Raw genomic sequence first — 57,671 nt, 5'->3', positions numbered from 1 at the left:
GCTCTGATCAGTTCAGACGAACCGGCATACCGGAACGGTTCTGAACGGCCTGCTCAACCACAGACTGATCGACATCAGGCTGGCTGGTGACGCTCTGAACGCTTTTGTTCAGGTTAATCGGTACGATCTCGCCGCCTTCGAACTGCGCTTCCGTGGTAGACAGAGGGTTATGGACTTCAATGTAACGGCTGCCATCTGGCTCAGTGGTCGCTTTCACCGGCTCGTCGATAAACTGTACGCGGGTGCCGACCGGCACATTTTCAAACAGGAACTTGATGTCGTCGTTACGCAGACGGACGCAGCCGTGGCTGACGCGCAGGCCGATACCGAAGTTGGCGTTGGTGCCATGAATCGCATACAGACGACCAATGTACAGCGCGTACAGACCCATCGGGTTATCCGGGCCAGCCGGCACGACGGCAGGCAGCGGTTCGCCCGCCGCGCGGTATTCGGCATGCATTTTCGCCGTCGGCGTCCAGGTCGGGCCTGCTTTCTTACGCTCAACTTTCGTTGTCCAGTTGATTGGCGTGTCTTTCCCTAATTGACCGATACCAATCGGCAGGACGATCACCGTGTTGGTGCCTTTCGGGTAGTAGTACAGACGCATTTCCGCACTGTTAATGACAATGCCTTCATGCACGGTGTCCGGCAGGATCAGCTGCTGAGGAATGTTCAGCACCGTACCGCCTTTTGGCAGGAAGGTATCAACACCCGGGTTCGCTTCCAGCATGTTAGACAGCCCCATCTGATATTCAGCCGCAAAATACTCCAGCGGTTGGGTATTGCCTTCCGGGATAGTGATCACCTGGTTTTGACCAACGACGCGACTGCCATCGGTCGGTAAAGGATAAGTCACCGCTGAGGCGGTGCTGCAAAAGCCAACTACAGCGAGGGCCGCCGCGAAAAACGTTGTTAATTTCATATTCATGTTATGCGAGATTCAGTGCCTGGCAGGCTATTGGGTTGAGAATTCTGTCATGTTGGGAGCGCATTATATGTGCATTCCCGTTAAGTGGGAATTCAGATGTGTACGAAATCACATTTTTTTCCCGTGAGGACAATTTTAGCGGCTTACCGTGAGGCGCGATCTTATTTAAGACTTGTGGCATAATAAGCGGTTTGTCACATATTTTTCAGGATACGCCAGTGTTAGTTTCCAGCAACGTCACCATGCAGTTCGGCAGCAAGCCGCTGTTTGAAAATATTTCCGTCAAATTTGGCGGCGGCAACCGTTACGGCCTGATTGGCGCCAACGGTAGCGGTAAATCCACCTTTATGAAAATCCTCGGCGGCGATCTCGAACCGACGCTGGGCAACGTCTCTCTCGATCCGAACGAGCGTATCGGTAAGCTGCGCCAGGATCAATTTGCCTTCGAAGAGTTCAGCGTACTCGACACGGTGATCATGGGGCATGTTGAACTGTGGGAAGTGAAACAGGAACGCGACCGCATCTACGCGCTGCCGGAAATGAGCGAAGAAGATGGCTATAAAGTGGCCGATCTGGAAGTGAAATACGGCGAAATGGATGGTTACTCTGCCGAAGCGCGCGCGGGCGAACTGCTGCTGGGCGTGGGGATTCCGGTTGAGCAGCACTACGGCCCGATGAGCGAAGTCGCGCCAGGCTGGAAGCTGCGTGTCCTGTTGGCGCAGGCGCTGTTTTCCGACCCCGATATCCTGCTGCTTGATGAACCGACCAACAACCTCGACATCGACACGATCCGTTGGCTGGAGCAGGTACTGAACGAACGTGACAGCACCATGATCATCATTTCGCACGACCGTCACTTCCTGAATATGGTGTGTACGCATATGGCGGATCTGGATTACGGCGAACTGCGCATTTACCCGGGTAACTACGACGAGTATATGACTGCCGCCACCCAGGCGCGTGAACGTCTGCTGGCCGATAACGCCAAGAAAAAGGCGCAGATTGCAGATCTGCAATCTTTCGTCAGCCGCTTTAGCGCTAACGCGTCTAAGTCTCGCCAGGCAACGTCTCGTGCCCGTCAGATTGATAAAATTAAGCTTGATGAGGTGAAGGCCTCCAGCCGTCAGAACCCGTTCATCCGTTTTGAACAGGATAAGAAGCTGTTCCGTAACGCGCTGGAAGTGGAAGCGCTCGCGAAAGGCTTTGATAACGGCCCGCTGTTCAAGGGCGTTAATCTGTTGCTGGAAGTGGGCGAAAAGCTTGCGGTACTCGGGACTAACGGCGTGGGTAAATCCACGTTGCTGAAAACGCTGGTGGGCGATCTGGCGCCGGATAACGGCACCGTGAAATGGTCAGAGAACGCGCGCATTGGGTATTACGCGCAGGATCACGAATATGAGTTCGAAAATGACCTGACGGTGTTTGAATGGATGAGTCAGTGGAAGCAGGAAGGCGATGACGAGCAGGCTGTACGCAGCATTCTTGGCCGTCTGTTGTTCAGCCAGGACGATATCAGAAAACCGGCGAAGGTGCTCTCCGGTGGTGAAAAAGGGCGTATGTTGTTCGGTAAGCTGATGATGCAGAAACCGAATATCCTGGTGATGGACGAACCGACCAACCACCTGGATATGGAATCGATCGAATCGCTGAACATGGCGCTGGAGATGTATCAGGGCACCCTGATTTTCGTTTCTCACGACCGTGAGTTTGTTAGCTCGCTGGCGACGCGCGTGCTGGAAATTACGCCGCAGCGCGTGGTGGACTTCAGCGGCAACTACGAAGATTATCTGCGTAGTAAAGGGATCGACGGCTAAAAAAAAGCCCGGTGGCGCTACGCTTACCGGGCCTACGCTACAGTTTGTAGGCCGGGTAAGGCGAAGCCGCCCCCCGGCAGTTTTCAGAGCACCCACTCACTCCCTTCAACGTCGTTCACCCGCAGCGTACGTTTTTCCCCTACCGGTAACGATACCTTCAACATGTTCCATGCCGGACGATAGTCGCCACGCGCGTTGATCTTCAGGTTGACGGTCGCCCCATCGCACACCATCTCCCATTCCACCCACAAGGCATTGCCCGTCTGATAACCCCAGCTTTCGCCATCGTCTTCAAACAGCAGACCGGACGTTGTCCCCACGCCTTTGACCGGGAACAGTTTCAGCTCGCGGGTATCGTCGCGTTCAGCGCTGACATGGGTGATCCGTTCGCTCAGCGGCAGGCCTGCACCGGCGCGTACCAGCAACGGCAGTTTTTCCAGCGGCGCGTTCAGCGTGATCCACTGGCCGCCAGAGAACCATTCGTGGCTATCGAAATCGTACCAGCCGGTTTCGTTATCCGGCAGCCAGACGCGGCGTTCACGTTGACCGGGTTCCACCACGCTTGCCACCAGAATATCGCGGCCAAGCAGGAAGTCGTCGCACTCTGCGAAGGTTTGCGCGTCGTGCTCGTGGTCGAGGAAAGTGGGGCGCAGCATCGGCTCGTCGTCGGCGTGCGCCTGCCACAGCAGCGTGTAGAAGTAGGGCAGCAGACGGTAACGTAGCTCAATCGCGCTACGAATCGCCGGCGTCACGCCTGGGTACATCCACGGCTCATTCACCGTATGATCGTCATTCCATGAGTGGATGGTAAAGCGAGGGTGCATCACGCCGTTCTGTACCCAGCGCACGAACAGCTCCGCATCCGGTTTATCGCCAGAGAAACCGCCGACGTCGTGACCCACGTTATACAGCCCGGACAAACTCATCCCCAGCCCCATGCGGGTGTTGTAGCGCAGGGTATCCCAGCTGGTGCGGTTATCGCCGCTCCAGGTTTGCACGTAACGCTGCATCCCGGCGCAGCCGGAACGGGAGATCAGGTACGGGCGTTTTTCCGGCGCAAAGCGCTGCTGCGCTTCCAGCGAGGCGCGCATCATCAACAGCGGCATGACCGGGCGAATATGTTTGATGGCGATTTCGCGGCCAAAGCCGTGGCAGCGGGCTTCGCCATCCCACACTTCAAACTCGTTGTTGTCGTTCCAGGTGGAGTCGATCCCCATCTCCAGCAACTGTGTGGTGACGCCTTCCTGCCACCAGGCGACGGTTTGCGGATTGGTGAAATCAAGGTTAGAACCTTCGTCATCCCAGAAACTTGAACGTTCCGGCGCGTCGGTTTCCGAATCCCGAATGAACAGCCCTCTTTCCGCGACTTCGTTGTAGCGCGGGTGATCCTGCAACAGACACGGTTTAATGTTGGCCGCCAGCTTCAACCCCGCATCGTGGAATGCCTGGGTCATCACTTTCGGCTGCGGCACCTTGTCGTAGTTCCAGTTAAAGACGTAGCGTTTGCCGTTAATGGAGGTGTAGCCAGATGAAAGCTGGAACGAATCGCACGGAATCGCGTGTTCATTGCACAGACGGATAAAGTTCATCAGCTGGTTTTGCGCGTCCGGCGCATCGGTGTAATGCATGGTCGAGCCGCTGTAACCCAGGCTCCACTTCGGCCCGAACAGGGTTTTCCCCGTCAGGCGCACAAAGGCTTTGGTGACATCCAGCACGCGCTTGCCGGTAAAGATGTAGTAATCGATATCGCCCGCTTCCGCCTGCCAGCGGCGATAGGCAGTGTGATAGTTGTCGATTTCATTGCCCAGATCCAGCCAGCAGCTGCTCAGGTTGTCGTAAAACAGACCGTAGCTGACGTCATCGCGGCGGGCGATGGTGAATGGAATATGTTTGTACAGCGGATCGGTGCTGACCGCGTTATAGCCCATCGCGTCAAGGTTGCGCATCTCATAGCGTTGGCCGTTGCGTTGCAGGTCGCCCGCTTTCTCGCCCAGACCGTAAAAACGTTCATCTTTACGGCGGCTTAAATAGTGCGCTACGCCGTCGCCGTGAGCGTTCAGCAGATAGGCGCTGGTGGGGCGGTCGTTGACCAGCGGCTGCCAGTCGCCCGTTTCATCGCGATAGTGCCACTCCAGCCACAGCGGCTGGTGGACGGTCACGCGCAGTTGCTCAGTAGCGACAATCAGCGCGCCATCCTGCTGCGTCAGTTGCCAGGCCGGGCAGCTAAAGCCGCTTACATCTTCGCGGCTGCGGCCTTCCCACGGCACATCCTGCGCCGGGGCGATACTCCAGGTTCTGTCTAATGCCAGTTCGCCTTTACGTTTGATCAGCACGCGAAACAGATTTTCTTCCAGTACGTACAGGCACAGATGGTGTTGACCATCGACCAGCAGTTCCAGATGATGGGCCGACTGTTTCTCTACAATCCAGTTTTTCAGGGTTTTCATACGCAATACATCCACTATCAGGCGCGCTTGGCGCGACGTTCAGCAATAAATGCCACCAGGAAAACAGCGCCAATCAGGTCAAAGAACCCCATGGCGATAAAGAGCGGGTTAAAGCCGATTTTGTCGGCGGTAACGCCAATTAACAGAGAGAAGAGGAAGCTGGCGATCCACGCCGCAGAGCCGCGCATTCCGTTGACGGTCGCCATCTGGCCTTTATCAAACGACTCCACGACCAGCGCGCTCAGCATGCAGGAGATGATCTGATGACCGAAGCCGCCGATGGAGATCAGCACGATGGTGATATACGGATCGCGGGTAATGGCCACGATGCCGAGAGAAATCATCAGAAACGCGCCGGTCACGGAGCTTGCCACCACGGAGTTAACGCGAGAGCAGCCAAACAGACGGGTATACAGGCGGGTGAGATAGCCGCTCGCCACGCTGCCGAGATCGGCGGCGAGGAACGGCAGCCAGGCAAACATGGCGATCTGCTTCAAGTCCATGCCGTGTTCCTTCGCCAGATACAGCGGTACCCAGAAGCTCAGCACCGCCCAGGCCGGTTCTGCCATAAAGGCCGGGATCGCGATACCGTAGAAACGTTTATTTTTCGACACGGTTTTCAGCGCGGTCAGGAAGGGCAGTTTCACGGCCGGAGGCTCGTTATCCTGCTTGATATACTCCAGCTCCTCTCCACTCAGGTTCGGGTGCTGTTCCGGGTTATGGTAGAACGCCCACCACAGGATCACCCACAGCAGCGCCAGCACGCCGGTAAACATAAATGCGCCCTGCCAGCCGAATGAGGCGTGCGCGAAGTAGATGATTGGCGGCGCCAGCATGGCGCCAATTGAGAAGCCGACGCCCGCCCAGCCCGCAGCGACCGGACGCTCTGATTTCGGGAACCATTCGCCGATGGTTTTGGCGTTGGCTGGCGTAGCGGCCGCTTCAGATGCGCCCATAAAGAAGCGCAAAATTGCCAGATGCAGCCAGCTTCCGGCGCCCGCGTGGAAGATACACATCAGCGCCCAGATCCCGGCGCAGACCATAAAGCCAATCTTCAGGCCAATCACATCGATCAGCCAGCCGCACAGGGGCTGGAAAATGGTGTAGGCAATCTGGAACGCGCCGACAATCCAGGAGTATTGCTCGGTGGTGATCCCCAGACTCTCTTTTAGCTCCGGCGCCAGGATACCCAGCGAGTTACGCGTGATGTAGTTAACGGTCACACCCAGTAAGAACAGCACCAGCACATACCAGCGCAAATTTTTGATGACGCGGCGGGTTTTACTCGCGGCGACAGTGTTATTGATGTCCTGACTCATTTCTTTTCTCCACAAGACGGACGGTAGGGGAAATAAACGTTTGGGTGTCACACAAATATTGTTATCTCATTGAAAGTTATCTTTTTATTTATTCTTAGTTGCTATACAACTAGTATGTAAGTTGTGTGACAAGTTCAGGTTAAGTGAGAAAATGGGCGGGCAATAGCGGATTTTGTGCAAGTTTTCTCATTACTAACGGTATCGCTCTGGCAAGATGGGCGTTAAGCCAGTTATTTCCCTGTTTGTGCGTTATGAAAATTTTTTCATTTAGCAAATGGAGCAAGATCACAAAATGGATAAAAGGCTCAAAATCAGCGAAATTGCCGCGCGGACGCAGCTTTCCGTCAGCACCGTTTCCCGCGTGCTGGCGGGGAAGGCAAATACCAGTGAAAAAGCGCGCAACAAAGTGCTGGAGTGCGCGCGGGAGCTGGGCGTCATGGACGGGATGGCGGCAGGCAGGCTGTTGCTGAATAGTCTGGTGGTCTTTGCGCCGCAGCGGGCGTTTGATGAGCGGTCCGACATCTTTTACTACCGCGTGATTCAGAACGTGAGTAAAGGACTGACGGCGTATGAAGTACGGCTGCGTTATTGCGCGCTTGAGGAGCTGGACAGTGACGCGCAGCTTTTCCTCGCGCGGATGAACGAAGCGGAAACGCAGGCGGCGATTTTGTTAGGGATTGACGATCCGCATATTCACGATTTGGCGGTGGACGTGGGGAAACCCTGCGTACTGATTAATTGCCGCGACCAGCGAATGCGTTTGCCAGCCGTTTCGCCCGATCACCGCGCCATTGGCGAACTTGCCGCTGATTATCTTTTTTCAATGGGGCATCGCGACGTGATGACGGTGCTCTGCCTGCGTCGCTACACGATGGAGCTGCGTCTGGCCGGCATTCGCGACGCTTGGCAAACCCATAATCTGAAATTTAACGATAAGCGGGATTTACTGGTATCGCCGAGTTTCAGTGCGAAAGAGGCGGAGCAGCGGGTCAGCGAATGGCTGGCGAATACGCCGGATAAGGCGTTGCCGACGGCGTTTTTGGTCGGCGGTGATTTTATGGCGGCGGGCGTCATCAGCGCGTTGCAAAAGCGCGGCCTTCGCGTGCCGCAGGATGTGTCGGTGATGAGTATTGACGGCTTTAATCTGGCGGAAATTCAGGATGTACCGTTAACAGCAGTGCATGTGCCGCGCGATGAGCTGGGGACGGAGGCGGTACATATGCTGCAACAACGTCTGGTTCGTCCGAATGCGCCAATCGGTACGCTGTTGCTGAACGGCACGTTGACGGTGCGGGAGTCGGTGCGGCGGATACGTCCAGGGAAACGACGCACCGCCGTAGAGCGGGAAGGGCTGTATGACGCTTAGCTCATGCCCAGCGCGCGTTTTCCGTGAACGTTCAGATCGCTCAGCGTAAAACGGCCTTCCCAGTTTGTTTCGTAATCTTCACGCGGGAAATCGCCTGGCGATGCGCCCGTTTCCAGCGCGGCTTTGACCTTGTGCGCGTAAGCCAGGTTTTTCTCACACATCGGCGCGGCGGGGATGTACATCACGTTCCCCCAGCCTTGCTGATTTTCCACCGGCGCGACGGAGTGGATCACATCGCAATGCCACCAGACGGAGTCCCCGGCCTCCAGTTGCGGAATACTGGTCAATGCCTCAATCAGCAGCGGATGCCATTGTTGCGAAACCGGCAGCACCCGGCCTGGCGCAACGCCGCACAGTTCATCTTCAGGAACGTCATCCAGCAGGGGGCGTAACAGGATATACGCCATCGCTTCTGGAATCGGCACCACATGCAGCAAGCCCTGGCCGGGCAGCATATCTGACAGCGCCGTCCACCCCTGGAAGGTGCGGAAAACCGAGCATTTGGTGGTGTTATCGACCGTATACTCTTCGACTTCGGTACGGTAGGCGGCATGCCAGGGATCGTACTTCTCCAGCTCGCCGTTAAAGATACTGGCGAAAACCCGTTGATAGGCGGGCAGCAGCCAGCGTTCCAGCGCGCCGGAATCGGTATGCGCCCCCAGACCTTTTGAGGTGGTGCCGGGCGGGCGGCGGCGGATGCGATCCGGGTAGATCACGCTGATATCCGGGTTGAACCACTGTCTGCCGTCGCTTTCAAATGTCCACAGCCGATTAAGGAAAGACTGAACGTTCGCCATCTCTTCGCTCTGACGAGCCTGCATCTGCGCCTGCGACCAGTAAATCGGATAAATTTCAGGGCGGGAGGCGGTTAATGTGCCGAAGAAGTTATCGCCGGGACCTTTGTACACCTCATCAAAATGGTTGCGATCCAGATAATCCAGCATAGATTGATCCCATGCCAGCGCCTGTTCCCGCGGGAAATGGCCCTTAATGACCGCGCATCCGCGCCGCTTGATCTGTTCACGCTGCGCTGCCGTGATGGCGCCGGACTGGATATCCGCGTAAGACAGCGCAGGCCAGACGGCATCGCCCTGCGCTTTGAGCGTATTGATTTCCGCCACGCGTGTGGCAATCACCTCGCTGAGCCTGTCAAAAACGCCCTGCACATCACCGAGCTGCGCCCGCAACGCCTGCTTCATCTGCCGGATCGCCGCTTTATGATCGGCCGGTAATGTATCGCTTGTGAAGGTTAAAGCCATAACCACCTCGCATTGACTTTCATTCGAAACTTAAATTAATTACAAATGACAATATAAGTTATAAATAAGTTAATGCAAGTTTAAAAACTTGATGCGGTACGCAGAATGGAAAAGCAGGAGGAAACCGGAGCAGCGCTCCGGTATCTGGAATCAGATGTTAAAAGGCGGGGCGTTATCCAGTACGGCCTGAATCACGTTTAACGCTCCCTGATGGTTGTTATCATCGGTATGATAACGGCTGAGGGCTTTGATGTTGTCTGCGGCGTTCGCCATCGCGAAAGCATACCGCGCCATTTTCAGCATTTCCGCATCGTTGTCGCTGTCGCCAATCGCCACCACATTTTGCGGCGAAAGATCCCAGCGTTTCAACAGACGGCTGATGCCGTTCGCTTTGTGTAATCCCGGTATGATTAAGTCGATGAAGCCGAAGCCGCTGGTCACGGGTTTCATAATGCCGTCCAGCGACGTATGCAGCGCATCAACCACGAAGGGGATCTGCTGGTCTGGCAGGTTCAGTGAAAACTTAAACAGAACATCGTCAATGTCCTGGTAATCCTTCACAGGTTGCAGGCGGTGGTAGTGCTTCGACATCAGCGCCACAAAAGATTCCGGCGCATGTTCGCTGACATAAGCGCTTTTCAGGCCGCAGGCGACAAAATTAAGCTGCTTATCTTTTAACAGCTCGCCAATCACAATACGGGATTCATGCCGGGTCAGTTCGCCATGAAACAGCTGCTTGCCATGCTCATAAACCAGCGCGCCATTTTCCGCGACGAAGGAAATTTCGTCTTTCAGCTCGGGGAAAAAGGAAATAAGTTGGTAATACTGATTGCCGCTGGCGACGACAAATTCGATGCCGCGTTTTTTTAGTTCCTGATACTGCGCCATAAATCGTGCGTGATCGTACTTTTTGGCGTCGTCGAGAAAAGTTCCGTCCATATCAGTGACGATAACTTTAACGGTCATACATTGCTCCTGGCTCAAAACTGCGACCAGAAACATTCTAATAACAAGGTGACGGGGAGCACAAATTTAATTTCGAATGAAAGTCAGAAAGCCGGGTGGCGGCTTCGCCTTATCCGGCCTACGGGGGAATATGTAGGCCGGGTAAGCGAAGCGCCACCGGGCGTATTTTTACAACATATGCTCAGTACGGGCGATGATATCGTCCTGCGCATCCGGCGACAGCGCGGTAAAGAAGGCGGAATAACCGGCCACCCTGACCACCAGATCGCGATACTGATCCGGGTGCTTTTTCGCGTCCAGCAGCGTTTCGCGCGACACGATGTTGTACTGAATATGCCAGCCTTTATGCACTTCGAAGAAAGTGCGCAGCAGTACCATCAGCTTCTGCTTGTCGGATTCGTTCTCCAGCGTCGCCGGGTTCAGCTTCTGGTTGAGCAACACGCCGCCGAGAATTGAGCCGGTAGGCAGTTTGCCGACGGAGCCAATAACCGCCGTTGGACCGAGATGGTCAGTACCGGAAGCCGGGCTTGCCCCTTCCGCCAGCGGGGTATGCGCTTTACGGCCATCCGGCGTCGCCATCGTTGCCGCGCCAAACGGTACGTTTGCAGAGATGGACGAGGTTCCGGCGTAATAGTTGCCGCCCGTCGGGCCGCGACCGTAACGCGGGTTGTGATACTGCTTCAGCTCGTCGATATAGGTCTGATAAGCGCGGGCCAGCAGGGTATCGACGGTGTCATCGTCGTTACCGTATTTTGGCGCGCCGTTGATCAGTCGCTGGCGTAACTGTTCATGAGTGAGGCCTTCAAAGTCATCGGCCAGTGCGGCGGCAAGCTGCTGTTGGCCGATAGCCCCCTGTTCAAAGACCAGTTTTTTCACCGCCGCCAGGCTGTTGCCGAGGTTAGCGATACCGACCTGCAAACCGGAAACCCAGTCATATTTCGCGCCGCCTTGCTTGATGCTCTTCGCGCGTTCGATGCAATCATCCACCAGCGCCGAGCAGAGAATGTCATGGACGTTCTCTTCCAGCATGGTGTCAACCACGTACTCGATTTCGATCGATTTGCGCGTGTAGTAGCGAATCTGCGTATCCCAGGCGTCCATCACTTCATCGAAGCTGGTGAAGTTACCGGCGGAGAGCGCCTTTTCCTGCGGCAGGAAGACTTTACCGCTGGTGGCGTCGCGACCGCCTTCCAGCGCTGCCAGCATCACGCGGGCAAAGTTAATGAAGCTCATGCCGGTGCAGCGGTAGCCCCATTTGCCACCCACGGCGGTTTCGATACAGCCGATGGCCGCGTAGTCGTAAGCGTCTTGTGGGTCGATACCGAGTTTAATAAATTCCGGGATAACGATTTCGTCGTTGTTGAACGCGGGCATCCCAAAGCCGCAGCGAATAACCTGCACGCAGGCATCGAGGAAGTCGTTGCTCATTCCGGCGTGATAGCGCACGCTGAGGTTCGGCTGGGTGGAACGCAGGCGGCCGCAGGACTCCAGAATGGCGTAAGAGAGCGGATTGACCGCATCCACCGGCTGACCGTTGACCAGACTCTGACCGCCAATGGTGACGTTCTGATACAGCGGGCTGCCCGCTGAGGCTTTGGAGTGAGAGCCGGAGCGGATCTTGTTCACTTCCAGCAGCTTCAGCCAGCAGCTGTGCAGCAGTTCAATCGCGTGTTCGCGATCCAGCGTCTGGTTTTGCTCCACATCACGACGGTAATACGACCAGAGATACTGGTCCATACGTCCAAACGAGACGGAGTGGCCGTTAGACTCGATTTGCAAAATCAGCTGGATGAAATAGCACAGTTGCAGCGCCTGCCAGAACGTCTGCGGCGGCTGATGGGCGATGAGATCGCAGTTCTCCGCCATCGCCAGCAGTTCGTCACGGCGGCTTTCACGGCTTTCTGTCGCCGCCATCTGACGCGCCAGGTCGGCAAAACGTTTGATGTGCAGGCTGACCGCCTCCAGTACGATATCAATCGCTTTCAGGAACTGCTCGCCGTGCAGGTCTTCCAGTACGGTCAGGTTAATGCGCGAGCGGCGTTCTGCCACCTTGTCACGCAGACCATCAAGACCTTTTTCCAGCAGCAGCGGGAAGTTTACCGCCAGATGCGCGTCGCCGGAGGTCATGTTGCCCTCGGCTTTAATGATGCCGGTTTCCAGCAGACCTTTTTGCTCATCGGTAAACATGCCGTAGCAGCGGTCCTGTACCGTCTGACCACGCCACCACGGGCACACGGCGTGTAAAACGCGTTTGTTCTCTTCGCTGACCGCAAAACCGGCGCCAGGGCGATCGGCCAGATCGTCGATCTCTTTTTCAATCCACGAGACGGTGTATTCCGGGAAGATCGGCGCGGCGCGCACTTCGCTTGCCTGGTTGCCGATAATCAGTTCGTCATGTTTGATCCAGATAGTGCGTTCCGCCAGATGGTGCGCCAGCGCCAGCGCGCGACGAACCGGAATCGGCTTATCCAGATGTTGCTGATACATCTCGGTGTAGTGCTGCGCGCGCTCCGTACATACGGGCGGCTTCACAATGTGCACCAGCGCGGTTTTATGCGCTTTGATGCGGTCGCTGAGCGTATCCAGTTTCAGTGTGGTCATGGGATTATCCTCGTAAAGTCGTGGTTAAACCTTTGCTGCTGGCGTACTGCTGCGCAAAATCAAGCAACGCGGGCGCATCAAGTGGTTTGTCCGGGGCATAGTAGGGCTGACTGAGTAAGTGGTATTTATTGATGCCCAGCGTGTGATAGGGCAGAAAATGGATCTCACCGACGTGCAGTTCGTCGGCGGCAAAATCGGTAATGGCTTTGATCGCCTCTTCATCGGCGTTAAAACCCTGAATGAGCGGCACGCGGATGATCATTTTTTTACCGGCGGCAGCGAGCTTTTTCAGGTTTTCCAGTACGCGAGAAGCGCTGCCATCGGTCCACTGCTTAAACGGCGCCTCAGCAACGTGTTTTAAATCGGCGAGGAACAGATCGACATTCGGCAGGGACGGTTCGATATATTTCCACGGTACGTGCAGACAGGTTTCGACTGCGGTATGGATACCCGCATCATGGCTGGCTTTGAACAACGCGGCGGCCAGTTCCGGCTGCATAAAGGGCTCGCCGCCGGAGAGCGTTATACCGCCGCCGCTGCGATCGTAAAACGGCTTGTCGCGCAGTACGGTGTCCATGATCTCTTCCACGCGCTTTGTTTCGCCGCAGACGGTTAACGCCTGAGTGGGGCAGCAGTGGGTGAGGGCGTCCATATGCGCATCGGTCAGTTTTTCGCGATGAATAAGCAGGCCGTTCAGCGCGCGTTCGATCACCTCTGGCGCGGCTTGCGCGCACAGCGTGCACCCGTCAAGGCACAGGCGCGCATCGTATAAGAGATCTCTGGCGCGTGCGCGGCTTTCCGGGTTCTGGCACCAGCGGCAGCCCAGCGAGCAGCCTTTCAGGAAGACAACGGTGCGAATGCCGGGGCCATCATGGGTAGAATAGCGCTGAATATTGAAAATCATAAACGGCCTCTCTTTCTTTCGTATAAAGATTAAATAACTTTCGAATGAAAGTTATGTTGACGCAGGTCAACTCTCAGAGAGGTTTTGTCGTGATAGTCTTAAACTATGCAAAATCTCACAGTTTGAGGAATGGTTATGGAACTCTATCTGGATACGTCTGACGTTGAGGCCGTGAAATCGCTGGCGCGTATATTCCCGCTGGCAGGAGTGACGACGAATCCCAGTATCGTGGCGGCAGGTAAAAAACCGTTGGAGGTGTTACTCCCGGAATTGCACGACGCGATGGGCGGGCAGGGGCGTTTATTCGCTCAGGTAATGGCGAGCACGGCGCAAGGAATGGTCAGCGATGCGCGTAAACTGCGGGCGATTATTCCTGATATCGTGGTAAAAGTGCCGGTTACAGCCGAAGGACTGGCAGCGATTAAATTGTTGAAAGCGGAAGGTATTCCGACGCTGGGGACGGCGGTTTACGGCGCGGCGCAGGGGTTGTTATCCGCGCTGGCGGGTGCCGACTACGTGGCGCCTTACGTTAACCGCGTGGACGCACAGGGCGGGAACGGTATTCAGACGGTTAATGATTTGCAGCAGCTACTGAAAATGCACGCCCCGCACGCCAAAGTGCTGGCGGCCAGTTTTAAAACGCCGCGTCAGGCGCTGGACTGCCTGTTGGCCGGGTGTGAATCCATCACCCTGCCGCTGGATGTCGCGCAGCAGCTTATCAGTTACCCGGCTGTCGATGCCGCAGTAGCGAAGTTTGAGCACGACTGGCAGGGCGCGTTCGGACGAACGTCACTTTGAGCGACGCGTAGACGCCATCCGGCAACATGCCCGGGGCGCTGCGCTTGCCGGGCCTACAAACCATCGTAGGCCGGATAAGGCGTCAGCCGCCATCCGGCACCCGTAAATGCCTGATGGCGACGCGTTTGCGTCTTATCAGGCCGGCACCTGTGCTCCGCACACCTCGCAACCCGGATTGCGCATTAATTTCATTTCGCGGAACTGACAGGTCATCGCGTCGTACATCACAATTTTGCCGGATGCGGGTTGACCGTAATGCGCCAGCAATTTGATGGCTTCCATCGCCTGCAATGAACCGATCACCCCTATCAGCGGCGCCATGACGCCCGCTTCCACGCAGGTGAGGGCGTTCTCGCCAAACAGACGGCTCAGACAGCGGTAGCAGGGTTCGCCTTCCTGCCAGGTAAAGACGGTGATCTGTCCTTCCATACGGATGGCGGCGCCGGAAACCAGCGGCACTTTGGCGGCGAAACATCCGGCATTAAGCTGATTACGGATGGCAACATTGTCAGTACAGTCCAACACCAGATCGTGCCCGGCGATAAGCGCATTCAGCGCCGGTTCGTCCAGCAGGGCGTTGATCGGTGTAAGGGTGATATAAGGGTTGATGCGCGCCAGCGCCTCTCGCGCCGAATCCACCTTCGGCTGCCCGACGGTGGCATCGCTGTGCAGCGTCTGGCGTTGCAGGTTCGACACTGAAACGGTGTCAAAATCGAGCAGCGTGAGCTGCCCAACGCCCGCGCCCGCGAGGTACTGCGTTGCCGCACACCCGAGTCCACCCAGGCCAACGACCAGCACCCGCGCATCCTTTAGCGCTTCCTGTCCTTCAAAATCGAACCCTCGCAGAATGATTTGCCGGTTGTAGCGCATCATCTCCTGGTCGCTGAGTTCCGCCATTACAGGCCTCCAAATAGCGCGTTAAACGGCTCGACTTCCACCCATTCGCCCGCGTCAACGTTACCGCGATCGCGTTCCAGCACAATAAAACAGTTACCCATGCTAAAGGAGCTGAAAATATGCGAACCCTGGTGTCCCGTGGTGGTGACTTCCAGTTCGCCGTCAGCCGTGCGTTGCAGAATGCCGCGCTGAAAATCAAGACGACCCGGCGTTTTCTTCAGCCGTGAAGCGGTACGCACGCGCTGACGCGCTGGCAGACCGCTGGCGATATTGCCGCTAAGTTTCGCCAGCAACGGCTGCACGAGCTGATAGAACGTCAGCGCCGCAGAGACCGGGTTGCCCGGCAGACCGCAGAACCAGCTGTTGCTCAGTTTACCGAAGGCGAACGGTTTGCCCGGTTTAATCGCCAGTTTCCAGAACGCGATTTCCCCCAGCTCTTCGAGGATCGTTTTGGTGTAATCCGCCTCGCCCACTGAAACGCCGCCAGAGCTGATAACCACATCGGCCTGGCTGTCGGCTTCGATAAAGGCGGCGCGTAGCTGCTGCGGGTTATCGCGAATGATCCCGAGATTGATCACCTCGCAGCCTAACTGTTCAAGCATCAAGTGTACGGTTAAGCGGTTGGTGTCATAAATTTGTCCGTCGCCCAGCGGCTGACCCGGCAATTGCAGTTCATCGCCGGTGGAGAACAGCGCCACGCGCACTTTGCGCACGACCTGCGCTTCGGCGATGCCCAGCGAAGCCAGTACCGGCAGTTCTGCGGTGGTCAGGCGAGTCCCCGCCGGGAAAACCACGGCGTCATGGGTGATGTCTTCCCCACGGCGGCGGATGTTTTGTCCGTTACGAACGTCAGCGGTAAAACGGATGCCCTCGTCGGTTTGCTCCGTCTGTTCCTGCATGACCACCGCCTCACACCCCGCAGGCACCGGCGCGCCGGTCATAATGCGGATACAGGCGCCAGCAGGCCATTCCCCCTGGAAAGGTTGCCCGGCAAAGGCTTTCCCCGCCACCGGCAGCGGTTGACCAGCGGTCAGATCCGCCAAACGCACCGCGTAACCGTCCATTGCGGCGTTATCGAATCCCGGAACGTCCAGCGGGGAGACCACATCGTTTGCCAGGATGCGGCCAAAACAGTGAACCAGCGGCAGGGTTTCGAATGCCGTGAGTGGCGTAATGCGCGACAACATCTGGGTGAGCGCCGTTTCAAGCGGCATCAGTCCGGCGGTAAATTCCATGAAAACACTCCTGCGAGGCAAAATCGAATCCGTCTATTATGTCAGAAAATGCGGGCAGGCTGTATGCCACCTCAGACTTAGGGGCTGGCCCTTTACCTTTACATGCCGCCTGCATCTTTCTATATTCAAAAATCGAATCAATAACTCACAACAATTCTGATATTTATAGGGAAAGTTGTGTGCCACCGCTAACGGACGACAAATAATGGGCAAAGCAGTCATTGCTATTCACGGCGGCGCAGGCGCAATTACGCGCGCACAGATGAGCCAGGAGCAGGAACAGCGCTATATTCAGGCGCTGTCGGACATCGTCGAAACAGGACAGAAAATGCTGGAGGCGGGCGAAAGTGCGCTGGATGTGGTGACGGAAGCGGTGCGTTTGCTGGAAGAGTGCCCATTATTTAATGCCGGGATCGGCGCGGTTTACACGCGCGACGCCACCCACGAGCTGGATGCCTGCGTCATGGACGGCAATACGCTTAACGCAGGCGCTGTCGCTGGCGTTCGCCATTTACGCAACCCGGTGCTGGCCGCCAGGCTGGTGATGGAGCAAAGCCCGCATGTGCTGATGGTGGGGGACGGGGCGGAAGCGTTTGCGGCTTCCCGGGGGATGGAGCGCGTTTCTGCCGATCTTTTCTCCACGCCTGAGCGCTATGCGCAACTGCTGGCGGCGCGTGACGTCGGAGAAACGGTGCTCGACCATAGCGGCGCGCCGTTGGATGAAACCACCAAAATGGGCACCGTGGGCGCGGTGGCGCGGGATCGGTTTGGTAATCTGGCGGCGGCCACGTCGACGGGCGGCATGACGAATAAACTGCCTGGTCGCGTAGGCGACAGCCCGCTGGTCGGGGCTGGGTGTTACGCCAACAATGCCAGCGCGGCGGTTTCCTGTACCGGAACGGGCGAGGTGTTTATCCGCGCATTGGCGGCCTACGATATCGCCGCGCTGATGGACTACGGCGGACTCAGCCTGGCGGAAGCCTGCGAGCGTGTGGTCATGGAGAAATTGCCTGCGCTGGGCGGCAGCGGTGGGCTGATTGCCGTCGATCACGAAGGCAACGTCGCCCTACCTTTTAACAGCGAAGGCATGTATCGCGCCTGGGGATATGCCGGAGATACGCCAACGACGGGGATCTACCGGGAGTGAGGAGCAACAGGTGCCACACAGTCACGAATTAGACGCCAGCGACGTACTGGCGGTCAAAAATTTGAACATTGCGTTCGAGCAGGAGCAGCAACGCGTCAGCGCGGTGCGCAATGTGTCGTTTCGGCTTCAGCGAGGCGAAACGCTGGCGATTGTCGGCGAATCGGGATCGGGGAAATCCGTTACGGCGTTATCGTTGATGCGCCTGATCGAGCAGGCGGGCGGCGACGTTCACTGCGATCAGATGCTGCTTCGGCGGCGTAATCGCCAGGTCATTGAACTGGGAGAGCAAAGCGATGCGCAGATGCAGCGCGTGCGCGGCGCGGATATCGCCATGATCTTTCAGGAGCCGATGACCTCGCTTAACCCGGTATTTACCGTGGGCGAGCAGATTGCCGAGTCCATTCGTCTGCATCAGGGGGCGAGCCGCGAAGAGGCAATGGCGGAAGCGAAACGGATGCTTGACCAGGTGCGCATTCCTGAGTCGCAGGCCATCTTATCGCGTTACCCGCATCAGCTTTCCGGCGGGATGCGCCAGCGGGTGATGATCGCGATGGCGTTGTCGTGCCGCCCGGCGGTGCTGATTGCCGATGAACCGACCACCGCGCTGGACGTCACGATTCAGGCGCAGATCCTGCAACTGATCAAAGTGCTGCAACAGGATATGTCGATGGGGGTGATTTTTATCACCCATGACATGGGCGTGGTGGCCGATATTGCCGATCGCGTCCTGGTGATGTATCAGGGCGAAGCGGTGGAGACCGGCAGCGTTGAGCAAATTTTCCACGCGCCGCAGCACCCTTATACCAAAGCGCTGCTGGCCGCCGTGCCGCAGTTAGGTGAGATGAGCGGACACGATCTGCCGCGCCGCTTTCCGCTGATTTCACTGAACGATCCCGATCGTGTGGAGCCGCAAACCGAGCAGAACACGGTGGTGGCAGGCGATCCGATCCTGCAAGTGCGCAACCTGGTGACGCGTTTCCCGCTGCGCAGCGGCATTCTTAACCGCGTGACCCGTGAAGTGCATGCGGTGGAAAACGTCAGCTTTGATCTCTGGCCTGGCGAAACGCTCTCGCTGGTGGGGGAATCCGGCTGCGGTAAATCGACCACCGGGCGGGCGCTGCTGCGGCTGGTGGAGTCGCAGGCTGGCGAAATTACCTTCAACGGGCGGCGGATCGACACGCTTCCTGCCGGTAAGTTACAGCCGCTACGGCGAGATATTCAGTTTATTTTTCAGGACCCTTACGCTTCGCTCGACCCGCGCCAGACGGTGGGTTACTCCATAATGGAACCATTGCGGGTGCATGGTTTGCTGGAAGGCGAGGCGGCCGCGTCGCGGGTGGCGTGGTTGCTTGAGCGTGTAGGATTGCGCCCGGAACATGCGTGGCGCTATCCGCATGAGTTTTCTGGCGGCCAGCGTCAGCGTATCTGCATCGCCCGCGCGCTGGCGCTGAATCCAAAAGTGATTATCGCCGATGAGTCAGTTTCCGCGCTGGATGTCTCGATTCGCGGGCAGATCATTAATCTGTTGCTCGATTTGCAGCGGGAAATGGGCATCGCGTATCTGTTTATTTCACACGATATGGCGGTGGTGGAGCGCATCAGCCATCGCGTGGCGGTGATGTATCTGGGGCAGATTGTGGAAATCGGCCCCCGCCGGGCGGTGTTTGAAAATCCGCAGCATCCCTATACCCGTAAATTAATGGCGGCAGTACCGGTGGCCGATCCTTCCCGGCACAGGCCGCAGCGTGTGCTGCTGTCGGACGATATCCCCAGCAACATCCGTAAACGTGGGGAGGAGATCGCGCCCGCTCCATTGCAGTTAGTCGGGCCGGGGCATTATGTCGCGCGCCCGCAGGCAGAAAATGCGTTATCGCGTTTATAACATCTCATAAAACAGGCAGGGTTCAGGAGAATAATATGACAACATTTGTAACCCGTAATTGGCTGGTTGCGCTGGGCGTCGCTTCTGCACTGGCGGCATCTCCGGCGTTTGCTGCTAAAGATGTGGTGGTAGCGGTAGGCTCTAATTTCACCACGCTCGATCCGTACGATGCGAACGACACTTTATCGCAGGCGGTGGCGAAGTCGTTTTATCAGGGGCTGTTTGGTCTTGATAAAGACATGAAGCTAAAAAATGTGCTGGCTGAAAGCTACACCGTTTCCGACGATGGCCTGATCTACACCCTGAAGCTGCGCCAGGGGGTAAAATTCCAGGACGGCACCGACTTTAACGCGGCGGCGGTGAAGGCCAACCTCGATCGCGCGAGCGATCCAGAAAACCATCTCAAACGCTACAACCTGTATAAAAACATCGATAAAACCGAAGCGGTCGATCCGACTACGGTAAAAATTACGCTGAAACAACCGTTCTCGGCGTTTATCAATATTCTGGCGCACCCGGCGACGGCGATGATCTCTCCGGCCGCGCTGGAAAAATACGGTAAGGACATTGGCTTCCATCCGGTCGGCACCGGGCCGTATCAGCTGGATACCTGGAACCAGACTGATTTCGTGAAAGTGAAGAAATTTGCGGATTACTGGCAGAAAGGTTTACCTAAACTGGATACGATCACCTGGCGTCCGGTAACGGACAACAACACCCGCGCGGCAATGCTGCAAACCGGGGAAGCGCAATTTGCGTTCCCGATCCCATACGAGCAGGCGACAATTCTGGAGAAAAACAAAAATCTACAGTTGGTTGCCAGCCCGTCGATCATGCAGCGTTACATCAGCATGAACGTGACGCAAAAACCGTTCGATAATCCGAAGGTGCGGGAAGCGCTGAACTACGCCATCAACCGTCAGGCGCTGGTCAAAGTGGCCTTTGCCGGTTATGCGACGCCTGCCACGGGCGTGGTGCCGCCAGCCATTGCGTATGCGCAGAGCTACGCGCCGTGGCCTTACGATCCGGCGAAAGCGCGCGAACTGCTGAAAGAGGCGGGCTATCCGAATGGGTTTAGCACCACGCTGTGGTCGTCTCATAACCACAGCACCGCGCAGAAAGTGCTGCAATTTACGCAACAGCAGCTGGCGCAGGTCGGTATTAAGGCGCAGGTAACGGCGATGGACGCCGGGCAGCGTGCGGCAGAAGTGGAAGGCAAGGGGCAGAAAGAGAGTGGTGTGAGGATGTTCTACACCGGCTGGTCGGCTTCCACGGGGGAGGCGGACTGGGCGTTGTCACCGCTGTTTGCCTCGCAAAACTGGCCGCCAACGCTGTTCAATACTGCGTTCTACAGCAACAAGCAGGTTGATGACGACTTAGCGGCAGCGCTGAAAACCAACGATCCGCAGGAGAAAGCGCGCCTGTATAAAGAGGCGCAGGACACCCTCTGGAAAGAGTCCCCCTGGATTCCGCTGGTGGTGGAGAAACTGGTCTCAGCCCACAGTAAAAATTTGACGGGTTTCTGGATCATGCCGGACACTGGCTTCAGTTTTGATGACGCGGATTTGCAGTAAGCAACGCGCGCCCGATGGTTTTATCCGGCTTGCAGATGCAGTTCGTTGCAGGTCGGATAAGGGATTTACGTCGCCATCCGGCAAAAGGTTTGTAAAGGGAGCCTGATGCTTAATTATGTGCTTAAGCGCCTGCTGGGGTTGATTCCGACTCTGTTTATTGTGGCGGTGCTGGTGTTTTTATTTGTTCATCTGTTGCCTGGCGATCCGGCGCGGCTGATTGCCGGGCCGGAGGCTGACGCGCAGGTGATTGAACTGGTGCGCCAGCAGCTTGGTCTCGATCGGCCGTTGCATGTCCAGTTCTGGCATTACATGACTAACGTGTTGCAGGGTGATTTCGGCACGTCGATGGTGTCTCGGCGTCCGGTATCGGCAGAGATTGCCAGCCGCTTTATGCCGACGCTGTGGTTGACCATCACCAGTATGGTATGGGCGGTACTGTTCGGGATGACCGCCGGAATTATCGCCGCCGTCTGGCGTAATCGCTGGCCGGACAGACTCAGCATGACGCTGGCGGTAACCGGGATTTCGTTCCCGGCGTTCGCGCTGGGGATGCTGCTGATGCAGATATTCTCCGTTGAGCTGGGGTGGTTGCCGACCGTGGGCGCAGATAGCTGGCAGCACTATATTCTTCCCTCCATCACGCTTGGCGCCGCCGTTGCGGCCGTGATGGCGCGCTTTACCCGAGCGTCGTTTGTGGATGTCCTCAGTGAAGACTATATGCGCACCGCGCGCGCGAAAGGGGTCAGCGAAACCTGGGTGGTGCTGAAACACGGTCTGCGTAACGCCATGATCCCGGTTGTGACCATGATGGGGTTGCAGTTTGGCTTTCTGCTCGGCGGTTCGATTGTCGTCGAGAAGGTCTTTAACTGGCCCGGACTGGGGCGGTTGCTGGTTGATTCAGTGGAAATGCGCGACTACCCGGTGATTCAGGCTGAAGTGCTGCTGTTTTCCCTGGAGTTTATTCTTATCAATTTAGTGGTGGATGTGCTCTATGCCGCCATTAACCCGGCTATCAGGTACAAGTAAGGATGCGATTATTTAACTGGCGCCGTCAGGCGGTTTTAGATGCCATGCCGCTGGTCAAACCCGACCGGGTGCGTACGCCGTGGCATGAATTCTGGCGGCGTTTTCGCCGTCAGCATGTGGCGATGATCGCAGGGATATTTGTGCTGTTGCTGATCCTGGTGGCGATATTCGCCCGCTGGCTAACGCCTTTCGATGCGGAAAATTACTTTGATTACGATCGCCTGAATGACGGTCCTTCGGCGGCGCACTGGTTTGGCGTGGACTCGCTGGGGCGGGATATTTTCAGCCGCGTCCTGGTCGGGGCGCAAATTTCGCTGGCGGCAGGCGTTTTCGCCGTCTTTATCGGCGCGGCGCTCGGCACGGTGCTTGGGCTGGTCGCGGGCTATTACGAAGGCTGGTGGGACCGGCTGATTATGCGTATTTGCGATGTACTGTTCGCGTTTCCGGGCATTCTGTTAGCGATTGCGGTCGTGGCGGTGCTCGGTAGCGGTATTGCGAATGTGATTATCGCCGTCGCTATCTTTTCTATCCCCGCGTTTGCCCGTCTGGTGCGCGGAAACACATTAGTGCTGAAACAGCAGACGTTTATTGAGTCGGCGCGCAGTATTGGCGCCAGCGATGCGACGATTTTGTTCAACCATATTTTGCCCGGCACGGTCTCGTCGATCGTGGTCTTTTTCACTATGCGCATCGGGACGTCGATTATTTCTGCGGCAAGCCTGTCGTTTCTGGGGTTAGGCGCGCAGCCGCCAACGCCGGAGTGGGGGGCGATGCTCAATGAAGCGCGGGCGGATATGGTCATCGCGCCGCATGTGGCGATTTTTCCGGCGGTGGCGATTTTCCTGACGGTGCTGGCGTTTAACCTGCTGGGCGACGGGCTGCGCGACGCGCTGGACCCGAAGATTAAGGGGTGAATGTGGAACCGTAGGCCTGATAAGCATGTAGGCCTGATAAGACGCTTCAGCGTCGCCATCAGGCATTGCTCCGAATTGCGGCATAAATGCCTTATCCGCCTACGGGTTTTACGATAATTTGGGCGAATTAAACGCGGCTGCCCCACAGGTCATATTCGTCGGCGTTATCAACTTTTACGCGGATAACGTCGCCGGGTTTAACGTTGGTTTCACCGTTGAGGTAGACCGCGCCGTCGATTTCCGGTGCGTCGGCCATGCTGCGGCCAATCGCGCCTTCTTTGTCAACCTCGTCGATAATGACCAGGATTTCGCGACCCACTTTCTCTTGCAGACGTTCTGCGGAGATCTGCTGTTGCAGCTGCATAAAGCGGTTCCAGCGCTCTTCTTTCACCTCTTCCGGCACCTGATCCGGCAGCGCGTTCGCGCCAGCGCCTTCGATCGGGCTGTACTTGAAGCAGCCGACGCGATCCAGGCGCGCCTCTTTGAGGAAGTCGAGCAGCATCTGGAAATCGTCTTCCGTCTCGCCAGGGAAACCGACGATAAAGGTCGAACGCAGGGTCAGTTCCGGGCAAATCTCACGCCACTGTTTGATGCGCGCCAGTTGGCGATCGACAGCGCCCGGACGCTTCATCAGTTTGAGAATGCGCGGGCTGGCATGTTGCAGGGGGATATCCAGATACGGCAGGATTTTGCCTTCCGCCATCAGCGGGATCACGTCATCAACGTGTGGATAAGGGTAGACGTAGTGCAGGCGCGTCCAGATGCCCAGTTTTGACAACTGCTCGCAAAGGTCGACCATGCTCGTTTTTACCGGCTCGCCGTTGTGGAAACCGGTGCGGTGCTTCACATCCACGCCGTAAGCGGAGGTATCCTGGGAGATGACGAGGATCTCTTTCACGCCCGCATCGACCAGACGTTTGGCCTCGCTTAACACTTCGCCAATCGGACGGCTGACCAGATCGCCGCGCATGGACGGAATAATGCAGAAGGTGCAGCGATGGTTGCAGCCTTCAGAAATCTTCAGGTAGGCGTAGTGACGCGGGGTCAGCTTAACGCCCTGTTCCGGCACCAGGCTCAGGAACGGGTTGTGCTTTGGTTTTGGTACGTAATGGTGAACGTGTTCCAGAACCTGCTCATAGCTATGCGGCCCGGTGATTTCCAGCACTTTAGGGTGCACTTCACGGATCTGATCGACTTTCGCGCCCAGGCAGCCGGTGACGATCACCTTGCCATTTTCAGTCAGCGCTTCACCAATCGCTTCCAGAGACTCCTGTACGGCGCTGTCGATAAAGCCACAGGTATTGACGATCACCATGTCGGCGTCGTCGTAGCTCGGTACGACGTCATAGCCTTCGGTACGCAGTTCAGTCAGGATTCGCTCCGAATCAACCAGGTTTTTCGGGCATCCTAATGATATAAAACCAATCTTAGACATTTTTTTGTACAATTATTTGCTCACAATGCCGGGGATTATATAGATGCCGCAACTTTATAGCTACATCAGGTGGTCAAGTGATCGCCAAGAGAAAGGGACAACCAGAAATAGGCAGGTGGCGGCGGCAAAAGCCTATGCTGATGAGGCTGGCCTTGAAATGGTTGAAATTATTGAGCCTGGAGTAAGTGCTTTTCGTGGAAAAAATAGGGCGGGTAAGTTGGGCGACTTTATAGACGCCGTAAAAAATAATGCTATACCGTCTGACTCTTGGCTTTACTGCGAAAACCTCGACCGTCTATCACGCGATCAGGTAGATGAAGCACTTCGTTTATTCCTTGAGTTGATAGGTTTAGGGCTAACGATTGTCACAGGAATGGATCGGAAGGTCTATAACAGGGAATCCATCAGACAAAACCCTACTGATCTGATGATTTCTATTCTGATGTTCATCCGAGGCAATGAAGAGTCAGAGACGAAGTCTAACAGGACAGTAGGCAATGTTGTTGCTTTGGTCGAACGTCACAAAAAAGGGCTGCCAGTAAACATTAAATCAGTTGGTCGCCATCCTTTTTGGATAGATGATTCTGGTTCGCAATATGAAGCTGTCAAAGAACATCCTGTTTACTGGAGTATTGCTCGTGAAGCTATAGACATGTTTTTGGCAGGGGATGGTATATACACAGTAAAGAGATACCTTGATCAGAAATATCCAAATGGTTTGAAGGGGAAGGAGTGGGATTATCAGGTATTAAAGAAAATGCGTGATAATCGTGCGTTGATTGGGGAAAGGACTATCAATGTCGCTGGTGCTACTTACAAACTTGATAACTACTATCCGTGGCTATGTAAAGATGAAGCAGAGTTTTTAACCCTGGCTGAACGTAAGCAGCAAAACAACTACAAGGGTAAGAAAGACAAAGTAGAAGAAATCAAGTTGCTGTCAGGGCTACAGGTGTTGCGGTGTAGCAAGTGTGGAGGAACGATGCATTCCTTCATGAATCATGGTAGTGCTCGCTACATCTGTACGAATGGGGTTCACTTACAGAAAAACTGTTCTGGCTGGTCTATATCAGCTCAATTAGTTGAACATTGTACAATGATTTCACTACTGATCGCTTACATGGACAAGAGTCACAAGGATGGTATTGATACTACTGCGATAGAAGTAGACATTAGTAGAAAAGAAACATTGATAAGTGATCTTGAATCTCGCATAGCAAACACGGCTCAAGCAATAGCTATTGCTCCAGATGTTAGTGCGTTAGCGGTTCAACTGAATGCGTTTGATATGGAACGTAAAAACACTATCCTAGAAGTTGATAAGTTGAAAGAACGCTTACATTCATTGAAAGGAAAAGGATCTTTCGGTGTAGATGTAACTGAGTTTCTGGTACTTATTCAATGGGCTGTGTTTACAAACATGGAAGATACTGACAGGAATAAGATAAGAAAGATTATCAGTTCTATTATTGAAAGTGTTGTGGTTGACAAAACAGATGGATGTATAACTATAAAGATAAAGTATTATCATAAAGACGAATGGTTAGTGTTTGGTGGAGTGAACAGAAAACCTTATTGGGCTTTTACTGTAGAGTATTCTACTGATGATGAAATGGGTATCGAAGGCAAAAACTCTTCTGACTTTATTAGTAATCCGCTATTTCAGAAAGCAGTAGAACAACTGGATAGTATAGAACAGAGTTATCTAAATTTGTTTGAGACTGCCAATACTATGTTAGGTGTAGTCGGTTATAGTGAAATTCGTGGGTCTTCATTCTGGCCTAATACTGGACAATATGAACGGGTGAATGTTGAGTATGAAGGTGTTACGTATAGCATTGCGTTAAATGGTCGGGTTCCGAAGGTCATAGCCTCAGCATTGGAAGCCACTGGATTATCACGTAAAGACTTTATAGCACGTTTTAAGGTTTGCAAGGCCGAGAAAAGGTAAGTATAAAAAGGTCAAAGTGGATTATGAAGATATAGAATATATCATTTAAATTAACAGTTTTTTAAATTCTCAATTATTTGTGGGGTAAAGTTTATGAAAGCTAAAGAGCAAAAAAATTTAGAAAAGGATGCAGCAGTAGAAGAAAAACGGAAATTAATCAGAGACGTGATTGAAACTCTGGCAGAGAAAGGTATCCCGCCTGAAATAACTCTCATGAGGGCAGGGCAGGTTAAGGGCAGAGGTTCTTCCGCTCTTGTTAGCACTGCACCAAATCAACGTATCAAGTGTGTGTACAATAGTACAGAATACATAATTCCGGTAGTTGGTAACGTCAGCTATGCTACCAAACAAGCGATTGTCGAATCTGGCCTCAACCGTGAACAGTTTATTGGAAAATACAAAGTCGCTTAATGAACGTGCATACAGAGTACAAGAAGATGGTAATACAGTATTCAAAGTAGAATCAAATGGTATTGCATGGTCATTACATGCGAGTAGAAAGAAAACCATTGATGAGCTACTACATTACATGAATATGATGATGGTTGGAAGAGAACCAGAAGGATTTGATTATGTGCTTAACGAAGATATGATTGAATGGATTGACTAGTACTGAAAGAGGGTAAGTGATACTCCTTAGAATTTGGTCTTACTTTTCTAGTATGGGTTCATCATTGCAACGGTTTATTCAGTATTGAATATCTTTAGATGATAGAAACCCCTTACGGGGTTTTGTTGTATCTATAACTTTGAATAGTACAGAAAGGATTTAGAAAGGTAGATTCCTTATTTAAAACTACATTTTGACCTCACCAGACACTCTGTGTGAGGTTTTTTTGTATAAGGGAATACATTTCCGTGCCTGAAGAGATCAGACGCGTACTGAGCGTTACAGGAGACATCGTGAAGTTTCACTTAAGTAAGTGAAGACTGTGCCTAAGCTATACACTTGCTGCTGTAGAAGGCAAATAGGTTATGAGGAAAAGAGAGATAATATCTTTGATTCAACTACTTGTGTGCTTTTTAGGATAATCAACTGAAAATCGATTAAAAAAAGAGGAAAAAAAACAATAGGTTCAAGCAAATAAAAAATGATAATCAATAGGTGATGGTAGCACAAAATTAATAAAAAATCAATATTGGAAATTACAATTTCGCACCCGGTGGGTTTGATTTTTTCTATAATTCATATTACCACTTTAGAACGTAACTTGTCAAAATCTTGTTTGATTTCATTTAAGTAGCTTTTTGACTAAGGCGTTCTCAGCTCTTACTATAGCAACTGTCAGCACCAAATGGCTTCAAGACACGAGTAAAACAACAGATCACAGGAGGTAGCCCATGAGATGACTTTTAATTTAGCAAAGAAAAGGGGGTCTATATGACCGTATCAAAAAGTGGCCGTGTGCCAAAAACAATCAAAGAAGCCGTACAAGAACAGTTCAGTCGCATGGGGGAAAGCTACACTGTAAGCATGAAGTGGAAGAAGTCTGAAAGCGTTGCCTACTTTAGTGTATTTCGTGAGTTGCCAAATGAACCAGAACCAATAATCTATACATTTGCTATTCATGGTGATGAAATACGCTACACAAGTTGTGATGTGAACACCTGTGAAGCGACTCAGCTATCGTTAGCCTATTCAGAGGATGCGTTCTTTCAGTTCATGTTCAAATGTGATCTACCATTGGATTTCGATACGTTTACAGAAATTATGCGTTTGATCTCATTGTATGGATTAGACGTCACTGCCTTCTATAAATAAGTAGAACACGAGGCATTATGTGGTGCCTCCGTTATATCAACTCCTATTTTTGTTAGCCACTATAAATAAGACTACAAGAATAGGAGGATTGATTATGACTTGGTTTGGTAATGTACTCGCAACGATACTTTATATATGTGTACTATTCCCATGTTGGATTGTACTACATTCGCTTTTTATGGTTTTAGTAGTATTGCTACTGCCATTGAAGGTTCCAGCTATAAATAGATATGTAATGACAAAAATGAAACGCCAAAAATAAATATGATATAATATCATTATAATTCCTCCAATAATTTACCCCAATCCATTGGGGTACTTTTTGTGTGGAAAAAATTGGAAAAAGTTTAACAAAAGGACATTGTTATGAAAGAAAAGAAAACGATTAGTGTAGGAGTAAGGTTAAGTCCTACACAGGAAGCATATCTACAAAAGCTAATCAGCGAAGGCAGGGCTTCAACAATCTCAGGTGCCATTCAGTACTTAATCAATCAACAAGTGATCTTAGGAGGGAAATAAAAAGAAAGGTTTAGTTACTTCACTTTAGCAAAAGTAACGCAGGTGTACTAAACACGGATGATAGTACATTATTAAAAAGGAATTTAAAATGGAAAAGGTAAATGACCTAAAAGGAAAACACAACGAACTATCTTTATATAAAGAAGCATATACGTACTGGAACGCTATGCATGATAGAGTGAGAAATAAAAGTCACTATGGCAATGTATCAATCTGTGATGAATGGTACAAATTTAGTAACTTCTATCATTGGATGGAAAGTACTGAATACAATGAAGGTTGGCATTTAGATAAAGATATAATGGGAGGGAACATATATAGTCCTGATACTTGTTTATTTGTACCGCAGGAAGTAAATCAACTATTCCGTAATGTCAAAACAAAATATAACACTGGTGTAGTTAAAAATGGTAATGGTTATCAGGCACAAGGCCGTTTTAATAAACAGTTATATAAATTTGGTACATATCCAACTATTGAAGAGGCACACTACGCATATGTAGTAGGTCGTAAACAGTACATTGGACAACTTGCGATGAAGTACAGTAACTTTACTAAACTTAGCTCTGTACTATTCAAACTATCAAAATAATAAAATGGCCTGTAGTGGGTGGAATCACTACAGGCCAATGATTAATTAAAACAGTTTACAGGATTATTTATCATGGCTAAAAAAGAAAAGATTTATAACAATACTAAGTTAGAGGCAGCACTAAAACGTGTTACTTATAGTGGTCTAACATCAGAAGCAACGATTATTATCAATCAAACTATTCAAGAGTGTAAGTCTCTTGGTAAGTACAAGTTACCTGTTAAAGATGTGTTCTACATCGTCAAACACGCTACAGAGCTTTCTAAAGCACAAGTAGAGCATTATCTAAGCCTAACCCGTGCAGATCAGATGAAGAAGACAACAGCAAGTGTATCGTCTATCGAGAAGTACAAGATGGCCTGTACTGAAGTAGCTAAAGCACTGGATAAGTTCGTAGAAGAAGGTGGTATTTTATGTGGACTCAAGAAAGCTCTACCAGGTAAGCCATTAACCGACGAACAGCAGAGTACGGTACTGGAACTATTGAATAACAGGAAGTCTGCTAAAGAGTTGATAGCGTATCTACAAACCATTGTATAACCGTAACTATGGGAATATGGATATCATTAAGTAATTGTTTTTATTAAAATTAATAACCATAACTATAACCGTAACATAAAATGAGAAAATACGGTTATTATTTTTTTAAGTGCATAATCATTCAATATATAGTGGTTGTGGTGCGTAAAAATGACAATATATAGTGTTTTATGCAGTGTGAGTGAATAACCGTAACTTATATTAATATTAACTTTAAAGTATAAGTGTCTTACTGATATTCAGTCTCTAAAGAGCCTATCTTCGCTTTGCTCGTTAGTCTCTATAAAAACCAAATATTAGATCGTAACGTTGCGTTTTTCTCGCGAGTACTCGAAAACACGCAAGGCGTTAACTACTCGCTTTGCTCGACAGATGATAGTACTGAAAGTGATTGTGGTCGGTACTGCGTACCTAAAGTCTTCGTGAGTAACTACGCGTCGCCTTGCTCCTTGTCGGGGGATCGGGCTGTTTAAGCCCTTACTTGAGGGAAAAAGTACTCATATCTATCTACTACTTATAGTAGTGATTTTACTTAAACTCAGCACTCAGTTGTATTGCTTAACTGCATGAAAAAGGAGCACAATGCATGCATCTAACATGTCAGTGATTGATGCAGTGGCTTTGGCTATCACTGATTATCTAATTGGGGGAAACAATGAGTTTGGCGTCTTTAGCAACAAAGTACAAAGATGTATTAACTATAAGTTTTTCAGTACTTTCATTTATCATCGCATGTACGTCCTTGTTTTTTTCAGGCAGGACAGCATGGCATGATAGATCGAGGTTAAAAATAACAGGACGAGTTGTATACGAACCGGTTTACGAAAAGGCATATAAAATTGAAGTGACAGTTCTTAATGTTGGCAGACGTGATGCTGTGTTGGAAGGAATTCTATGCCACTATGAACGTGGTAGAACACGACATAGCTATGAAAAAGAAGGTATTGTTATCAAAGAGAAGCAAAGAGAAAAATTTCAACTAGAATATCGTGATTTAATCCTTTCGGATGATGAGGGTGAAGTCTATCAGCTAGAGAATATTACTATATTAGATATTGAAGGGAAAGAGCATGAAATACCTAACTCTTATGAGCTTATATCGAGGTTTTCTAAAGATAGGTGATATTAGTACAATAAATTAAGTATGGAATGTTTATAAAAAAGGTAAGGTTATGCAAAGTGCTGCATATAAGTTAGAAAATAATATATCAATAATAACATTGATCACATTTCTGTCATATGCGACATATGTATTTTATAAACTTGGCAACTCTGTTTATTATGGATATCCAATAAGTTTAATATGGATAGATTTCAATTCGTTAGTATTAACCCTTGTGCAGAATGCAATTATAATAATTGCAGTTTTTTTGTTGTTAAGAAATGCATATAGAAGTTCGAATACTCTATTTCATAATATTACTGTAATTAGTGCTGGAATGATGGCACCTATGCTAATATTGGGTGACATATTATTAGAGTGGAAATTCTTTATCATAAACTTGATTTTATTTGTATCAATATTCTTACTAAATAGTTGTCTTAAAAAAACATTCCAAAAAAAATCAAGATCATTTTTTTCAAAATGGACAGTGTGGACTTTAATAACTTATTTCTTTCTGGCTTTTTATATAGGTAATTATACGCCAAATGTTTTCAACCACATATATACAGGTGAAGATGAAATAATAATTAGTACAAATGGAAGTGAGGCTCTATTGCTTTCCTGTGATAGCGAAGGTAATAAAACAATAAAAATAAAATCTATCTTAGATAAAAAGATACATAGTAAAAGCAACGATATCCTAGTTAGGAATTGGTTTGTATCTGAATGTCTACATTATGATACTATTCGTAGTTCTTATTTGTGAAACCAGAAAATAAAGATATAGCAATATGACGGATGATGTGAAGTATAAAAGAAACGTAATAGGACATAAATCATTTTTTAGGGTAATGAATTTCTCTAAGACCCTATTCGAGGCGTACATGTAAAATTAAGCTCAAGGTTTTTTGTATTCAAAATAATTCTTAAGATGTTTTCCACCTCTTAAATATGAATTAACAGCGTGAATAGTATCTGTGTATGGCGATGTAACGTCCTCAGAACAGTAAAGCCGCTGTTGATATCTAATTAAACCATTTACTAAATTGTTTATATCTTGGAAAGCTGGTGGTTTTTTATCAGGTGAATAACTTGGGAAAATATCATTTTCGATAGGCTCAAAATTGGGTGCATTTCTCTTTAGTATTTCATCAAGATAAATAACGATATTGTGAATGCAGGTGAATAGTATATGACTTTGATCAAGTGCCATTATGAGTTGTTCTTTTTTTAATGGTAGTAGTTCCCAGCCATAAGTTGAAATATCTTCTATGGCATTTCTTATTTCACGGTAGAGTTTATTATGCTCATGTAGCTGGGTTTTTAGAGTGTTTAGACGGCGAGTTAAGGTCATATTGAGATTGCTTTTTTCCCCTTCTAGTTGAAGAATACCTATACCACCATTGACATATGATTGGACATCATGATCAAGTAAATTTATTGAGTTTAAGTCTAAATTTTTCTTAAAGTTAGGGATTAAATCCAACTGAAGCCTTTTCACTAGATCATAACCATCCTTTTTAATTATATCGGTAAAATAATCTCTGGCAATTACAAAACCTTTATAAGCGGCTATAGCCATTACTATATTGGCACCTGTACTTATCCAGTCAGACACGCTTCCCCATTCAAATCCGTTATAATCAGAAAAAAGTACTTTAACTAAAACTAAAATTGTTATCCATAACAGTACTATGACAGTGATTACTAAAGAATGATTTAATTTCTTAAAGTTCATCGATCTGTTGTCCGACACTAGAAAACGAAAAGTGCCAGCACTTTACCATAAAGTCAATTGTGAAGTACACTTATGATGCTTACCCCTACTATAAAAGGGTTGGTTTGTTTTGGGCTATGGTGGGGGTAAGCGACTATCACAGCATAGAAAAGGATTCTATTATGTCACGTACAAATTTCATTAAGTCATTAGGGGCAACATGTAAAAACTGGACATGGAGCTGGTCTTTTATTGATGAAGTAAACAAAAAGGTGATCTTTGGGGCATGGGATGATCTTAGAACTGAAGATGGTACAAAGGCACTTATATTATCTGATGATTGGAGTGAGAATGAACATGGTCGAGCTAACTTAGGTTACGTTCAGGCTCGTGAGCATTTAAATAAAGTTATGTTTGAAGGTTATCAACTTTATACATTCCGGCAAAAACGTAAAAAGAACAACGACGAGAGGAAACCCGCTAAGATCGAATCATTTGTATCAAGAGTCGAATTAAAGTATCTGGTACGGGATGGTAAATGTTGGTATGCCACTGAACAAGAGCAATATAGCTATACACCAGAAGTAGAAGAAGAATACTTTGAAGGTGATAAAAAGGAAAAGTGGAGTACATATTACGAACGAAATCCAAAAGCACGTAGAGAGTGCCTTGAACATCACGGTTATAGTTGCAAAGTCTGCGATTTCAATTTTGAGAAAGTGTATGGTGATATGGGGAAAGAGTACATTCATGTACATCACATTAACCCTATTGCGACAATCAAGAAAAAATACAAGATTGATCCAAAAAACGAACTTGTACCTGTATGTGCGAATTGTCATGCGATGCTTCATATTGGTACTGAGACCCTACGAATCGACGAACTTAAAAAAAGAATGAGAAAGAAATAAGAGGATTGGCAACAGGGGGAGAATATATCAACTAAAATGGTAATTCTCCCTAATTACCAATGTCCTCAATCGTTCCATCCAGTACAGAACCAAGCGGTGAAGTAGAAGCCATCACTCTCTATCGTCTGTATCGTGTATGGACGAACCCACGTAAACCCTTTAAATACCCACTGGTCTGAATGCTCAAATCTCTGTATACCCCGCCTGATTGCCGGATCAACTTACCTCATACCCCTTACGCTGTGTATATGTACAGTATCTCGTAAAAAAAGCATCTCGACTCACTTAAAAATTAAAAAACTATAAATATCATTAAGTTATAATGATCGTTTTTGTCTATTAAATATTGATAATTGATCGTTATTAATTGAGTTAATGTAAAAAATGATCAATAATCAGTAGGTTATAAGAATAAAAGGATAGAATGCAATGTTAAAGAAAACCCTTATCGCAGTACTGTTAGCTCTCAGTACTGGTTGTACGACCACACACAGTTTCATGGACAAGGCGATGATTGGTTATGTTGAAGGTCAGGCCATTGTCATGTTTCCAGCAGGTGAGCTTAATAGTGTAAAGATGTACCGTCCGCAGTTTCACAGTGATTGTGGGAAGGTCTATGACAAGATTTACCAGATGGACAATGGCAGTACGGGATGCTTGATTCGGGAATCTCGTATTGCTGATCTACACCCTTATAGAGCATATAAGTAAAGAAATTCCCAATAAGGCCGATACTGCTCATGATGGGATAGAGGGTATGATGAACACATAGACCGGACAATCTATTATGAGAAATTTTATCTTAAGTGCATTAATTTTTATTCCGTTTGCAACGATAGCAAATGAAACCGAACTTACAAAGTTGAAGGAAAAAGCAAGTCCAACAGAGAGTGAAATTGGTGTTAAACATTGCGATCTATCCACCTTTAATATTGTAGGCGGTAAAGTAGTGTATGAAGATACATTCGAAAAAGAAGCTGTAGTTGTTGATCATGGGAAAAGCTTTAGTATTAATGCGAGTATCTACAATGTTGATTCACCAGCTCTTATGTATAATTTTGATAATGATGAAATGATTGTCTTATCAGCGAATTCTGGTGATTTTTCTTTTAGCCGTGTTAGAGAGTTGAGTGATAACTCATTAACTTATAGATTAACGAATGAAGCGACCAAGCGAGTGTTCTTTGCATCTAACTGTGAACAAGATTAAATTCGTTATCACTTTATCCTATAGCCGCATGGCTATAGGATAAGTTTATATAAATAAAATTCATTTATTAGCATTGATCGTCGTTATGGACAGTTATATAGTGTTCCAGAAGGTAATATATAACGACATGAAATGTAAACCTCCCAAGTAAAATCTAAATACCTCATGGTTTTTATTCTATGGGGTATTTTATATGGAAATTTTCAAGCATTACACACCACATATTCAGGCCAATACTTACGGCTTTGAACCTACCCCAAAATATCTATCTTGTTGTTTAGTAAGTTAAACAAAAAATCGCTTAAGTGAGAATTATTATCAGGTTCTCCCTGTGAAATCAAAGAATTCGAGTTTCCGCCGCGAATCCTTTTGAAAATCCGTGAGGTTTTTTAATCAAAACAAACAAGATGAAAGATAAATACTATCGAATGAAAACTACAGTTCAATTTATTAAACATGGTGTTAAATAATGGCAAAAGTAAAAGATGATGGAACCCGCTATACATGGCAGGAAATAGCCGACCGTTTCGGCGTAGAGAATTCTACAGTCTCTCGTATCTGGTCAGGTAAAGGGCTTGATATAAATTGGCCTAAAAAGTTGGTGGATGATTGGCTATTAGCAAACGTGATCGAACCACTACGCAACGGTGATACAAAAGGACAAATACAGAAGGCAACTCTACGTAAATTAGAAGCAGAAGCGGATATAAAGGAATTGGAACTACGCCAACAGTCTGGCGAATTAATTCCAGTAGCAGTAGTACAGCAAACATTATCTCAATATTTTTATCAACTACGTCAGGTACTAAGAAGTATCCCGGCAAGTAGCTATGTAGAACTTTTCGAATCACAAGACGCATTGGAATTAAAAATGAAATTACAGGACAAGATCGATTCCCAATTAGAGGAGATAGGATCATACGAATACGAAGGAACGTATAGTGAGGAACAGCTACCAGAAGATGATGAAGGTACTAACGAAAGCGGCGAAATCGTTATTACCTCCGAAGAAACAGAAACCCGCCGATTGGGTGGAGAATAATTTAGTATTCCCCGATGGTGAGTTACAAGGCCAGAAAGTAAAACTATTCGAATTTCAAAAGAAACCAATCAACGACATTGTTAATCCAAGAGTACGAAAGATTGTACTCATGAGCAGTGCTCAGTTATTAAAAACCACAGTACTACAAAATTCGATGTACTACTTCCTTGCCAATGATCCGAGTAATCAGATCTTTGCCGGGGCAACGGCAGGAACTACAAGTAAATTCAGGACGGGTAAATGGCAATCAGTTATTGAAGCGTGTCCAGTACTGAAGAATCTCGTTAGTAATAAGAATGATAAGAACTATACGAATAACGATAAAACACAACAAAACTTAGATGGTACGTTTACCTACTTTCTCACTCTTGGTAGTAGTGCACAACTACGTGGCCTTACAGCCCCCAGAGTGTTCTTAGATGAAGTCAGTAATGTTGATGCAGAAGGGGGGGAAGGTAATCCGCTCAAACTCGCAGAGCAGCGTACAAAGGCATTCAGTACACCGTTAATCATGATTTGTTCTACGCCACTGGATGAAAATGACCTAATCACTCAGCAGTACGAACAGAGTAATAAACAGAAGTTTTATGTGCCTTGTCCCCATTGTGAGCATTCACATGAGTTAGTTTTTGAAAGCGTAAAATTTGACTGGAAAGTTATTGATGGCGGTCGCCGTCGCATACCAGACGCAGAAACAGCAAAATTACTATGTCCGAAATGTAGCAATGAAATTAGTGAAGCTCAACGTGTACGGATGATAAAAAAAGGACATTGGATAATAACTAATCCAGAAGTAACGGATATCATGGGCTATCACATTAGCCGCTTATACTCACCGATTAACTCAATTCGTTCAATAGTACAGGACTTTGCCGAAGCACATTATACTTTCGATCTTGCCAGCTTTTACAATAACGTACTTGGACTTCCTTATATTGATAAAGAGAATATCGATCACGATTTGGTACTACTTGAAAATCTACGTGATTCATCAATTGATATTGATAATATTCCTGATGATGTATTGGGTATCGTACTTGGTGTGGATCAGCAATTAGATCGCCTTGAGGTAACTACACTAGGGATAGGTGAAAAAAATCTATATGTGTTAGATAACCGTAGTATTCATAGTATCGACTGCACTAAAATTGAAGCACCCGCATGGAGTAAATTAACTGCATTTTCACAAACTGCATTCAAAACCGTATCCGGTAAACCACTTAAAGTACTGGCAGGTTTCGTTGACAGTTCTAACGGTAATGCAACGAATACAGTATACCGCTATTGTGGTGCGTCGCCTATCTTTAGACCTATTAAGGGGGCTGCCAGTTCTACCGCCCCACTATTCAAACAATCAACTGCTGGTGGTCACACGCTAATTAACCTAAACGTTAACTTAGGTAAAAGTAACATACGCCAGCTACTAAACAGGGCTGTATCCGATAGTGATAATTCTAAGGAAGTACAACTACATTTCTCACATTCATTAAATGATGACTATTTTATTCAATTATCAAGTGAAAAACGCATCATTAAAGGTGGTAATTGGATGTGGGTTAAGAAGGTATCGAGTCAGAGAAATGAAGCATTGGATTGTTTAAATTACTCTTTGATTTGCTTTCAGTGGTATCTATCTAAACTTGGTAATCAGCCATTCAGACAATTACGTGAATTTAATGCAAAACAAAAAGCAAAAGCCATAAATACAGACATAAATAAGGAAGAATCCAGACCACTTACTAAACAGCGTGTAGTAAGACCAAGTAGACGCAGTGGGGGATTTTTTAAATAAGGAAGAAATACAATGGCAATTGTTCGCAAAGTTGATTTGAAAGGCGATATTATCAAAGGCGAGACGATTACTTTTAACTATCCGGTTGGTACTGATATCGATATTATCAGTCCAGAAGGTACAAAAACATCATACACCTATCCCTTCCCCGATATTGATACTAATACGTGGTTGCCTGGTATATGGACGGCAATTATTGAAAGTCCTAATGTATATGGTGTACAGCAGTTTGAAGTAACCGATCCGACCGCAAAAGCCTCAGAATATAATGATCTCATTCAGATCATAAAAGATATTGACCAAATAACATTAGACCGTATTAAGGGTAATGGTGTCATTAGTCAAACAATTCAAAATAAATCGTTAACATATGAAAGTAGTGAAGTGCTATTACGTCTACGCTCAATCTATGTAAAACGTGCCAATGATTTAATTACAGATATGAAAGGACTAAACGCAGGTAGCCCTATTAAATCAATTACTACATTTAACAGGGGGCGTTAATGTTCGGATGGAACAAAGAAAAGAAACCAGTAAAAGAAAAACTAAAAGTTGAAAAAACACCACTAATGAAAAACAACCCAATGAAACGTGCTATGACTTCCCTAAACATGGGTTCAAATAGTCCTGTAATTTCATTTGGTTTTAGTGCTGGTAATCAGGCTGGCAACATTAATGCAATCATCAATCGCACTCTCCCGATAATGGTAGCGGCAAGCCGAGAGCTATCAATTAAAAACGGTATTGTTAAAAAGTATGTTGCTACTAATTCAGCAGGTGTAACGGGTGCTGATGGCTTGTACATACGCCCTTGTTCTCACAGTTCTGATGATGATGCAGTTAATCAGGAAATTAATAAGCAATTAGAAGATGCGTTTTATAAATGGGCTGAAGATCCAAAAGCGTTTTCACGTTGCGGTACATTAGATATCAGTACTTTCCAACGTCTGGTTGAACGTACACGTAGTATAGATGGTGATTGCTTTGTAAGAATTCATAGTGGTAACGATGGTATGCCGCAAGTAGAGATCATTGATTCAATGCGTATTGCTACATATGACAACCAGTTATTACCGTCAGGTAACTTTATCAGTAATGGAATTGAATATGATGTTGGTAGTAATCGCCCGGTTGCATACTGGATTACTAAATATAACCCAATTACATATCAGTACTTAATCGGTGAACGTGAACGAGTACCAGCAGATGAGATACTACATCTATTCCAGCAGGACTACCCGACACAACAGCGTGGTATTCCAGATGTACACGCAGGGACTGATAAACTCAAAGAACTTGAGGAATTTATGAGTGCTGCAATTACTTCCCGTAAAGTGGCTGCGTCAGCAATGGCATTTATTACAAATCCAGATTCTGATGATATAGATTTAGTTAAGGGTGATGATATTTCATATTATGAACAGGATTATTTGAATCCAGCAGCTATTGTAGAACTACAGGCTGGTCAGGACATAAAAACTGTCAACCCCACTCAGACTACTGATGGTATCAACGAATTTGTAGATAATCAATTAATGATGATCGCAATGGGGCTTGATATTACTAAGCAATCTCTAACCAGTGATACAAGTAATGCCTCTTTTAGTGCTGCAAAGTTAGTAGATAAATTACAACAATCGACATTTAAAACTCGTACTAATGCGTTAATCGTTTCTGTACTTAAACCTCTTTATATTAAGTGGTTAAAGGCTGCAATGATAAATAATAGTGCATTAAGCAATTTAAATTTTAGTGACTTTGACAAACTTACACACGCCCAATATGTACCAACTCGTCAAATTTCTTTAGATCCATATAAAGATCTTCAAACAGAAGTTTTGGCAATTCAAAACGGAATTAAGAGTAAAGCAATGGTTATTAGTGAAATGGGTTATGACCCGGCGGTAGTCATGGAAGAAATAGAAAAGGAAAAAATGGAAAATGGAATTGAAACAAACTCAACAAGTGAGGGCGATCAACTTAAGTAATGCTATTGATGAATCATCCCGAACAGTAGAACTTTCCTTTGCCTCAGAAACTCCCGTAGAACGTGAAATTAATGGAACTCTATATAATGAGATCCTTCTATGTAATCCAGAGAATGTAGTTTTAAGCCGTCTGAATGATGGCTCTCCCGTTCTCGTTGAACATGACCCATTGCGGCAGGTTGGAATTGTAGAAAATGCTCGCGTAGATATGGATAAGGTATGCCGGGCAACAGTTCGATTTAGTACTTTGGGTAGTGCTCAAACTATCTTTGGAATGATTGTAGAAGGTATCAGACCTAAGATCTCAGTTGGCTATAACATTCGTGATTATTATTTCGAAGGTAATAACTTAATTGTTACCCGATGGGAACCTTATGAAATTAGTTCAGTAAGTACTCCAGCAGATATTAGTGTGGGAATTGGCAGATCACTAAATAGTAATAATGAAATAAATTTAGAGGATCACCAGTTCATGGAAGAACAAGAAAATAAAGAAATCGTGGAAGAACAACCAGAAGCGATTGAAGAAGAAGTAATTACTCAGGAAGTAAAAGACGTTGATACAGAAGCCGAGCGTTCACTATCAATTGAAACAATTGTTGATGCTGTAAAAGAATCACTAAATAAAGATGTGGAAGAAAATCGTGTACGCGAGCTTCAGTCTATTTCGGGTGTGTTAGGGATTAACACCGAAGAAGCAATTAAAAACGGTGTAAGCGTAGAGGAATTTAAACGCTCACTAAATAAAGAAACACAATCAATTGATAAGGATATCAAAATGACTCAAAAATCTCTAATTGAGCAGGGACTACGCTCACTAAAAGGTGAAGTGAATGAATTAGATTCTTTCGAAAAGGGAACTCGTGGTTATAACGCCAATATGAATGAAATGGTGCGTTCTACTGCTAATACTACATCTACTGTTACCGCAGCAGGTCTTGTTAAAGAACAACTATCTGATTCATATATTCGCGAACTATTGGCACGTACTGTACTTGGTCAGCTACCCGTTACCGTATTTGGTGGTCTTGCAGGTCTTGGCAACTTCTCTATTCCAGTTGCTAACGGTATGACTCCCGGAGCACGTTTCTATGGTGAAGATGAAGCAGTGGAAGATGGTTTCGAATCATTCACCAAAATCACCCTAAAACCAAAAATGTTTGCAGCGGGTATCAAGATCACTAAAGCAATGCTACTAAGCAACGCTGCCACCGAACGTTATGTTACCGATGAACTACTACGCCAGTGTGCTGATGGCCTTGAAAAAGCAGTATTCGCACAACTATCTACTACCGTTCCTGTAGTTGAAACTGAAGAGGTAGGTGTCATTACCGAAGCAGACGTACAAGCGGCAATTGAAGTATTGGGTACTGCTAACGTGGATGTAAACCGTTGTGTGGCTATCGTACATCCGGCAATGTTAGCAAAACTACGCCAGTACGCTGTACTTGGTAACACCGCAGCCGTTAGTGCTGTCGCTGGTCATCGCTATGAAATGTGGCTATGTGATGAAGTCAAAGTAATTGAGTCTACTTTTGTTGACCAGGATACCGTACTAATTGGCGACTTCTCAGAGCTAATTTTCGCAAACTGGAATGACGGACAAGAATTGGATTTTGACGATACTACATATCGTTCAGCACAAACTATCGCTATTCGTTCCTTCCAGTATTTGGATACTGCGATTGCACATGAAGAATCATTTGTACAAATCAAATTAAAAGCATAATAAGTTATGAGAGCATTTAATGAAAATCAAATAGATACTTTTCTAAATGCTTTCGGTCAAAATATTATAATCTCTAATGGGGCGACATTTCGCGGGATCGTGGAATCTCGCCCCATTGTCATTGAAGGTACTGAAGGATTAATTGAAAGTACAGAGCTATATTTTGCCGCAAAGAAGTATGAAGAAATAGTATTAGGTACACAGGTTTCATTAGTTATTGATGATTCAGAGGCTGAAGTTGTACCAAGTCAACTAAATACCTACACAATTTATAATATTGAAAATGATTTAAGCGGGATGATTAATTATTACTTCCGCATGGAGTAAGATTATGAACCTAACCGAAAATGTAAAGGTGAGTACCCTTTATGTACTTAATAATATTCAACCTGTAACTAATAGTTTAAGTACTGGACGCGGCAGGGATGTTTTTTCATTAGTTACCTTTGACTACCAATTAGAGGCCGCAAACTATTCAGGAAACACCAGATTAAAAGGACAATTTAATATGGAGTTTCTTGTTAGTCCTATGCCCGGTAATAAACAGCCATTATCCGGTTATGACGAAATCGTAAAGTACTTTGATGATAATTATCTACCCGTATTCATTGGAAATAACATAAATGTACTATGGGTTAACTACGGTAGCAGTACATTAATAACAGATAAAACTACAGGGAGTAGTTCTATTGTTTTCACAATAAATATTGAAGCGATAGAGAAAAGAATTTAAGGATGAATTATGGCAGATATTTTTAGTGGTAAACACGTTAAGATTTATTATAACGTCGATACCGGAAACAGGGCAGTAGTCACAGCAGGTAATATTGAAATCTCGCAGCTCGCACAGTATCCATCTTTCAGTATGGGAAATGAAGTAGCAAAGATTGAAACGTACAATGATGAATACGCAAATGCGATTACTGGACAACAGACCGTTGACGAAATCGAAATTGTAGTTAATTACGTACCAACAGATACAACACATCAATTCCTTGATGCAGCATATGACAATGGACAGGAATTTCAAATCACCATTTTCTATAACGAAGATCTGGAAGCCGGTCGCCTTGAGAGTGTAATGGTTAATGGTGTACTTGCCAGTCGTACCATTTCTGGGGGGAAGGATGCGGTAGTAACAATGTCATATAGTTTTGCACCTACGGAGCTTGTGAGCTATGCCCCAAGAGCTATACCAGTAACCTTACATCGTGGTGATTATGGAGTGGGTAGTGATGGTACAGTGGACTATCCACAATACGAACCGGACAAGGCCACAGGCAACGCATTTGTAAAAATCTCAGCAGGAAGTAGTGATAACCCAACTTCCGTCGATATGATGGGTATTGAGCTGGTAGATGGTAAACCAGAAAACACCAATATCATGATGACTACAACGGGTGATTTACGTATGTATGCCCGTAACGCTTCTACAGCATGGACACGCCTGTATACCAGTAATGAAGCAGATACACGCTACTTAATTAAAACAAATAACCTTTCTGATTTAAGCGACTTTGTATTAGCACGCAGTAATTTAGATTTATATAGTAAGACTGAGGCAGATGATAAGTTTATGGAAGGTAAAGACAACCTTTCAGAAATTACAGATACAGAAGAAGCAAGAACTAATCTTGATGTGTACTCAAAAAGTGAAACTGATAGCCTTGCTGATTCAGTACAAACTAATTTAGATACCTATATTACAAGCAATAATGAAACCATTGACAGTATTAATACAATTATCATTGTCAATAAAAATCAGGTTGATGGTCTATCTGATACTGTAGATGGCATAAGTTCTGATATTAGTGATTTAGTTGATGTAGTTAATGCTAATAAAACTCAAGTAGATAATTACATTACAATCAATAATGAAGTTATAGAAAATATTAATTCAACACTTGATCAGTTATCTGATTCAGTAGATACGCGTTTTGTTAATGTGGTACTAAAAACTACTACCGTGAACGGGAAACCGCTAACAGGGAATATTACGCTAATTAAATCTGATGTTGGATTAGGTAATGTTACTAATGATGCTCAATTGAAGATTGCCAGTAATCTATCCGATTTAGGTAACATTGCAACAGCCCGCAGTAATCTACAATTAGAACGTTATCGACAGGGAACAACTGAAACAAGCATTTTAAGTGCTAACAGTAAGTATGCATTTAGACTATTCGATAATGGGCTATGGGGGAATTATGATCTTGAAAATGGGGTGTATATTCCACTTTCAATAGATCGTGGCGGTACTGGGGCTACAAGTCTTACAAATGCTCGTATCAACTTACAAATAGATAGATTAATTCCTTCTGGTGATGGCAGTACATTTATTGGTAATACAGAAACCGGATTTAAAAGATTAGGTTTTTATCAATCAAGTGGCAATTGGGGGTTGTTGAATGATGCCGGTAACGGCTGGGTTCCTCTTGGAATTCCGCAGGGTGGCACGGGTGCTGGTAATTCAACTGACGCATCCATCAATCTAAGCTATTATGGAAAATTCGGTTCTCATTTCAATCTTACCAATGGAAATATGGATACCTTAACGGGGCCGGGTGATAATTCTGGCGGTGAAACATATTCCGTTGCTATCCCTACCGACTCTAATAGTGTTACTGGTTGGCCTCTAAATCCTAATAACTCTAAAGCATATGGTTGGGGTTCATTGTTATGTTTCAATCACGGAACATCTGCTGGTAGAACTCAAATCTATATCCCTGATGATGGTGCAAATTTATATTTTAGACAAAGATATTCTACTGTATGGAAAAACTGGGTAAGGGTATGGACAAATAGAAATACTACCGTAGATAGTAATGGATTTATTAAAAATGCATCACCAATTGTCAAATTATATAGTGATGGTTCTTCAGTACTCAATGATGAATCGGAAGGTGTTACCAGCGAACGTATTGATACGGGTACATATCATGTTTACGGTACAAAAGGATTAAACACCGACGGATGGACTATTGAAATCCCACAAGATATTAATGGTAATCGTCTATGTTTTGTTAGTACTGATTATGATGAAGAAGATGATATTTTAGTGATTAATACTTATACACGTAAATTTGATTATGAAACTGCAATGATTGTTGCGGGTGAAGCTATAGATATTCCAACAGATCGCTGGATAGATTTGCGAGTGGAAATGCCTGTAGATTCAATCTGGAATCAAAAGACAAAAGATAACGAACAAGGTTATCAGGATAATGAATAAATAAATACAAAGCGGGTAAATGGATTTTACCCGTATGAATTAACTTATATAAGGATATAAAAATGGCCGCATTTGATATTTTTTCTGGTGCCAACCTTCAGGTAGAAGTAGGTACTCATACGCCTGGCTCTACTACTCCAGCTACTGATTTTGTTGTAATCCCGGAGATTGCTGCATTTCCAACAGTAGGGGCTGAAAACGTAGTAATTGACGTTGTTACATATAATAACGCATATAACCGTAAACTACTTGGAACCAAATCTGTACCAGACATTACTCTAAGTGTTAACTATCAACCAGATAATGCAGTACACCAAAAGTTATTGCAACTTGAAGAATCACAAACTCGTGCACAATTCAAAATTACTTATTATGAAAATGCCACACATACTAACGCATATAGTATAACTTACGTTGCTTTCGTATCTTCGTCTGTTACCAGTGGCGATAAAGACGAAGTAGTAAAACGCGATTTTGTACTATCTGTTGATGGTGGACCAATCGCAACTGAGATTATTACACCAGAAGGTGAATAAATAAAATTAATACGGAGGGGGATTACTTAGTACTCCCCCATTTTTATAGGGATATTATAATGAATCTTTCAGCATTAAAAAAAGCATTACAACCAAAACTGCATGAAACTGTGATTGATGGTATTACAGTTTATATTCACCGACCCACTATTAAAGATGCTAATAAGTGTACAAGTATTGAGGCGGTATTAGTTTATTGTGTAAAAGATGAGAATGGTAAAACTATTTTCACATTTGAAGATGAAGAAGAACTCATTAACGTTAATGAAATCGATCAAGTAGTAGCTAATGAAATCTACATTAAAGTACTTGGACTAATCACAGTTGAAGATGAAGCAGAATCTATTGAAAAAAAATAAGAACGGACTCACAGCTACGCTTTAGTTTAAAGATGCTACACAAGCGTGGTCTTTCCCTTGAAGATTTAAGCAATATTGATCCCGACCTTTTCAATGCCTTGTATATCTATGACACCGTTATAGAACCTAATGGTGCACAAATTGATATGATTAAACATGCCAATCTATGCAACCTGATTCTAATGACTTCTCAATCTATCAGTACAGAAGGACGTAAGAAAGCAAAGGTAAAAGATTGGGACTTTCTGGATCTTCTTAGTGATAGTTCGTTAACTGTGCGTGAGAAAGCATTAAAAAGGGAAGAAGAAGAACGGGAGAACAATAGAAATAATATTAAAGCTATTGGAGACATGATTAAGAAACAGGCGGGTAAAAATGGCAAAAAATAAGAAGATCGTAGTAGAGGTTGATGGCGATACTACTGGTTTACAGAAAAAATTAAATCAGGCCGAAGATAGTATTGGTAAGTTTGGTAAAAAAGCTGGTGGCAGTATGGGTAATGCCGCAAGTTCGATTAGTTCTGGTATCGGGCGTATCAGTGGTGGTTTTACTGGTTTAGTAGGTATAGCTGGTATTGCCACTACTGCTATTACAGGACTGGCATTAAAACTGAATGACAGCGTAAGAGAACTAAACCAACTTTCTAAACAGTCCGGTATGACTGTATCCGACATACAGAAGCTAAATAAGACCTTTCGCGAAAGTGGATTAGGTATGGAAAAGCTATTGGACATTAACCAGGATGTAAAAGATAAGATGGGAGAGGGATTCGCCACAGGTGGCGGTGAATTCGCTACAACTATTAAAGAGATTGGCGGCAATTTAGAAGAATACACGCAGTACCTCAATAAACCTAATGGCGGTATTGAAGCGACATTACATCTAATGGATGCAATGACTAAAGCCGGTAAATCATCCAGTGAAATTACATTTGCATTAGAGGCAATAGGTAGTGATGCCTCCCGCCTTTATACTCGCTATCAGGAATTGGGAAGTGCCGCCGCAGTACTCAATGATATGCAATCACAGACCGCAGCCGTTACGGATGATACAGCCGCTGCATTTTTGCAATTTGATAAGAATTTAGATTCAATGTCTACTACTGGTCAAACCTTTCTCTATGACTTTATTACACCAGTAATTGAGGAAATGAATGATCTATATGATTTAGTCAATAAGGACTGGACGGGTAGTGATTTCATGCAGATGTTATATCGTGGTGCCGATAACTTTCTAATGGGTGGTAAGGGATTTATTCCCGATACACTAAAGAAAATGATGGGTAAAGATTCATTAGATTCTGCTTTCATTTCTGGATCGGTTGAAAATGATTTTGTTAACGCATCCAGAGCAGGATATGAAGCAAATAAAGACCGCTTTAAGTCAAAAGCTAATATAAGTGTACCAACTCGCAGAGGCTGGGTAGATCCAAAAGAAGCAGAGAAAGTACTAAAGGCACAGCAAGCCGCAGCACGTAAGGCAGAAGCAGAAGCCGCTAAAGCAGCAGCAAAGCGTATACAGGCCGAACGAGCGTTAGAAGTGGCATTATCACAAGTCGCAGAGAACGCAGGGGAGCAACGCCTACAGGTGTTTGATCGTCAGCAAAAGGAACTACTCAAAACTATTCAGGATACTGCTAAAACCCTCGGTAAGAGTACCGCAGAGATTGAAGCAATGTTAGAACGGGCTAAACAGGCTGGTAAACGTGCCCGTGATGAATTGATCAATTCCATGATTGGGTATTCAAATCCAAATCAGGACTTAATTGATGCGAATAATATTGCAGGTATGGGGATCAATCAGGAACAAAGTAACTTTCTTGCCAATCAGCAAAACCAGCGTTTAGGCAATAACCCATTTGCAACGGACAATACACAACAACTATTAGATGAAAACTCGCAACGTGAGCAACTTGAATTACAAATCAATGAAAAGCTACTACAAAGTACTGAGGAATTTGAAAAGCGTAAGCAGGAAATCCAGACACGTTACGCAGCACAGGCGATGAGTATTGCACAGCAAAATACTCAGGCTCAAATGTCAGTACTGGCAGGTGCGGCGGGTGATATGGGTACTATTCTGGAAGGTGTATTTGGGGAAGGTAATAAAGTCGCCGCAGCCGCTTTCGCCGTTCAGCGTGGTATCAATATGGCTAAAATCATGATGAACATTCAGGTCGCCTTAAGTGAGGCTATGGCTACACCATTCCCGGCAAATATTGCCAATTATGCACAGGTTGCCAGTATGGGAGCACAGCTCATTGGTGCAGCTAAGGGTATCAACATTCAGGGACAGGCACATAGTGGTATTGAAGAAGTACCGGGATCATTAGGTAAAGATTCTACGTGGATTCTACAGGCAGGTGAACGTGTCGTCAGTCGTGATCAAAACCAACAACTACAGCAATTCCTTGATAACAATAGTAGTAACTCCAGTAATACGGGTGAAACGATTGTCAATGCACCGTTAATAATTCAGGGGAATGTAGATGGGGGGGATGATAAGAAATTCAATGAAATGTTGAAGAAACATAGTCAATCCGTTAATCAGGCAGTACGGGACGCACAAAAAAGAAGTACATAACCAACAGGGGTAATTACTATTGCCCCTTTTTTTATTTGCCATAAATAAAGTAAATCAATAAGAGGTTTTATAATGGAAAATATTACATTCAGTAGTAAGATCAAACTTTCAGATTTTACTTTATCAAGCCAGTCACCCCAATATAGTAATCAGTCATGGACAGGGGCAAGAATTCAACGTAGTACGGGTGTACAGTGGTACACATTTAATTTCACATTAAACTTCAATCAGCGTGATCGCGGTGAAGTTCTCGCATTTATTGCCGAACATTCACAGGGTAAACCTTTCCGTGTGCCATTAGGTCATATGTCCCAATACACGGGAACACAAACAGGTGCAGTAAGTGTAAAAAACTCTGTTAATCGTGGCGTATATAAGTTCACTACTAATACTACTCAGCATTTAGAAGTGGGTACGATGATTCAGTTCACTAATCATAAAAAGCTCTATCAGATTGTTGCAAATACTGGAAATGATGTATCAATTTTCCCTGCATTACAGGCCAATATACAAGCCAGTGAAACTGTATTCTATAACGGCCTTGTTATTGAGGCAGTTTTAGATGTGGATAATGACTATCAACTACCAGTGACGAATTTAGTTGCAGTACAGTTTAAGTGTACGGAGGTAGTCAGATAATGAATACAGGTGTTTTTACAAATCCCGATCTTCTTGAGTACTGGAATCTTTTTAGAGGCGGTAATAAAACAAAACTGACACTAATGGAAGTGTTAAGTATGGGGATTCATGTTAAGTGCATCGATGTTATTCCAAAACAAATTGATGCAATTCACTGGAATGATGGACTTGGTGAGGTTAATTTAGGTGGTACTCTTTATGTACCATTTCCCGATTTAATCAGTGATTCATTACCTTCATTCACGGAGGAAAAACAAATCACTAATACAAATATCAATTTCAAGATTAGTAATGTATCGAACACGACACGAATACTTGCACTTGGTGGTGCTTTTAAAGATGCGAAAGTAAATATCTATCTTACATTACTTAACCCGGCTACAGGTGAAGTACTTGATTATGATCTCATGTATTCGGGCTTTATTGACTATATTGAAGCAGAAGCCGATCCAATGAATGAGAAGAATGAATTAACTGTACAGCTAAATTCCGTATATAAACAATTAGATCTACAGACCCGTACACTTTGTGCTAATTCAGTATATCAAAGCTATTATCCCGGCGATGAGATTATGAGTTTACTTGGTGTGGTAAACAGTGGTCAGACATGGAAGTATAAGTAATGAGTTTTAAGAAGAGTAACCAACTATACGACATATGCAATAACGCACTATCTACAGAGTATAAATTCGGTCATAACGACTGCAATATTATTTGTCTACGTGCTATTGATTTATTTTGCAGTACTGAATGGGCTGATATTGCTCAGTACGATTCTGTTATTGCAGGGGTGAAACAACTAAATGAATTGGGCTTTAAAAGTACACAAGAAATAATCTTACAGTATGCAGATGAAACTCAATTCCCAATCGATGGTGATATCTGGATGGATTCAGATAATCCATTACTAATGGGAATTGTGTTTAGTAGCCGTCTTTTAGGTGTAAATGAGGAGCATACAAAATTTCAATTAAACCCATTAAGGAATGATGGGAAGTATTACAGAATAAGGAAAGTAAAATGGGATCTTCAGGAAATGGAATTCTTGGAGCGGTAATAACCGCCGTTGCCGTCGCTTTGGCAGCATGGACGGGCGGGGCATCACTCGCAGCCGCAGCCGCATGGGGGGCAGCAGCAGGAGCACTATCATTCGTGGCATCAAGTGCTATGGCACAACTTGGTACTACTGGTTATGACGATGCCGCCACATCATTATCCCGCTCTACATCGCCAGTAACGGGTTTACCTGTATTGCTTGGTGGAGAACTACCACATAAAAACGGTGTTAGTGGTGGATCGTTTATTCAATGCGGTACAGTAGTCCCGTGGTACAACATCAAAGATAGTGAATCTCAATATCTATTCACCGAACATGTAGTAGCGATGGGCGGTACTGAAAAGCACATTGAACAAATATATATTGATGATGAACCTGTTTTAGCTGTACCCATTAAATCAGATGGCAAAGTACTAAAAGAAAATATCGTTGCTAAATATCAACCATATCTACAGTTGGAAGTACGATTCGGTGGTAATTATACGAACAGTAAATCCCTTCCATTAGAATATGCCGGATCTCGCTGGAATAATAATTTCCGTGGTGATGGTGTAGTAAGTATCAGTACTGTAATCAAGAAAACGCAGGATTCACTTGAAGATAGTATTCTAATAAATGATAACTACGTAATGAAAGTGGAAATGAAGGGATTAATTATTCGTTCCCTTTCAGATATGACAATGAAAGCAAGTAGTAACCCACCTTCACAAATCTATGAAGTATTGACTAATGCTATCTGGGGGATGGGATTAGATCCCGCATTGATTGATTTACCGAGTTTCCGTACAGCAGCACAATATTGTGAAGATATGGAGTATTACTCTAATGGATCAATGTCATATAACGATACATATAAACAAACGGTTGAGGCTATTCTACAGACGTTCAGTGGATTACTCTATATTAATGCGGGTAAAATTTGTTGTGGTATTGATCGAAAATCATTAACAGTACACACATTTAATGAGTCCAATATTGTTGGATCATTGAAAGTTACAACCAGTGGTAATACTGATTACTGTAATACCATTGATGCGAAATATACTTCAGTAGGTAATAACTATGGACAGGATGTAGTACGTTTCCCGAGTGATATTAGTACAGATGATGTTATCCGTAGTGATGGGCGGGTAATAACTAAGGCATTAGATTTTACATGGATTTATGATAAAGAGCATTTAGCACATCTTGCTAATCGTGAATTACTTAAAATGAAGTACGCACAAAAAACCATTACTTTCACTACTCCCGATGCATGGGAATTACAGGTATGGGACTGTGTTACTATTCAGGTTGATGAATTTGATATTAATGGTAAGTACCGAATTGTTGCTAAGGATATCGCCACATCACAGGATTCATTGGGATACATCAATCTTACATGTGTTGAGACAAATGATGGTATCTATGATGGTGTAGATCCGGGTGTATGGACTCCAGATGGTAGTATTAATACTGTGATTGGTGTATTACCGCCTGGTGACCTTGAAGTTGTTCGTCGTGGTAATGTTGTCAGCGGTAACATTGTTGATTTGTCATGGATAGCATCACCTGATGGGAATCTGCGTGGTTATTATGTGTACTACCGAAAAAATGGTATAAACCAATGGACATTTGCGGGTACTACAACCAAGTATGAAACTGGTTTTGCCTTATATAGTCTGTCACCAGATGAAAGCTATGATTTCGCGGTAGCCGCCTATAACAATCTTGGATTTGTAAGTGCTAAAGTAACTGTAAATGGGATTATCCCACAGTATGATTTTGCTTTGCCATCCGTAACGGGAGTACGCCTCGCGAATAGTACAGAATCGGCGTATGTCACTGATGCACCGGATTTTAATATTGTATGGGATGATCAAAGCAACTTAGTTGTTAATGGCAGACCATTCAAGGAATATTTAAAGTACTACACTATTAATCTCTATAATGGCAGTACATTTATCAAGTCTTATACTTCATCCACTAATTCATTCAATTTAACACTCGCATTAAATGAACAAAAGATACGTAAGCCTACATTTGAGATCATTGCTCAGGGATACAGTACAGGCACGTATTCGCAGGGGGTAAGTATTACTGTTGAGAACAGGCAATGTAAACTGGCAACAGGTTTTACTATTGGTGGTGGATTTGGAAATCTTTTCTGTAGCTGGGATGAAAGTACAGAGCGTGACTATGCCGGGGCAGTTATCCAACTATCCAGTACTGTAGTTAATAAACAATATATTAGTAATAAGCCGGAATTTGATTCAATTCCAAATGTTCCCGATGGGGAATATAAAGTTAAGATGGGTTTCTTTGACGTATTCGGGATGGATAACATTCAATATACGGCAGAACAAACTATTAGTATTAACTCTAAGTACCAATTCACAGAGGAAGATGCGGAAGAAATTAATACTATTCTTGACCTTGATCAGAAACTGGAAGATACACTAAATAATGCAGTGAATGAATCTAATGAGTATACAAATACGCGTATAGATACATTAAAGAACACGGTAGACGGGAACACAGCAAAAATCACAACGCTTACACAGACTGTAGCGGATAATGATTCTGCACAAACACAGGCAATCTTACAGTTGAGATCTCAAACAGATTCACAGATTGCTACTGTTAACCAGTCCATGAGTACTAAAGCAGATAAGAATACTGTAGATAGTCAATATACGTTGAGTGTGAATGCAAACGGTACTGTAGCGGGTATGCGTTTAGTTGCAAGTCAGGGTAGTAGTAATAATTCAGCAATCTATTTTTCGGCGAATAAATTTATTGTTAGTGGTACTGATACAGCCACTGTAGGTGGCACAGCACCATTTGCAATAGTTAATGGTAATACTTATATCAAAACTGCCATGATACAGCAGGGTAGCTTAGGTACAGCTTATATAGCCGATGCTGCAATAACCAACGCCAAGATAGCTAACCTCTCTGTTAATACCGCTAAAATTGTAGATGGTAGTATTACCAATGCAAAAATTGGAAATACCATTCAAAGTAATAACTATGTAGCTAATAGTACAGGCTGGCAGATAAATAAATCTGGTACATTCTATATTAATGGTTCTGGAGGTACGGGGCGTATGGTTATTAGTAATAACTTGATTCAGGTTTATGACAATAACAATGTACTCCGTGTACGTATGGGATTATGGTAAGGAGGGACGAATGCCAGGTGGTATACAGGCATGGAATGCCAGTGGTGTACTTGTATCTGACTTAACGGATTATAATATGCGATTTGTTGGTACAACTACACTTACAATACAGTCAGGTACTACTACATCATGGAATGTTGCTTATAATGGTATTCGGCCTACAGGATGGTTAGCTATTCCTCGTATGGCCGACTCCGCACAAATATTTTATTGTGTATGTGGTACTAACTCATTTAGCGTTAATTTCCTCCCCACAGAGGGTGTAACAGGAAGGACAATAACAATTGATATATACACATTTACATAAGGTTTTTCTATGTCAGGTTTTCAGGCTTATAATTCACATGGTGCTCTAACGATCGATTCAAATAATAAATCTATAGTTATGTCAACCGTAAAGGCGATGGGTACATTAACCGATGTGGGATACTATCTGTTACCATCAAACAGTATTGGTAATGGTTCTACACTCGGTTTCCTCAACTATGCTTTTTGGGGGAGTACTCCCGGCTTGCGATGGTTCCAGCTACAATCCAATGGAAGATATTGTTTCCCTGGTGCGAATCTCTATGAGGCAGGTACGGGAAGATTTATGTTTTCCAGTAACACTACAACATTACAGAGTGGGTTTTGTGATGTTTTTGATGCGAGTGGTAAACTGATATGGTCGGCGGCAAGTGCTGGTACAATGCCCCGTATACGTGATTTCTTTACTGTACCAAGTGGTCATAATCTGGGAACGGCAATTACGCTAACTACTGCATTTGCAGATCCGTGGATTTGCATTAGTCAGTGTCCCGGAAACGTTTCTGATGATGGCGTGGTAACAGGTATGAGTGGTGTACTTATTAAACGTAATAGTAGTACATCATTCACATTACAGTACATTAATAAAAATCAGAAAACTTATACACAGGCAATGGGTAATAATGGATTACAAATAGCCCTTGCAAGTTTTACTGGTTACTAAATAACAGCTAAGGAAATAATAAGATGGGAATAGAAACACTTGCTATTATCATTGCTGGAGCGGGTTTTTTATGGACAGTGTTTCGTGATAAATCACAGGATGTTGATGATATTAATGAGCGTATTACTGTACTTGAAAGTAAAGTAGAAACTCATAGTACAGAAATATCCAGGCTTGAGAAAGGGCAGGATGAATTAGAAGATAGTCTACGCAGTCTACAAGATCAGATTCATAAAATGGACCTGAAAATAGAACGTATTCTGACAATTCTCGAAAAACAAAAAGGGGCTTAATGCCCCTTTGCTATTTGTTTTCCAGTTGCTTAATCATATCATTCAGGCGATTTGGTGTCTGTCGATACCAGAGAGAATCTTTAGCCTGATTAATTGCTTCTTTCCAGTTTTGTGCTTTAAGTGCTGCAATCATCTTTTTAAACTTTTTAACTCCACCTAAACCAAGTTGAAACGTCATGATAATCATGAAATCTTCCCAGTCTTTTGGTAGTGAAAGACCTAATGTAGCTACATCACGTTTGGTACGGTCAATATCCCACGCCAATAGTAAATCGGCGTCCATTGGCGTAATACCATTCTTAAACTTTTCTCTTTCACTATTCAGTACTAAATGACCATACCCGATAGTGTCATATCCTTCTGAATCTTTATACATCCAGAATTTACCGTTCTTATAGTAACCGCGAGTCATTTGATACTCTTTAGTACCTTCATAAATGATTAATCTATCTTTTAAGTCCATTTTATAAATACCTTATAACAATAATAATATGAGGTATTTATGGTTGACTGGCTTTATTCACCGGACTGGAGTGAAGATGATATTACTTGTGGCAGATATGCAGGATTTGTTTATGTATTCTTCTTTCCTGATACAGAAGAAAAATATATTGGGGTGAAACAAATTTATAAAGGCATCAAAGATGCTAAAAAGATAAAGGAATCTTCAATAGAAAATGGATGGCGTGAGTACAAAACAAGTAGTAAGAGAGTACAGGATATGATTGATTCAGGAATGAACTATACCCGTACTATTCTATGGGCGTTCCCCACAATGACAGAAGCAAACTACGCCGAGGCAATGTTAATCATGATTCATTCCCTTGATTACAATATTCTCAATATGGCGATGATGAGTAAATGCCGATTGCCTAAAGGTGAACAGCAACGAAAAATGAGGGGGATTATTCAAACTATTGAAGGGTGGTTAAATTAATGGCAAAGAATAATTTAGTAAAGATAAAGGGTACTAAGCAAGTACAATCCTATATCAATAAAGAAGGTAAGAATTTTAATAATGAGTTTCGTAATGAAATGATTACTAAAATGAGAGAGGTTTCACGAGAATTACAACTTGGAATTAATAATGCCGCAGATGGTGGTGTAGTACCGTTCACAGGAAATGCAATGTTATATTTCTTCAATAAACGGGCGACTGGTGTTACCTGTACTATTCAGGTTAAGGATATACAGGCACAGTACTTATATGGTTCGATTATAGAGCGTGAGAATATTGATAAGTTTATTCCTACAACTGACGCGAAACTAACTAAGCAAGGTAATATTACGGGACTAAAAGCCAACCTTAAGAGTGGTAAATATAAAGTAGTAGAACATAAGGATGTAAAACGAATCATTGATACCCGTAAGAAAGATAAGCGTGTTATTGCCCGTAAAGAAAATAAAGCACGTAAGATTATATTTGATTTTTATAAGGAAGCGGACACCAGAATTATTAAAGTCATAAACAATATACAAGGACAATATAGTATAAGGAATCCAAAATGATAGATCAAATGAGTCTACACTATGAGGAACAAACATCATATATATTAGTAGACAACGTAACGCCATTGATGAACAGCCTACCTTTTCCACGTGGGTATATGGGAAATAAAAAACTAAAGAAGGTACTACGCGAGCATTCAGCTAACGACAATGTACAAAACATAATGAATATTGCATTCCAGAAACCACAGGATTTAAACATTGGTGATATCGTTGACTGGTCGTTACGTGGCATTGATCTAAATGTAGTTGTACTTTGTCATGAAAAAGCCTTTGTCAAAGGTACATATGTATGGATGGTTGTTGTTGGAATTATAGAGGAATAATATGGTTAGTATAATAATTGAACTACTTAAATCTGGAATGGATTTTTTCATTAAGAAGAAAACCATTGATCAGGAAGTACAGAAAACGAATGCAGAAGGGCAAATTGAAGTAAACAAAGAAGAGATTACAAAGAACACTTTTCACTGGCGTAACTTTCTTGGATTTGTACTTACTCTTATCATCCTTTATAACTGGATTATCGTTCCAGTACTGGATGCTTTTGGAATAGTAGTAATTCAGGTTCCATTAGGACAACTCTTACAGGTGTTATTGATTATGGTTGGTGGAAGCTAAGAAAGCCCCTTATGGGGCTTTTTGTTTTCTTATCCTTGTTGTAACAACAATCTCTTTTTCCGATTCATTTATCTCTGAAATTTCTATGTATTTCTTTATTTCATTGTTGTTGTTTTTTCCGTTTTTTGTATCCCAGCATACTATTATACTTAAACAAACAACCAGTATCCCATATATTACAGTCTCTAAACCTGATGCTCCTCCATATACATAAGCAAAGGGAATAGCGACTACAGATATTGTCACACTACAAATAGTCCATATATCAATAGGCTCTTTGCCTTTCTTCCATACTAACTTTTGCAAATTAATAGCCACATAATTAGTACCAGCCAATACTGTTAATATTAGAGATATAGCTCCGAAAGCCAGCATTGGTGTTTTCCAAAAAAAGTCAAGCAAACCAAAGAAAATAAAAACAAATAATGCAAGCACTATCAGTGGCTTTAAGTTACGTTCCATACAGACCCCTAATAATTATTATTTTCCTAAATACCCGTACAACAACTGTACAAGGGTATTTTATGGCAAGAATTACAAAAAGGGAATCAGCATTACACATACAAGTAATGGATTTAGTTCATTCAGATAAGCAATTAACACAAGATGATAAGGAATTCATATTCACCAATTATAGGGGGGATGGTATTGGTGCCACTGGTGCCTTCTTCACCCCCGAAATGTTGGCATGGGATTTCATACTTGATGCTGGTTGTACTGGTGACTGTATCGAACTATGTGCGGGTATTGGTCGTCTTAGCTACTATCAATTTCTACGTAATAAACCAACACACATTACATGCGTAGAACTCAATCCAGAGTACGTAATGATCGGGAAGAGAGTGTTACCAGAAGCCGAATGGATCACCGGGGATGCCCTTCAATACACACCAGACCGTTTCTATCGTGTTGCTTATGGCAATCCACCATTTGGTAAGATTAAGACGTCAGAGGCGTTTACAGGTCGTTATACAGGCTCAGAATTTGAGTACAAAGTGATTGAACACGCTTCTAAGTTTTCATCCTATGGTGCATGGATAGTACCGCAGGGTTCCGCAGGGTTTGTTTACAGTGGGGTGCATTGTTATGAACGCAGGGAATCGCAGAAGTACAGTAAGTTCGTTAAGGATACCGGGTATACGTTCCACCCAGGGGTAGGGATCGATACGAGCATTTACAAGGACGAATGGAATGGTACGAAGGTAATCTGTGAGAGCGTGATTGTTGATTATGATGGAGAGAATTTATGATTTTTTTGTATTATTTCAGTGCATTATGTTGATTGGTTGTTTTGTCTCTTACTTTATTTCTTGATTGTTAGGGCAGCCCAGGGAAACG

The 57,671-nt window shown here is 45.5% G+C and carries 55 protein-coding genes; 42 read left to right on the top strand and 13 right to left on the bottom strand.

All coding sequences use genetic code 11. From position 1 onward, the window contains the following. Positions 1–7 precede the first annotated feature (7 nt). Entirely contained in the window at positions 8–928 is a 921-nt protein-coding gene (gene ldtB, locus OGX80_RS11185; RefSeq protein ID WP_012133148.1) for a L,D-transpeptidase, read from the bottom strand. Between the two features lie 218 nt (positions 929–1,146). Here ldtB and OGX80_RS11180 point away from each other — a divergent pair, with 218 nt between their 5' ends. Continuing rightward, on the top strand, positions 1,147–2,742 hold the full coding sequence (locus OGX80_RS11180) for an ABC-F family ATPase (protein ID WP_047457942.1): 1,596 nt from the start codon (positions 1,147–1,149) through the stop codon (positions 2,740–2,742). Between the two features lie 83 nt (positions 2,743–2,825). On the opposite strand, the gene OGX80_RS11175 is transcribed toward OGX80_RS11180, so the two are convergent. Beyond that, positions 2,826–5,189, bottom strand: coding sequence for a glycoside hydrolase family 31 protein (locus tag OGX80_RS11175; protein WP_142757158.1), 2,364 nt, complete (start codon positions 5,187–5,189; stop codon positions 2,826–2,828). 17 nt (positions 5,190–5,206) lie between these two features. Next, positions 5,207–6,508 carry an MFS transporter gene (locus OGX80_RS11170; protein WP_049010087.1) on the bottom strand — a complete coding sequence of 434 codons (1,302 nt, stop codon included), beginning with the start codon at positions 6,506–6,508 and terminating at the stop codon, positions 5,207–5,209. A gap of 292 nt (positions 6,509–6,800) precedes the next feature. On the opposite strand from OGX80_RS11170, the gene OGX80_RS11165 reads away from it, so the two are divergent. Beyond that, positions 6,801–7,874 (top strand): LacI family DNA-binding transcriptional regulator, encoded by a 1,074-nt coding sequence (locus OGX80_RS11165; RefSeq protein WP_024130506.1) that lies wholly within the window; start codon positions 6,801–6,803, stop codon positions 7,872–7,874. On the opposite strand, the gene OGX80_RS11160 is transcribed toward OGX80_RS11165, so the two are convergent. The 4 genes from OGX80_RS11160 to OGX80_RS11145 all read right to left on the bottom strand — a co-directional run bounded on the left by OGX80_RS11160 (position 7,871) and on the right by OGX80_RS11145 (position 13,604). Continuing rightward, positions 7,871–9,133 (bottom strand): DUF1479 domain-containing protein, encoded by a 1,263-nt coding sequence (locus tag OGX80_RS11160; protein ID WP_047457936.1) that lies wholly within the window; start codon positions 9,131–9,133, stop codon positions 7,871–7,873. The genes OGX80_RS11165 and OGX80_RS11160 overlap by 4 nt on opposite strands. Before the next feature lie 150 nt (positions 9,134–9,283). Continuing rightward, positions 9,284–10,099 (bottom strand): Cof-type HAD-IIB family hydrolase, encoded by an 816-nt coding sequence (locus OGX80_RS11155; protein ID WP_047457934.1) that lies wholly within the window; start codon positions 10,097–10,099, stop codon positions 9,284–9,286. Positions 10,100–10,267: 168 nt separating this feature from the next. After that, a complete protein-coding gene (locus OGX80_RS11150; protein ID WP_115181803.1) occupies positions 10,268–12,700 on the bottom strand; it encodes a glycyl radical protein in 2,433 nt (810 codons plus the stop codon). Positions 12,701–12,704: 4 nt separating this feature from the next. Then, positions 12,705–13,604, bottom strand: a complete 900-nt coding sequence (locus OGX80_RS11145) for a glycyl-radical enzyme activating protein (RefSeq protein ID WP_115181802.1) — start codon at positions 13,602–13,604, stop codon at positions 12,705–12,707. A 135-nt stretch (positions 13,605–13,739) separates the two neighbouring features. On the opposite strand from OGX80_RS11145, the gene fsa reads away from it, so the two are divergent. Next, positions 13,740–14,402 carry a fructose-6-phosphate aldolase gene (gene fsa, locus OGX80_RS11140; RefSeq protein ID WP_024130504.1) on the top strand — a complete coding sequence of 221 codons (663 nt, stop codon included), beginning with the start codon at positions 13,740–13,742 and terminating at the stop codon, positions 14,400–14,402. 135 nt (positions 14,403–14,537) lie between these two features. Here the strand turns inward: fsa and moeB are convergent, their stop codons facing one another. Further along, on the bottom strand, positions 14,538–15,299 hold the full coding sequence (gene moeB / locus OGX80_RS11135; RefSeq protein WP_049009968.1) for a molybdopterin-synthase adenylyltransferase MoeB: 762 nt from the start codon (positions 15,297–15,299) through the stop codon (positions 14,538–14,540). Further along, positions 15,299–16,534 carry a molybdopterin molybdotransferase MoeA gene (gene moeA / locus OGX80_RS11130; RefSeq protein WP_012133131.1) on the bottom strand — a complete coding sequence of 412 codons (1,236 nt, stop codon included), beginning with the start codon at positions 16,532–16,534 and terminating at the stop codon, positions 15,299–15,301. The genes moeB and moeA overlap by 1 nt, the downstream gene beginning before the upstream one ends. A 205-nt stretch (positions 16,535–16,739) precedes the next feature. Here moeA and iaaA point away from each other — a divergent pair, with 205 nt between their 5' ends. The 5 genes from iaaA (at position 16,740) to gsiD (ending at position 23,077) form a co-directional block, all read left to right on the top strand. Further along, positions 16,740–17,681: a beta-aspartyl-peptidase gene (gene iaaA / locus OGX80_RS11125; protein WP_115181801.1), complete on the top strand. Its 942-nt coding sequence runs from the start codon at positions 16,740–16,742 to the stop codon at positions 17,679–17,681. A 10-nt stretch (positions 17,682–17,691) separates the two neighbouring features. Then, entirely contained in the window at positions 17,692–19,563 is a 1,872-nt protein-coding gene (gene gsiA, locus OGX80_RS11120) for a glutathione ABC transporter ATP-binding protein GsiA (protein ID WP_115181800.1), read from the top strand. A gap of 35 nt (positions 19,564–19,598) precedes the next feature. Further along, on the top strand, positions 19,599–21,137 hold the full coding sequence (gene gsiB / locus OGX80_RS11115; protein WP_047457921.1) for a glutathione ABC transporter substrate-binding protein GsiB: 1,539 nt from the start codon (positions 19,599–19,601) through the stop codon (positions 21,135–21,137). A gap of 105 nt (positions 21,138–21,242) precedes the next feature. Further along, positions 21,243–22,163 (top strand): glutathione ABC transporter permease GsiC, encoded by a 921-nt coding sequence (gsiC, locus tag OGX80_RS11110; protein ID WP_049010826.1) that lies wholly within the window; start codon positions 21,243–21,245, stop codon positions 22,161–22,163. A gap of 2 nt (positions 22,164–22,165) precedes the next feature. After that, entirely contained in the window at positions 22,166–23,077 is a 912-nt protein-coding gene (gene gsiD / locus OGX80_RS11105) for a glutathione ABC transporter permease GsiD (RefSeq protein WP_012133126.1), read from the top strand. Positions 23,078–23,204: 127 nt separating this feature from the next. Here the strand turns inward: gsiD and rimO are convergent, their stop codons facing one another. Next, the gene (gene rimO, locus OGX80_RS11100; RefSeq protein ID WP_275375860.1) at positions 23,205–24,512 is read right to left on the bottom strand and encodes a 30S ribosomal protein S12 methylthiotransferase RimO; all 1,308 of its coding nucleotides are present in this window, start codon (positions 24,510–24,512) and stop codon (positions 23,205–23,207) included. A gap of 43 nt (positions 24,513–24,555) precedes the next feature. Here rimO and OGX80_RS11095 point away from each other — a divergent pair, with 43 nt between their 5' ends. From OGX80_RS11095 to OGX80_RS11060, 8 genes are all read left to right on the top strand, one after another. After that, positions 24,556–26,463 (top strand): recombinase family protein, encoded by a 1,908-nt coding sequence (locus OGX80_RS11095; RefSeq protein ID WP_153258269.1) that lies wholly within the window; start codon positions 24,556–24,558, stop codon positions 26,461–26,463. A 93-nt stretch (positions 26,464–26,556) separates the two neighbouring features. Continuing rightward, positions 26,557–26,874 (top strand): hypothetical protein, encoded by a 318-nt coding sequence (locus OGX80_RS11090; RefSeq protein WP_153258270.1) that lies wholly within the window; start codon positions 26,557–26,559, stop codon positions 26,872–26,874. A 970-nt stretch (positions 26,875–27,844) separates the two neighbouring features. Continuing rightward, a complete protein-coding gene (locus tag OGX80_RS11085; RefSeq protein WP_134769520.1) occupies positions 27,845–28,225 on the top strand; it encodes a hypothetical protein in 381 nt (126 codons plus the stop codon). Between the two features lie 366 nt (positions 28,226–28,591). Beyond that, positions 28,592–28,744 (top strand): hypothetical protein, encoded by a 153-nt coding sequence (locus OGX80_RS11080; protein WP_166792741.1) that lies wholly within the window; start codon positions 28,592–28,594, stop codon positions 28,742–28,744. Positions 28,745–28,832: 88 nt separating this feature from the next. Beyond that, entirely contained in the window at positions 28,833–29,336 is a 504-nt protein-coding gene (locus tag OGX80_RS11075; protein WP_153258274.1) for a hypothetical protein, read from the top strand. A gap of 72 nt (positions 29,337–29,408) precedes the next feature. Further along, the gene (locus OGX80_RS11070; protein WP_286471204.1) at positions 29,409–29,876 is read left to right on the top strand and encodes a hypothetical protein; all 468 of its coding nucleotides are present in this window, start codon (positions 29,409–29,411) and stop codon (positions 29,874–29,876) included. 655 nt (positions 29,877–30,531) lie between these two features. Next, positions 30,532–30,999, top strand: a complete 468-nt coding sequence (locus OGX80_RS11065) for a hypothetical protein (RefSeq protein ID WP_286471203.1) — start codon at positions 30,532–30,534, stop codon at positions 30,997–30,999. 49 nt (positions 31,000–31,048) lie between these two features. After that, entirely contained in the window at positions 31,049–31,747 is a 699-nt protein-coding gene (locus OGX80_RS11060; protein ID WP_286471202.1) for a hypothetical protein, read from the top strand. Positions 31,748–31,879: 132 nt separating this feature from the next. Here the strand turns inward: OGX80_RS11060 and OGX80_RS11055 are convergent, their stop codons facing one another. Beyond that, positions 31,880–32,719: a hypothetical protein gene (locus OGX80_RS11055; protein WP_286471201.1), complete on the bottom strand. Its 840-nt coding sequence runs from the start codon at positions 32,717–32,719 to the stop codon at positions 31,880–31,882. A gap of 161 nt (positions 32,720–32,880) precedes the next feature. Between OGX80_RS11055 and OGX80_RS11050 the strand changes: the two genes are divergently transcribed. The 21 genes from OGX80_RS11050 to OGX80_RS10950 all read left to right on the top strand — a co-directional run bounded on the left by OGX80_RS11050 (position 32,881) and on the right by OGX80_RS10950 (position 54,203). Then, positions 32,881–33,609, top strand: coding sequence for an HNH endonuclease (locus OGX80_RS11050; protein ID WP_200052883.1), 729 nt, complete (start codon positions 32,881–32,883; stop codon positions 33,607–33,609). Positions 33,610–34,038: 429 nt separating this feature from the next. Continuing rightward, the gene (locus OGX80_RS11045) at positions 34,039–34,320 is read left to right on the top strand and encodes a hypothetical protein (RefSeq protein ID WP_153258279.1); all 282 of its coding nucleotides are present in this window, start codon (positions 34,039–34,041) and stop codon (positions 34,318–34,320) included. Between the two features lie 76 nt (positions 34,321–34,396). Beyond that, complete coding sequence (locus OGX80_RS11040) at positions 34,397–34,819, top strand: hypothetical protein (RefSeq protein ID WP_153258280.1); 423 nt, start codon at positions 34,397–34,399, stop codon at positions 34,817–34,819. Positions 34,820–35,288: 469 nt separating this feature from the next. Next, the gene (locus OGX80_RS11035) at positions 35,289–35,861 is read left to right on the top strand and encodes a hypothetical protein (protein ID WP_200026742.1); all 573 of its coding nucleotides are present in this window, start codon (positions 35,289–35,291) and stop codon (positions 35,859–35,861) included. Then, positions 35,782–37,653 carry a terminase gpA endonuclease subunit gene (locus tag OGX80_RS11030; RefSeq protein ID WP_286471199.1) on the top strand — a complete coding sequence of 624 codons (1,872 nt, stop codon included), beginning with the start codon at positions 35,782–35,784 and terminating at the stop codon, positions 37,651–37,653. The genes OGX80_RS11035 and OGX80_RS11030 overlap by 80 nt, the downstream gene beginning before the upstream one ends. Positions 37,654–37,665: 12 nt before the next feature. Further along, positions 37,666–38,157 (top strand): hypothetical protein, encoded by a 492-nt coding sequence (locus OGX80_RS11025; protein WP_134769513.1) that lies wholly within the window; start codon positions 37,666–37,668, stop codon positions 38,155–38,157. After that, entirely contained in the window at positions 38,157–39,641 is a 1,485-nt protein-coding gene (locus tag OGX80_RS11020; RefSeq protein WP_286471198.1) for a phage portal protein, read from the top strand. Before OGX80_RS11025 ends, OGX80_RS11020 begins: the two co-directional genes overlap by 1 nt. Beyond that, a complete protein-coding gene (locus tag OGX80_RS11015) occupies positions 39,595–41,370 on the top strand; it encodes a phage major capsid protein (protein ID WP_200052886.1) in 1,776 nt (591 codons plus the stop codon). The genes OGX80_RS11020 and OGX80_RS11015 overlap by 47 nt, the downstream gene beginning before the upstream one ends. 6 nt (positions 41,371–41,376) lie before the next feature. Then, entirely contained in the window at positions 41,377–41,697 is a 321-nt protein-coding gene (locus tag OGX80_RS11010) for a hypothetical protein (protein WP_134769504.1), read from the top strand. A gap of 4 nt (positions 41,698–41,701) precedes the next feature. Further along, entirely contained in the window at positions 41,702–42,103 is a 402-nt protein-coding gene (locus OGX80_RS11005) for a hypothetical protein (RefSeq protein ID WP_286471197.1), read from the top strand. Between the two features lie 9 nt (positions 42,104–42,112). Then, positions 42,113–44,602 (top strand): pyocin knob domain-containing protein, encoded by a 2,490-nt coding sequence (locus OGX80_RS11000; protein ID WP_286471196.1) that lies wholly within the window; start codon positions 42,113–42,115, stop codon positions 44,600–44,602. A 62-nt stretch (positions 44,603–44,664) separates the two neighbouring features. Beyond that, entirely contained in the window at positions 44,665–45,138 is a 474-nt protein-coding gene (locus tag OGX80_RS10995; protein ID WP_153258303.1) for a phage tail tube protein, read from the top strand. A gap of 59 nt (positions 45,139–45,197) precedes the next feature. Next, a complete protein-coding gene (locus OGX80_RS10990) occupies positions 45,198–45,497 on the top strand; it encodes a hypothetical protein (protein ID WP_153258305.1) in 300 nt (99 codons plus the stop codon). A gap of 32 nt (positions 45,498–45,529) precedes the next feature. After that, a complete protein-coding gene (locus OGX80_RS10985) occupies positions 45,530–45,886 on the top strand; it encodes a hypothetical protein (RefSeq protein ID WP_200052889.1) in 357 nt (118 codons plus the stop codon). Beyond that, positions 45,873–48,080, top strand: coding sequence for a hypothetical protein (locus tag OGX80_RS10980; RefSeq protein WP_134769499.1), 2,208 nt, complete (start codon positions 45,873–45,875; stop codon positions 48,078–48,080). Before OGX80_RS10985 ends, OGX80_RS10980 begins: the two co-directional genes overlap by 14 nt. A gap of 72 nt (positions 48,081–48,152) precedes the next feature. Continuing rightward, a complete protein-coding gene (locus tag OGX80_RS10975) occupies positions 48,153–48,719 on the top strand; it encodes a hypothetical protein (protein WP_200026736.1) in 567 nt (188 codons plus the stop codon). After that, on the top strand, positions 48,719–49,342 hold the full coding sequence (locus OGX80_RS10970) for a DUF2163 domain-containing protein (RefSeq protein WP_134769497.1): 624 nt from the start codon (positions 48,719–48,721) through the stop codon (positions 49,340–49,342). The genes OGX80_RS10975 and OGX80_RS10970 overlap by 1 nt, the downstream gene beginning before the upstream one ends. After that, complete coding sequence (locus OGX80_RS10965) at positions 49,342–49,776, top strand: DUF6950 family protein (protein ID WP_153258313.1); 435 nt, start codon at positions 49,342–49,344, stop codon at positions 49,774–49,776. Before OGX80_RS10970 ends, OGX80_RS10965 begins: the two co-directional genes overlap by 1 nt. Beyond that, positions 49,740–52,940 carry a phage tail tip fiber protein gene (locus OGX80_RS10960; RefSeq protein ID WP_286471194.1) on the top strand — a complete coding sequence of 1,067 codons (3,201 nt, stop codon included), beginning with the start codon at positions 49,740–49,742 and terminating at the stop codon, positions 52,938–52,940. Before OGX80_RS10965 ends, OGX80_RS10960 begins: the two co-directional genes overlap by 37 nt. 316 nt (positions 52,941–53,256) lie before the next feature. Next, positions 53,257–53,910: a DUF8377 family phage-derived protein gene (locus OGX80_RS10955; RefSeq protein WP_134769495.1), complete on the top strand. Its 654-nt coding sequence runs from the start codon at positions 53,257–53,259 to the stop codon at positions 53,908–53,910. 23 nt (positions 53,911–53,933) lie between these two features. Beyond that, positions 53,934–54,203, top strand: coding sequence for a hypothetical protein (locus OGX80_RS10950; protein ID WP_134769494.1), 270 nt, complete (start codon positions 53,934–53,936; stop codon positions 54,201–54,203). A 10-nt stretch (positions 54,204–54,213) separates the two neighbouring features. On the opposite strand, the gene OGX80_RS10945 is transcribed toward OGX80_RS10950, so the two are convergent. Next, the gene (locus OGX80_RS10945) at positions 54,214–54,666 is read right to left on the bottom strand and encodes a glycoside hydrolase family protein (RefSeq protein ID WP_134769493.1); all 453 of its coding nucleotides are present in this window, start codon (positions 54,664–54,666) and stop codon (positions 54,214–54,216) included. A gap of 39 nt (positions 54,667–54,705) precedes the next feature. Between OGX80_RS10945 and OGX80_RS10940 the strand changes: the two genes are divergently transcribed. From OGX80_RS10940 to OGX80_RS10925, 4 genes are read left to right on the top strand one after another with little or no spacing between them, the layout of a single operon-like run. After that, entirely contained in the window at positions 54,706–55,140 is a 435-nt protein-coding gene (locus OGX80_RS10940; protein WP_134769492.1) for a hypothetical protein, read from the top strand. After that, positions 55,140–55,712 carry a hypothetical protein gene (locus OGX80_RS10935; protein ID WP_153258318.1) on the top strand — a complete coding sequence of 191 codons (573 nt, stop codon included), beginning with the start codon at positions 55,140–55,142 and terminating at the stop codon, positions 55,710–55,712. The genes OGX80_RS10940 and OGX80_RS10935 overlap by 1 nt, the downstream gene beginning before the upstream one ends. Further along, entirely contained in the window at positions 55,709–56,038 is a 330-nt protein-coding gene (locus OGX80_RS10930; RefSeq protein ID WP_153258320.1) for a hypothetical protein, read from the top strand. Before OGX80_RS10935 ends, OGX80_RS10930 begins: the two co-directional genes overlap by 4 nt. A 1-nt stretch (position 56,039) precedes the next feature. Further along, on the top strand, positions 56,040–56,333 hold the full coding sequence (locus OGX80_RS10925) for a hypothetical protein (protein ID WP_134769489.1): 294 nt from the start codon (positions 56,040–56,042) through the stop codon (positions 56,331–56,333). A gap of 9 nt (positions 56,334–56,342) precedes the next feature. Here OGX80_RS10925 and OGX80_RS10920 read toward each other — a convergent pair whose 3' ends face one another. Next, positions 56,343–56,795 (bottom strand): hypothetical protein, encoded by a 453-nt coding sequence (locus OGX80_RS10920; protein WP_153258322.1) that lies wholly within the window; start codon positions 56,793–56,795, stop codon positions 56,343–56,345. Positions 56,796–56,857: 62 nt separating this feature from the next. Here OGX80_RS10920 and OGX80_RS10915 point away from each other — a divergent pair, with 62 nt between their 5' ends. After that, positions 56,858–57,583, top strand: a complete 726-nt coding sequence (locus OGX80_RS10915) for a class I SAM-dependent methyltransferase (RefSeq protein ID WP_153258324.1) — start codon at positions 56,858–56,860, stop codon at positions 57,581–57,583. Positions 57,584–57,671: the final 88 nt, after the last annotated feature.

Origin of the sequence: Citrobacter sp. CK194 (genome assembly GCF_030333395.1) — a bacterium.
In the GTDB taxonomy this organism is placed as follows: domain Bacteria; phylum Pseudomonadota; class Gammaproteobacteria; order Enterobacterales; family Enterobacteriaceae; genus Citrobacter_B; species Citrobacter_B koseri.
This window is presented reverse-complemented; position numbering and strand designations above follow the sequence as displayed.

Excerpts from the sequence above, each read along its gene's own strand:
- ldtB (WP_012133148.1), bottom strand. The coding sequence starts at position 928 with ATGAATATGAAATTAACAACGTTTTTCGCGGCGGCCCTCGCTGTAGTT.
- OGX80_RS11175 (WP_142757158.1), bottom strand. The coding sequence starts at position 5,189 with ATGAAAACCCTGAAAAACTGGATTGTAGAGAAACAGTCGGCCCATCAT.
- OGX80_RS11170 (WP_049010087.1), bottom strand. The coding sequence starts at position 6,508 with ATGAGTCAGGACATCAATAACACTGTCGCCGCGAGTAAAACCCGCCGC.
- OGX80_RS11165 (WP_024130506.1), top strand. The coding sequence starts at position 6,801 with ATGGATAAAAGGCTCAAAATCAGCGAAATTGCCGCGCGGACGCAGCTT.
- OGX80_RS11160 (WP_047457936.1), bottom strand. The coding sequence starts at position 9,133 with ATGGCTTTAACCTTCACAAGCGATACATTACCGGCCGATCATAAAGCG.
- OGX80_RS11155 (WP_047457934.1), bottom strand. The coding sequence starts at position 10,099 with ATGACCGTTAAAGTTATCGTCACTGATATGGACGGAACTTTTCTCGAC.
- OGX80_RS11150 (WP_115181803.1), bottom strand. The coding sequence starts at position 12,700 with ATGACCACACTGAAACTGGATACGCTCAGCGACCGCATCAAAGCGCAT.
- OGX80_RS11145 (WP_115181802.1), bottom strand. The coding sequence starts at position 13,604 with ATGATTTTCAATATTCAGCGCTATTCTACCCATGATGGCCCCGGCATT.
- fsa (WP_024130504.1), top strand. The coding sequence starts at position 13,740 with ATGGAACTCTATCTGGATACGTCTGACGTTGAGGCCGTGAAATCGCTG.
- moeB (WP_049009968.1), bottom strand. The coding sequence starts at position 15,299 with ATGGCGGAACTCAGCGACCAGGAGATGATGCGCTACAACCGGCAAATC.
- moeA (WP_012133131.1), bottom strand. The coding sequence starts at position 16,534 with ATGGAATTTACCGCCGGACTGATGCCGCTTGAAACGGCGCTCACCCAG.
- iaaA (WP_115181801.1), top strand. The coding sequence starts at position 16,740 with ATGGGCAAAGCAGTCATTGCTATTCACGGCGGCGCAGGCGCAATTACG.
- gsiB (WP_047457921.1), top strand. The coding sequence starts at position 19,599 with ATGACAACATTTGTAACCCGTAATTGGCTGGTTGCGCTGGGCGTCGCT.
- gsiC (WP_049010826.1), top strand. The coding sequence starts at position 21,243 with ATGCTTAATTATGTGCTTAAGCGCCTGCTGGGGTTGATTCCGACTCTG.
- gsiD (WP_012133126.1), top strand. The coding sequence starts at position 22,166 with ATGCGATTATTTAACTGGCGCCGTCAGGCGGTTTTAGATGCCATGCCG.
- rimO (WP_275375860.1), bottom strand. The coding sequence starts at position 24,512 with ATGTCTAAGATTGGTTTTATATCATTAGGATGCCCGAAAAACCTGGTT.
- OGX80_RS11095 (WP_153258269.1), top strand. The coding sequence starts at position 24,556 with ATGCCGCAACTTTATAGCTACATCAGGTGGTCAAGTGATCGCCAAGAG.
- OGX80_RS11090 (WP_153258270.1), top strand. The coding sequence starts at position 26,557 with ATGAAAGCTAAAGAGCAAAAAAATTTAGAAAAGGATGCAGCAGTAGAA.
- OGX80_RS11085 (WP_134769520.1), top strand. The coding sequence starts at position 27,845 with ATGACCGTATCAAAAAGTGGCCGTGTGCCAAAAACAATCAAAGAAGCC.
- OGX80_RS11080 (WP_166792741.1), top strand. The coding sequence starts at position 28,592 with ATGAAAGAAAAGAAAACGATTAGTGTAGGAGTAAGGTTAAGTCCTACA.
- OGX80_RS11075 (WP_153258274.1), top strand. The coding sequence starts at position 28,833 with ATGGAAAAGGTAAATGACCTAAAAGGAAAACACAACGAACTATCTTTA.
- OGX80_RS11070 (WP_286471204.1), top strand. The coding sequence starts at position 29,409 with ATGGCTAAAAAAGAAAAGATTTATAACAATACTAAGTTAGAGGCAGCA.
- OGX80_RS11065 (WP_286471203.1), top strand. The coding sequence starts at position 30,532 with ATGAGTTTGGCGTCTTTAGCAACAAAGTACAAAGATGTATTAACTATA.
- OGX80_RS11060 (WP_286471202.1), top strand. The coding sequence starts at position 31,049 with ATGCAAAGTGCTGCATATAAGTTAGAAAATAATATATCAATAATAACA.
- OGX80_RS11055 (WP_286471201.1), bottom strand. The coding sequence starts at position 32,719 with ATGAACTTTAAGAAATTAAATCATTCTTTAGTAATCACTGTCATAGTA.
- OGX80_RS11050 (WP_200052883.1), top strand. The coding sequence starts at position 32,881 with ATGTCACGTACAAATTTCATTAAGTCATTAGGGGCAACATGTAAAAAC.
- OGX80_RS11045 (WP_153258279.1), top strand. The coding sequence starts at position 34,039 with ATGTTAAAGAAAACCCTTATCGCAGTACTGTTAGCTCTCAGTACTGGT.
- OGX80_RS11040 (WP_153258280.1), top strand. The coding sequence starts at position 34,397 with ATGAGAAATTTTATCTTAAGTGCATTAATTTTTATTCCGTTTGCAACG.
- OGX80_RS11035 (WP_200026742.1), top strand. The coding sequence starts at position 35,289 with ATGGCAAAAGTAAAAGATGATGGAACCCGCTATACATGGCAGGAAATA.
- OGX80_RS11030 (WP_286471199.1), top strand. The coding sequence starts at position 35,782 with ATGATGAAGGTACTAACGAAAGCGGCGAAATCGTTATTACCTCCGAAG.
- OGX80_RS11025 (WP_134769513.1), top strand. The coding sequence starts at position 37,666 with ATGGCAATTGTTCGCAAAGTTGATTTGAAAGGCGATATTATCAAAGGC.
- OGX80_RS11020 (WP_286471198.1), top strand. The coding sequence starts at position 38,157 with ATGTTCGGATGGAACAAAGAAAAGAAACCAGTAAAAGAAAAACTAAAA.
- OGX80_RS11015 (WP_200052886.1), top strand. The coding sequence starts at position 39,595 with ATGGAATTGAAACAAACTCAACAAGTGAGGGCGATCAACTTAAGTAAT.
- OGX80_RS11010 (WP_134769504.1), top strand. The coding sequence starts at position 41,377 with ATGAGAGCATTTAATGAAAATCAAATAGATACTTTTCTAAATGCTTTC.
- OGX80_RS11005 (WP_286471197.1), top strand. The coding sequence starts at position 41,702 with ATGAACCTAACCGAAAATGTAAAGGTGAGTACCCTTTATGTACTTAAT.
- OGX80_RS11000 (WP_286471196.1), top strand. The coding sequence starts at position 42,113 with ATGGCAGATATTTTTAGTGGTAAACACGTTAAGATTTATTATAACGTC.
- OGX80_RS10995 (WP_153258303.1), top strand. The coding sequence starts at position 44,665 with ATGGCCGCATTTGATATTTTTTCTGGTGCCAACCTTCAGGTAGAAGTA.
- OGX80_RS10990 (WP_153258305.1), top strand. The coding sequence starts at position 45,198 with ATGAATCTTTCAGCATTAAAAAAAGCATTACAACCAAAACTGCATGAA.
- OGX80_RS10985 (WP_200052889.1), top strand. The coding sequence starts at position 45,530 with ATGCTACACAAGCGTGGTCTTTCCCTTGAAGATTTAAGCAATATTGAT.
- OGX80_RS10980 (WP_134769499.1), top strand. The coding sequence starts at position 45,873 with ATGGCAAAAAATAAGAAGATCGTAGTAGAGGTTGATGGCGATACTACT.
- OGX80_RS10975 (WP_200026736.1), top strand. The coding sequence starts at position 48,153 with ATGGAAAATATTACATTCAGTAGTAAGATCAAACTTTCAGATTTTACT.
- OGX80_RS10970 (WP_134769497.1), top strand. The coding sequence starts at position 48,719 with ATGAATACAGGTGTTTTTACAAATCCCGATCTTCTTGAGTACTGGAAT.
- OGX80_RS10965 (WP_153258313.1), top strand. The coding sequence starts at position 49,342 with ATGAGTTTTAAGAAGAGTAACCAACTATACGACATATGCAATAACGCA.
- OGX80_RS10960 (WP_286471194.1), top strand. The coding sequence starts at position 49,740 with ATGGGATCTTCAGGAAATGGAATTCTTGGAGCGGTAATAACCGCCGTT.
- OGX80_RS10955 (WP_134769495.1), top strand. The coding sequence starts at position 53,257 with ATGTCAGGTTTTCAGGCTTATAATTCACATGGTGCTCTAACGATCGAT.
- OGX80_RS10950 (WP_134769494.1), top strand. The coding sequence starts at position 53,934 with ATGGGAATAGAAACACTTGCTATTATCATTGCTGGAGCGGGTTTTTTA.
- OGX80_RS10945 (WP_134769493.1), bottom strand. The coding sequence starts at position 54,666 with ATGGACTTAAAAGATAGATTAATCATTTATGAAGGTACTAAAGAGTAT.
- OGX80_RS10940 (WP_134769492.1), top strand. The coding sequence starts at position 54,706 with ATGGTTGACTGGCTTTATTCACCGGACTGGAGTGAAGATGATATTACT.
- OGX80_RS10935 (WP_153258318.1), top strand. The coding sequence starts at position 55,140 with ATGGCAAAGAATAATTTAGTAAAGATAAAGGGTACTAAGCAAGTACAA.
- OGX80_RS10930 (WP_153258320.1), top strand. The coding sequence starts at position 55,709 with ATGATAGATCAAATGAGTCTACACTATGAGGAACAAACATCATATATA.
- OGX80_RS10925 (WP_134769489.1), top strand. The coding sequence starts at position 56,040 with ATGGTTAGTATAATAATTGAACTACTTAAATCTGGAATGGATTTTTTC.
- OGX80_RS10920 (WP_153258322.1), bottom strand. The coding sequence starts at position 56,795 with ATGGAACGTAACTTAAAGCCACTGATAGTGCTTGCATTATTTGTTTTT.
- OGX80_RS10915 (WP_153258324.1), top strand. The coding sequence starts at position 56,858 with ATGGCAAGAATTACAAAAAGGGAATCAGCATTACACATACAAGTAATG.